Here is a 57,671-nt window from a genome sequence, read left to right as displayed (position 1 = left end):
TTCGCACAGGTTCTGGGCGCTCAGTGCGCCGGACCTTGGTCCCAGCCGGAGATGAGGAAGATGCGCGTCGGATTGGCAAGCCTGATGATTGAGGCGAACATGCGTTCCAGTCCGGATATATCGTGTTCAAGCAGCGCAAGATTGGTTGCGTTTCGATAGTTTTCGAGCGTGACCGTGCCCCAGTTCAGATCCCAGCCCACCGCGTGCGTGAGTTCCGAAATGAACATGCGCAGCACCATCCCGTTGCCATAGGCAAACGGGTGCAGAGCGTTCAGTTCGTCGTAGATGCTTGCCAGGGCACGGATAAATCCGGCGCGGTCAAGCCCGGAAAAATAATCGCGCTCGTCCAACTGCGAGAAAATATTGGCTGCACCTGTTTCGATGAGCGAGGCGGGAAAATAGGGACTTGATTGTTGAGGGGCTTGATGTATCCGATGATTTTCAGCCGGTTTCGATTGTCTCGCCCCGCTTGCACTGTCTTCGCCTGGTTTAGTGCAGGTGTCGTTCCGCAATTTTCCAGCACCGGGCATTGCTCCGACGAACAGCCCGCGATGGATAATTTTCAGTTCGGCAAGCCCACCTCTTGCCGGCCATCCGTAATCGATCAGCCGCACCGAACGCGCGAAAATCCGGTCGTTACGCAACCGCGATTCATAGTGTTTTTCGGTTCGGTTCCCAACGCTGTCTTCGTCGATACTTGGGTCGGTACGTTTTGTCAACGGATTTCCATCGTCATTGTAGGGTCGGGTGGCCTGAGGCCTCGATTCGTTGCGCTTCCTGCGGTGCGCTCGGTTCTCAGGTCTCCTGACGAAATCGGAAAGTCCCAGCGTGCCGCGCTGATAACCGTTGGCGGCTTCGACCATTGCGTCGCTCGGCACGATTGCCGAGAGCTCGCAATTTTTGTAGGAGAACGCGACGGCGCTCGCACGTTCCGCAGGGGTCATGACCATGTCTCCATGTTAAGGCATACATTTCATCTTCATTTGAAAGGGTTGGGCAGGTTGGCCGGCAAACAGGCGCCACGGGGCGGGCTTGAAGTAAAATCACTGTTGTTATGGCACGTAAGACACAGATGAATGGCAAAAATACAAAGACCCGTCGCGGCAAAGCGAACGGGTCTTCTTCGGATAGTCAAACGGCAGCGACCAAGGTCATGCCGCCAGCTGATGCCTCGTTCTTCGTCCGTCACTCCACGCTCTGCCGCATCGCAGGTTTCTTCGCATTGGTGATTGTCGCCATCATGTTCTGCGCCTCGGAATGGTTCCATGTCGACGGGTTCATCGGCCACTGGCTGCACATGGTCGCGGCGGGTTTGTTCGGCGTCATGAGCGTGGTGCTGCCGGTCTTCCTGCTGGTCGTGGCTTATCAGGTGCTGCTCGACCCGGCAAAACATAAGCGCAATCTGCGTCTGATTATCGGCTGCGCATTGCTGTTCTGGTCGATTTGTTCGATCATCGACGCCATCGTCGCCTCACCGTCTCGCGAGTTCAACATGGATGTGTTGCGTAGCGCCGGCGGTCTGCTCGGTTTCGCGCTCGGCTCGCCCTTGGCCTGGGGACTTTCCAGCGTATTTGCTGTCATTATTTTCGTGGTCATCGCGATATTCTCGCTCCTGCTTATTGTCAAACTCGATATCACCAAGATTCCCGAACGGTTGCAAGACTGGTCACAACGTAGGAAAAGCGATAACGTCAGCGAAAGCGATACCGATAGCGAAAATGCAAGCGTGAACGTGCAAAGCGAACAGTTCCCCAACGAAGTGCGTGTCGGCGATGAAACGTTGCAGCTTGCCGAAGGTGTGCCGGCTCATGACGGCAGCGATGATGAGGATAAACCTGACGATACGTCAAAACCTCACAAGCATGGTATCGGCGCATTCTTCTCCCGTATCTTCGGCCATTCCGACGGCGACAGCAACGATGGCGAACTGGAGCATTATGCCGGCGACGAGGCCTTCGACAGGGCTGCCGACCTCAACGGTCAGAGTGACGAAACTCAGCTGATTGAAGGCCATCCGCAGACTCTGGTCAATCCTGTCACTGGTGAGATTCAAGGGGTTGCTGGCGTTCCTGCCTCCGCGACGTCCGGCGTGGTTGGTTTTGGCGGTGAGAGCAATGGAAATGACGCGACTCAAGTAGTGCCGTTGAACGGTCAAGCCAATGCTTCCGGTGCTCCGCAGCCAGCAACTTCGACGGGCCCATACGGCTCGAGTGCGGAGCCTGATGATTCCGTCGCCGGTCAAGCAAGTGATCCGTGGGCTGCGGTAGGCAAGGACGGCAGCGCCACCGAGCCCATGCTGCCCCAAGTCAAAGGCATTGCCGGAGGGGCGGCGAATCTGCCTGCTTCCATCGCAAACCACGACGGCGACGATTCTGTTGCCAGACACGAAGCCGAGAACGCCGCGGATGAAGAGGACAACAGACCCTATCATCTGCCCAGCCTTGATATTTTGGTGAAGGGCAAGCCGCACCTGGCGCGCACGCAGGCCAACGACAACGTCATCAAGGCGCTGACCGCCACCTTCCACCAGTTCCACGTTGATGCCAAGGTCGTCGGCTTCCTGCGTGGTCCGTCGGTTACCCAATACGAGGTCGAGCTGGGCCCGGGGGTCAAAGTCGAGAAAGTCACAAATCTTCAACGAAACATCGCCTATGCCGTGGCCTCTACCGATGTGCGTATCCTTTCGCCGATCCCCGGCAAATCCGCCATCGGCATCGAGATACCGAACATCGACCGTGAGATCGTGCATTTGGGTGATGTATTACGTAGTGACAAGGCCATGAATGACCCGAACCCGATGCTTGCCGGTGTCGGCAAGGATGTCGAGGGTCATATCGTCACTGCCGATCTCACGAAGATGCCGCACCTGCTGGTCGCCGGCGCCACCGGTTCTGGCAAGTCCAGCTTCATCAACTCCATGTTGACTTCGATCATCATGCGCGCCACCCCCGAGCAGGTGCGCCTTATCATGGTCGACCCCAAGCGCGTTGAACTTTCCGCCTACGCCGGCATCCCGCACCTGCTGACCCCGATCATCACCGACCCAAAGAAGGCCGCGCAGGCCTTGGAATGGGTGGTCAAGGAGATGGACGCCCGCTACGACGACCTCCAGTACTTCGGCTTCCGCCACATCAAGGACTTCAACAAGGCCGTGCTCGCCGGCAAGGTCCATGCCCCGCTCGGCTCGAAACGCAAGGTCGCCCCGTATCCGTACATCCTCGTAGTCGTTGACGAGATGGCCGATCTGATGATGCTGGCCAAGAACGACGTCGAAAGCTCCATCCAACGTATCACCCAGCTCGCGCGAGCCGCCGGCGTGCACTTGGTGCTCGCCACCCAGCGTCCGTCCGTCGATGTCATCACCGGCCTGATCAAAGCCAACATCCCCTCGCGTCTGGCCTTCGCCACCTCCTCGGCCACCGATTCGCGGGTCATCCTTGACTCCACCGGCGCAGAATCGCTGATCGGCCAGGGCGACGCCCTGTTCCTACCGATGGGTTCGGCCAAGCCGATCCGCGTGCAGGGCTCGTGGGTCGGGGAGTCCGAGATCCGCAAGGCCGTCGAATTCGTGCGTACACAGCGCAAGCCGCACTATCGCGAGGATATCGAGGAGATGGCCAAGAAAGCCGAGGAGAACGAGATGCACCCCGACGAGGAAATCGGCGACGACATGGACACGCTTTTGGAGGCGGCAAAGCTCGTGGTCACCACGCAGTTCGGTTCCACTTCGATGCTACAGCGCAAGCTGCGCATTGGTTTCGCCAAGGCCGGCCGCATGATGGATCTCTTGGAATCGCGTGGTGTCGTAGGCCCTTCGGAAGGCTCCAAGGCCCGTGAGGTCTTGGTTCAGCCGCAGGATCTGACCCAGGTCCTCGACTTCATCCAAGGCAAGACCAGTGCCATCGCGTCGTCATCTTCAAACGGCAATGCTGAAGCGGCATAAACAGGTTTCAGTATCGTAGCCGCGCTAAGGTATGGGTATGCAACAACGAGATGGGAAAAAATCGCTTCTGGACGGTTGGAACAGTCCGCCGAATCTGGTGACCTACACGCGCATCGTGCTGGTCCTTATATTCCTGTGGGTCGATATCGCTGCAGGCCCGTGGGGCCAGCGCAGCCCGTGGATGCGTTTCGCTGCGGCGATGCTCTTTATTGTGGCCGCTTCGACCGACAAACTCGACGGCTGGATGGCCCGTACTTATAACCAGGTCACGGAGCTCGGCAAGCTGATGGATCCCATCGCCGACAAGCTGCTGATTTGCTCGGCGCTTATCGTCGCCTCGGCCTTCGGCGAGGTGCCATGGTGGGTTACCGCGTTGTTCCTGATTCGTGAAATCGGCATCACCATCATGCGTTTCTTTGTTATCGACACCGGCGGCAAGGTCATCGCGGCAGACAAGGCCGGCAAATACAAGACGCTTACCCAGTGCATCGGCTTGGGTATGCTCCTGATGCCGGTGTGGGCGTTGTCCTCGGACATCGCGAATCCCGGGCGAGTCGCCTTCAGTGGTGGCGGGCCGGCGTTCTCCCATATTGGTCCGGGTGTTCCAGTTTGGTGGTTCTGCTACTACAGCATAACCGATTTGCTTATCGGCATAGCTTTGATTCTCTGCCTGTATTCCGGCTACGTCTATGTCCGTAATGTGGTGCGGGCGCGAAAAACCAAGTAAGAGCTTGTAAAATCTGCCCCAAACCAATTACCTACCGAATGGTAGGTAGGTTTGGGGTGTTTTTATAGGTATCAGGAATATCGGATATTCTTGATACCTACAGATTGCTCATTAAGGAGGGGATATGCGTCAATACGTGGAAACGCCTGACGGTGATTCGCTTGCGATTGAAGATTTTGAAGGCATGGTCTCAAAGGGCACGCTCTGCGAAATCAAGGCAAGTTGCGATCAATTGGCTGCCCGAATTCTTGACGGGGCCAAGGCCCAAGGTTGCAAGATTGCTGCGGCCGAGTCGTTGACCGGCGGTCTGTTGGCGGATGCCTTCGTGCGTATTCCCGGAGCTTCTGACGTATTCCTCGGTTCTGCGGTGACCTACGACATTAACGCCAAGGCAAGTGTGCTGGGGGTGGATGCCGATTTGTTGAGCAGGGAAGGTGCTGTGCATCCGGAAGTGGCCCGTCAGATGGCTTTGTGTACCTCCCGGCTGTACCGTCAGAAACAATATGGTGATAAGGTTCTAGGGCTATCGACTACTGGCGTGGCTGGCCCGGGTCCTGACGGCGATAAGCCGGCCGGGCTTGTCTATGTCGGTATCAGTGTTCCCGCTAACAATAATGCCGATACCCGTCGGACGGTCGCGGCCAAACTGCGGCTTTTTGGCTCGAGAGAAGAGGTTCGGGGGCTTACGGTACTTAATGTATTGCAACTTGTGACGCAGCTCACAATGCTCACAGAGGAATAAACTTTCCCCTCAGCTGTTGATGAAAGTGACAACATGAACAGCACTAGGTAAAAGAGGGGTGGCGTAATGGAAACGATGACTCGACCACAGGAGCAGATGGGAATGAACACGCTTGCATCAGGGGCGACGCGCCCAAGCAATGCGCGCAACAGGGATTTGACCCCTGCTCAAAAGCGTGCAGTGGCTTTCGCGCAACAACAGGTTTTAAAGGCACGTGCTGCCAAAAAGGCGAAAGATGAACGTCAGGCGGTACTTAACAGGATGTGGCAGGAAGAAGATGCCGAGCAGTCAAAGCCCAGGGCGGCCGCGCGCAAGCACGACACCGAGGGTGAAAGCCGCGATATTTCGTTACGCGAGGCCATTGGTCACGTGCTTCGTGACCTGCGCACCCGCGATCACAAGACCTTGCGTGAGGTCAGTGAAAAGGCCGGTGTCTCGCTCGGATATCTTTCCGAAGTCGAGCGCGGGCAGAAGGAGGCCAGCTCTGAATTGCTGGCGTCCATCGCCGAGTCGCTGGGCCTGAGCACCTCGCAGATGCTGCGTATGGTGGCGGATTATCTCGATTACAACGAGGCGTGACAGGGTATTCATTCAGTTTATTGAAGGGCTCGTCGGCTTACGGCCGGTGGGCTCTTTTGTTGTTGGAAGGATTTCGCGTATGGGTTCGTATTCGTTTGCGCTGATAGACTGGTCGTCGTGAAAGAACGTGAATTTTGGCAATTGCTGGAAGAAGTGCTTGGACGGACGTACGGACGTTCGTTGGCGCACGATCAGGTGTTGACGGCCCTTGACGACATGACCGTGGTCGAGGCGCTCGCCGACGGGGTGGAACCTCGCGTGGTATGGAACGTGTTGTGCGACCAGTTGCAGATTCCGGACTCCAAGCGCTGGGGCAAGGATCATAACGCGCCGCCACTGCCGGCGAAATAAATTTTTCAAACTAGGGATATGTGGTTTCGGCGCGTCTATTCGAACAAATGTTCGTATGTTGTTCTATGATTATTTTTGACAGCAGGAACGAATAAATGGGGTTAGGGGCTTAAAAGCTTGGAAAACCACGGCGTGTCGAAAAGGCAAGCATTCGACCACATAACCCCGTTCAGCTTGCATTAGTGACGGATTGCTCCGTACTCTGGTAGTGCGGGAGCGAACGTAAAGGAGAACGATGGCACAGCAATCAAAGACCGCGAAAGGCGGCAAAGCCAAGAGCGCCGAGCCTCAGGGCAATGGTGGGCACGGCATCGATCCGCGCAAGCAGGCGGCACTCGACACCGCGTTGAAGCAAGTCGAAAAGGACTTTGGCAAGGGTTCGGCGATGCGTCTTGGCGACAAGCCGGTGCAAAACGTCGAAGTCATTCCCACCGGTTCGTTGGCTCTCGATATGGCACTCGGGATCGGAGGCCTGCCGCGCGGCAGGATTGTCGAGATTTATGGTCCTGAATCTTCCGGCAAGACCACGCTGGCATTGCATGCGGTGGCCAATGCTCAGAAAAACGGGGGAGTGGCCGCCTATATCGACGCGGAACACGCGCTCGATCCGGTCTATGCCAAGAAGCTTGGCGTCGATACGGATTCCCTGATTATCTCTCAACCAGACAACGGCGAGCAAGCGCTCGAGATTGCGGATATGCTGGTGCGCAGCGGCGCACTGGATGTCGTGGTCATTGATTCGGTCGCGGCTTTGGTTCCCAAGGCCGAAATCGAAGGCGAGATGGGCGATAGTCACGTCGGCCTGCAGGCGAGGCTCATGAGCCAGGCTCTGCGCAAGATGACCGGCGCTTTGGCCCAGTCCAACACCACCGCCATCTTCATCAACCAGCTGCGCGAGAAGATCGGTGTCTTCTTCGGCAGTCCGGAGACCACGACTGGTGGCAAGGCACTGAAGTTCTATGCTTCGGTGCGTCTCGACATCCGCCGCATCCAGACTCTGAAGAACGGTGATGAGGCCGTTGGCAACCGTACAAAGGTCAAGGTCGTCAAGAACAAGATGGCGCCGCCCTTCAAGTTCGCCGAGTTCGACATCCTCTACGGTGAGGGCATCTCCAGGGAGGGCTCGGTGCTCGACATGGCATTGCAGTGCGATGTCGTGAAGAAATCCGGTTCCTGGTTCACCTATGAAGGCGACCAACTGGGGCAGGGGCGCGAGAACGTCCGCCAGTTCCTCAAGGACAACCCGGCGCTGACCGACGAAATCGAACGCAAGGTCAAGATCAAGTACGGTCTGATTCCTGACGATTCCAAACCAGGAGGCGACGGTGAAGCATCCGCAGATGATGCCGCCGTTTCAGCTGAGACCGGTGAAAACGCCCCATCCTCGGATTCGGGCGCAAAAGCCTAACCTTTTCGGAGTCGACCCATGATCAGCGTCGAGGAATTTCTGCAGGGTCGCCATCTGCCGGATGCTTCATCTGGCGATGGCGACCATAAGTCAACCGATGCCAGCCGTGTCGCTGAGGCAGCTCAGTCTGGCGATAGTGGAGCTGTACCTGATTCGAGGATGGGCGCGGTTGATGTGGATTCAGCCGGAGTTGTAGAGGGTTTGGTTGTTTCTGATTCGCAGGCAGACAGTGTAGACGACGTTGCAGCGTCAGTTCGAGATCGCAAATCGGCAAGGACTAAAAGGCCCAATAAGGCCCATACCCATGCACTGGCGGTGACCAGCAACTATACCAGCGGTTTCGGCGGTACTCTTGATGATGAAGACACTTTCAACGGAGGTCGCGGACGTAGGAAATACGGCAAATACGGCCGTAGGCGTGGCGGTAGTCGTTATCGCCAATATCGCAGGGGTGCGCCAACAAAACGGGTACCGGATGATCCAATGGATGTGGATGCCTGCCGAGAGGCAGCGCTGACTCTGCTCGATGCAGCCGCCCGATCCTCCGGGGCGCTTGTCAAACGACTGGTTGACAAGGGCTATGACCCTGTTGTCGCCGACGATGTGGTGATGCGTCTGGTCGACGTTCATTTGATTGATGACGAAGATTACGCACGTTCTGTGGTACGCAGCTGTGCTGGGCGAATGCTCGGTTTCCGCGGTACCGTTATGGAACTGAAACGTAAAGATGTCGATGACCTGCTTGCGCAGCAGGTGGCTTCAGAAGCTAGAGATCAAGGTGTGTTCGAGGACGCCGCCTGGCAGCTGGGGCGCAAGGTTGCAGTGAAGACGGAGGGCTTGGAGCTTCAGATTCGTCGTCGTCGTTTCTGGGGTGCCGGCGGGCGCAAAGGCCACGATCCGGAAACCTTGCGTCGCGTCTGTCATGAACTGTTCGACAAAGAGTGAAGTGAGACCTCGTATACCCCGGGTTCTGTCGTGTGTTGCCACACGGACGGTCATCCATCTCGACCTGACGTCGCCGCCAGGCTCCAGCAGCCTACCCGAAGGCCGGGCGAGCAACCCGTGCCGGAACCGAAAAATTCCGACGTGCCTTCTGCTTGGCCTTGCTCCCGATGAGGCTTGCCAGCGGCCAGCTGTTACCAGTGGCCCGGTGGTCTCTTACACCGCCGTTTCACCCTTACCCGATTGCTCGGGCGGTCTGTTTTCTGTTGCGCTTGCTCTCAGGTCACCCTGGGCGGACGTTATCCGCCATCGTGCTCTACGGAGCCCGGAAGTTCCTCAGCCGTTTTGGACGAGCCAAACGCGGCCGCGACCATCAAGAGGTCTCACAAACATCCGATTATAGCAAAGCGTAGCGCATGGCGTTGCAGAAAAGCGAACGGCGTATTTTTCGGGCAATACCCAGCTTGTTTCAAGCTAAGACGCTAGACTGGAACTAGCAGCACAGCAGTAATGCGGCTGCTGGCACATTAGGCGGGGCAGACCCGTTGAACCTAACAGGAGGTCGACCATGGATATTGTCGTTACCGGACGTCACATGCAAGTCAATCAAAAGTTCCGTGATGTCGTGGATACGAAGATGAAGCGTGTCACGTCGATTGCCCCGGACACCGAGCGCGCCCAGATCGTCGTATCGCACGAAGGCAACCCACGCCAGGCCGACACCGCTAAGCGCGTCGAGATCACCATCGAGGCTGGTGCCACCGTGGTTCGTGCCGAAGCTTCAAGCTCGGACGAATACAGCGCTCTCGATATCGCGCTGGACAAGCTGACGCTTCGTCTGCGTCGCGTGCGTGACCGCCGCAAGAGCCATCGTCCCACTCGCAAGGAACAGAAGACCGTCGATATGGGTGTCGTGCCAATTGACGAGCCGATTAATACCGAGCCCACCGCGATGCAGGAGCCGGAAGAGATGGAGCATCCGCTTTCCACCGACCTCGGCCCGGGCGAAAGCGTCGAGGTCCAGGTCGGGGATACCCCGATTGTCATTCGTCGCAAGTTGCATATCGCCGAGCCGATGACCATCGACGAGGCGCTCTACGAGATGGAGCTTATCGGCCACGACTTCTTCCTCTTCGTCAACAGTGAGACCAATCGTCCCTCTGTTGTCTATCGTCGTCATGGCTGGAGCTATGGTGTCTTCGAGATTGACACCGCAGAAAACGTCAAGAAGGCGAAAAAGGCCGCCAAGAACAAGAAGTAATACAATTAGATTCCGCTTACAAGGGATTTTAAGCCCAAGAGCCTAGGCAATGAAGGTTCAGACAAGCGGAATCTGTCAATCAGATTTCATCGACCCATCGGAAACAAGCCGATGGGTCGATTTATGTATGGTTGAAAAATATCGTATTTTGTAAGCAAGTATCGCCGATAACGCGGAAAATCTGCGCCGTCGCGTAAGATGAACGATAGTCTGTGCCAAGCCTTGGTTGGCTTGGTCTTGCTCGTTTATGGGAAACGAACTAGGGAGCGAAATTGGTAGATATCGTCGACAAGGCCCTTCGTATGGGCGAAGGCCACCAGATCAAGAAGCTTGAGAATGTGGCCAAGGCGACTAATGCACACGAGGATGAGATTGCGGCGCTGAGCGACGAGGAACTTGCCGGTCAGACGGCCAAGTTCAAAGAGCGTCTCGACAACGGCGAGGATTTGGACAAGCTCATGCCAGAGGCTTTTGCCACGGTGCGTGAAGTCTCCAAGCGCACGCTCGGCCAGCGCCACTTCGATGTGCAGCTGATGGGTGGCGCGGCCCTGCATTGGGGCAACATCGCCGAGATGAAAACCGGTGAAGGCAAGACCCTGGTCGCCACGCTTCCCGCGTACCTGAACGCGTTGGAAGGCAAAGGCGTCCACATCGTCACCGTCAACGACTACCTCGCCAGCTACCAGAGCGAGCTGATGGGCCGTATCTTCCGCTTCCTGAAAATGAACGTCGGCTGCATCATTACAGACCAGAAGCCCGCAGAGCGTCGCAAGCAGTACGAAGCGGACATCACCTACGGCACCAACAACGAGTTTGGTTTCGATTATCTACGCGACAACATGGCTTGGGAAAAGAACGAGCTTGTGCAGCGTGGCCATCACTACGCCATCGTCGATGAGGTCGACTCCATTCTTATCGATGAGGCACGTACTCCTCTGATCATTTCTGGCCCGGCCGAAGGCGGCGTCACCCGTTGGTACCGCCAGTTCGCCAAGCTCGTCACCAAGCTGACGCGTGATGAGGACTATGAGGTCGACGAAAAGAAGAAGGTCGTCGGCATTCTCGACCCGGGCATCACCAAGGTCGAGGATTTCCTTGGCATTGATAATCTTTACGAGCCTAGCAACACCGCGTTGATCGGCTACCTCAACAACGCCATCAAGGCCAAGGAACTCTTCCTGCGAGACAAGGATTACGTCGTCACCGGCGGCGAAGTGCTTATCGTCGACGAACATACCGGTCGTGTGCTTCCGGGCCGTCGTTACAACGAAGGCCTCCACCAGGCCATCGAGGCCAAGGAAGGCGTCGAGGTCAAGGCCGAGAACCAGACCTTCGCGACGATCACCTTGCAGAACTACTTCCGTATGTACGACAAACTTGCGGGCATGACCGGTACGGCAGAAACCGAAGCCGCCGAGTTCATGAACACCTACAAGCTGGGCGTGCTGCCGATTCCGACCAACAAGCCGATGATTCGTGTCGATCAGGATGACCTGATCTACCGCACCAAGAAGGAAAAGCTTACCGCCATCATCAAGGATGTGGCCAAGCGCTATAAGAAGGGCCAGCCGGTCCTGCTCGGCACTGCTTCGGTCGAGTCCTCCGAAGTCGTCTCCTCGCTGCTTGACGTCGCCGGCATTCCTCATCAGGTGCTGAACGCAAAGCACCACGAGAAGGAAGCGGCGGTCGTCGCCGTTGCAGGACGCAAAGGCGCCATCACCGTGGCCACCAACATGGCAGGCCGTGGTACTGACATCATGCTCGGCGGCAACGTCGAGTTCCTTGCCGATCAGAAGCTCAAGTCCGAAGGCTATTCTGCGGACGATACCCCCGAAGAGTATGAGAAGCGTTGGCCCGGAACTCTGGCGGAGATGAAGGATCAGGCCAAGGACGAACACGAAGAGGTCACCAAGCTCGGTGGTCTTTATGTGCTCGGCACCGAACGCCACGAATCCCGCCGTATTGACAACCAGCTGCGTGGCCGTTCCGGCCGTCAGGGCGACCCCGGCGAGTCCCGCTTCTACCTGAGCCTTGAAGACGATTTGATGCGCTTGTTCAACACCCAGCTCGTTGCCCGAGTCATGGCCAAGGGTCTGCCCGAGGGGGAGCCCATCGAGTCCAAGAGCGTTTCCAAGGGCGTGCGCACCGCCCAGAAATCCGTGGAATCCCGCAACTTCGAAATGCGTAAGAACGTCCTCAAATACGATGATGTGATGAACAAACAGCGCAAGGTCATCTATTCCGAGCGTCAGGCCGTGTTGCGCGGCGTCGATATTCACCAAGATATTCTTCGCTTTATCGACGAAACCGTCGAAAGCTACATCAAGGGCGCCAACAACGGCAGTGACAAGCCCGACGAATGGGATTGGGACGGCCTGTTCAGCGCGCTGAAGACGGTGTATCCGATTTCCGTTGAAGAGGACGACGCTAAGAAGAAGGCAGAAGGTCTCAAAGGCGAAAAGGCCGTCGACGCCGTCAAGGAATTCATTGTTGACGACGCCAAGAAGCAGTATGCCGGCTACGAAGACAAGATCGGTGCCGACGGGCTGCGTGAGCTAGAGCGTCGCGTTGTGCTTGCGGTTCTCGACAAGAAGTGGCGTGAACACCTCTACGAGATGGATTACCTGAAGGACGGCATCGGCCTGCGTGGCATGGGTCAGCGCGATCCGTTGGTCGAGTACCAGCGCGAAGGCTTCCAGATGTACAACAAGATGATCGACGCCATCAAGGAAGAGAGCATCCAGCTGCTCTTCCACGTCGACATCCAGCAGGTGGCCAAGACCGAAGACGCCGAAGCCGAAACCGAACAGGCCGAGGCCTCCGCCGAGGACGAGGCTGTTGATGCGGCCGCACAAGCCGCTGGGGTCGGGTCTGTTGATGACGGGGAGGCCGCGGAATCCCAAGCTACGGTAGCCTCCGCTCCGGGCGATCCCGATGCAGCCGATGAAGATGCCGAGGAAGCCGATATCGCCGAAACTGAAGAAAGCGACGAAGGCAATCCTGAGCCCAGTATCGTGGGCCCCGAACCGATGAGCCACGCTGAGGGCAAGGTTCCGGCCAGCAAGCGTCCGAAGGCCGAAGAGCTCAAGAGCCCGTGGGCTGACGGCAGGACGTTCCCCGGCACCAAAAAGAACGATCCTTGCCCCTGCGGTTCGGGTCGCAAGTACAAGATGTGCCACGGACAGAACGAAAAGAAGTGAAGCTTGTTTAGCTATCCGCTAGCTCTGGGTTAGCGGATAGAGGAAAACGATGGTTGACAGAGAAATCTGCCGGCCACCGTTCCGTTTGTACGTATCTGAAGTGCGAATCTTCAGACCCTCGACCCGTCATCGTAATAATCCGTCTGGGTCTGATGGAATCCCTTATGCTTGGTGAGAAGTCCCACTCCACCGATCAGCGCGGACAGGCCGAAAACAAGGCCCATGATGCCAGCGAACCTGGGGAAAAAGACCGCAGCGATCAGGCCGGCGATGCCGATAACCAACAATCCCCAGAACACGACCTTGACCGGGTCAAGGTGGCCAAGGTCGGGATTCGGCGGCGTGAAATCGTCGAAGCTGTCAATGACGTTATCGGTGTCGAGCCAGCTGGAACCTTCGAAATCGCGGGGCCCGCGAGGCTTAGAGGAAGAGGATGACGCTGAAAAACCATTGGCGAAGGAATCCGGCGTGATGTCCTCAACGGAGAGCAGAGCCTTCTTTTCCTCGCGTTTGGCGCGCTTTTCAAAGCGCTTGGCGTTTCGGGAACTGCTGATGTCATCAAGATCATCGGCGTGTTCCGCCTCAAAGCGCTTCCAAGCCTCATCTTGCGCAGCAGCATCGGAAGAGGAGGGATTTCCGCTCCCGTTTCCATTCGACGCGTCGTTGGAACTCGCACCGGAATCGGCGCCGTCTCGCTTGTCGTCACTGTTGTTGCTATCCTTGAGGCTAGTCATACCGACCACTCTAACCCAGCGGTCGGCCAATTGTGCGGTACGTGCGCGCCTGTGAGACCTGCACGAACCAGGGAGGGAAGAGCTCGTGCTCTATTGGTTCTTTGTCAAAGGACTTGGCCCGATTGCCCGGTGGCGCATGCACCCGACGGGTGTCGGCGTCGAGAACATCCCCAAAACCGGTGGCGGCATCATCGCCTCGAATCATCTGGCCGTCATCGACGATGCGCTGATTCCTCTGACGAGCCCGCGCATGATTCATTTCATGGGCAAAGCCGAGTATTTCGAAGGCAAAGGCATCAAAGGCAAATTTATCAAATGGTGGTTCACCTCTGTCGGCGTCTTCCCGGTGGACCGTTCCGGCGGTTCTAAATCGCTCGGAGCGTTGGCCCATGCCCGCGAGATCATCGAGGATGGGCATCTTTTCGGCATTCATGTGGAGGGCACGCGCAGCCCTGATGGAAGGCTGTATCGCGGCCATACCGGAGCGGCCAAGCTGGCCTTGGAAACCGGTTGCAGCATCATTCCCACTGCCGTCATTGGCAGCAGGAAGATTCAGATGCCCGGCCAGGTCATCCCCAGCTCGGGGCATACCAAGGTGGTTTACGGCAAGCCGATTGCCGTCAAGAAAGTCGATCCCGACACCATCACCCACGAAGAGCTGCGTGAGCTGACCGACCATGTCATGGCCGAAATCGACAAACTCAGTGGCCAGGAATACGTCGACGAATACGCTCAAACCGTCAAGGCGAGGATGAAAAAGGTGCAAGAAGCCGACCAGCCGAAATAATCCTTTAGACCACGGTAAGCGTGACGACGGTGGGATTGCCGTCGTTGCCGCGCACGCGAATCTGCGCTCCCGGGTCGGGTGACTGGAAACGAACCTGATGGGTGAGGTCGCCCAGAGGCGCCGAAATTTTGACTTTCAGGCCCAAAGCCTCCAACGTTTTCTGTGCGTCGCCTTCGTTTTTGCCGCGCACATCAGGAATGGTCACTGTCTCTGGCCCTTTGGAGACCACAACGTCGACTTTGTCGCCCCAATGCATTTGCGTGCCGGCCTTAAGCGAAGTGGAGACGATGGAACCGGCAGGCACCGAATCATTGAACGCTTCGGTGTAGTTCGGCTTGAGCTTAGCATCATTGAACGCCGCCTGTGCGTCGTCCTTCGAACGCCCGATCACGTCAGGCATACTCACCGGCATCGGTCCTTTGGAAAGGACCAGCGTCACCTTGCTGTTGTGGGCGATGGTCGTTCCGGGTTTGGGGGAAACGGATTTCGCAGCTCCCGCAGGGAGGTCTTCGGAGTATTCGTCCTTGCTTTCCACATGGACGATATTGGTGAAACCGGCCTGGGAGAGCGCTTCCATCGGTTTTTTGCCGTCGGCGCTCGACGGATCGAGGATGTCCTTGGGAATGGTGACGTGCCTGATGCCCTTGGAGACGACCACCTTGAGCGTTGCCTTGGTGCGCTTGCTCACGTGGCCTCCCACGTTGCCGGGATCGGTGGAGATCACAGAGCCCTTGTCCACCTTGTCGCTAAATTGCTCAGAGACCTCGTAAGGAACCCCGGCCACTTTAAGGGTGCTTTCGTACGGTTTCCATTTGACATCGGTGATACGGCACACACTGTTTTCCGAGCAGTTCAGATCTTCAGGCTTGGGCACGCTGTAATAGCTTCCAGGTCCGAGGAAATACCACCATGCTATGCCGCAGGCTGCGAGCACGGCCAAAAGCGCCAGGATGATGGTGGTAATGACCACCGGCTTGCGCAGTTTTGATCGCTTTTGGGACTTGGTCTTGGTGGTGGGATTATCGCCAGCCAAATCCTTGACTTGTTCATCGGTCGGCGCATCCATCAGTCCGATGGTTATGGTCGGATTGTTCACTGCGGCCGTGCCATCATTTGCCAACGTCCGTCCGTTGATGGCCTGTGTGGCCGCGTTGGGCGCGGATTGGCGTTCGTAAGTGCTGTTTGACGGCAGGGCCTGTGTCGCCCCGAATGGAGATGTGCCGGCGGCAGAAGTCGCCGTATCCGATGAAGGCTCGCGAGTGGCGAAACCGTTGGAAGTGCTCGAAATACTCGAAGTATCCGGAGCATTGGAAGGTTCGTATATCGAGGACGCTGCCGATGGTGCGTTGGGCTGTGACGCGTTTGAACGTATTGCGCTTGTGCTGGTAGTGGGAGCAGGCGGCGCTGGAACCTTGGTTTGATAGTCGGCCGCCTCACTTGCCGGATTAGCCGCATATGAAGCGGTGTCTCCGGCTTCGTTGTGAGCGACGCGGGAAGGTGCGGTGCTCACAGCAGCGTCAGCCAGCGGTACGGCGGTGCCAACCAGTGGGGAAGTGGCTCCTTTCGCTTTGGCTTCGATTTTTTCATCTTGCGGAACATAGCGATATTGCCAGCCGTCGACACCGATCCGCGAGCTCAGCGCTTTGAGTTCCTGCAGTGCGGCCGCGGCATCGATGGGGCGGTCTTCAACAGACCGTGCCGTCAGATGGCTGACAAAGCCGGAAATCGAAGGGTCAATGCCAGGACAGACGGTTTCGAGTGCAGGCACGTCTTCATGGACGTGTTTGAAGACCATCGTCACCGGGTTGTCTGAAGTGAACGGCACTTGCCCGGCCAACATCTCCCAAGCCATGATACCAACGGAATAAAGGTCGCCCTGCGGTGTAGCGATGTTGTTTTCGATCATCTCCGGAGCCAGATATGCCGCCGTGCCCAAGAGCATGCCGGTGGTCGAAAGCGTGGCTTCGCTCATCGCCTTGGCCAGCCCGAAATCGGTGATCTGCACGCGTCCACGGTCGTTGAGCAAAATGTTCTCGGGCTTGATATCGCGGTGCACTACGCCGGCACGATGTGCGCTTGCCAGCCCGTCGAGCGTCTGGGAAATGATGCGTACCGTTTCGTGGACGCTGAAGGTGCCGCGCTCGTTCATTTCATGGCGGAGGTTGACGCCGTGCACGTATTCCATCACCAGATAGTCGCGTCCGCCGGCCGTTCCGGAATCGTAGACCTGAACGATATGCGGATTGCTGATGGCCGCGGCACTGCGGGCCTCGCGATGGAAACGGGCGACGAACTGGTCGCGGTGCGGTCCTTGGGCCAGCTGCGTGTGCATCACCTTGATAGCCACCACGCGTTCGAGCCGTTCGTCCTTGGCCTTGTAGACCGTAGCCATGCCGCCGTCCGCAATCGGGCCCAGGACGCGATAGCGCCCGTCGATCAGCTGGGTTTGCGGCTCGTTTTCGGCTTCGCTCATGACTTGGTTGTGTTCCTTGGCTACTGGTGGGTACGAATGTCTCAATATTACATGCCGCAAGGTACGGGAAGGATCCCGGCGAAATGGGAGGAGTGCGGATTACCTCAGTGCATCGGGGATGAATTGTGCGCAGGATGCCGTCAGCGCCGTGCGGCTTTCTGGTGTCAAATCCGTGGTAACGATTGCTGCCTGCGTTTGCTTCCACCGGTCACGGATACGTTTGCGTGACCGATTGATAGCACCGGTTGACGCGAAAAGACTGAGTGCAGTATGCACGTCAGCGCTGCTTCTGGCGGGTTGACGGTATATCTCAATGAGAGTCTGCCTGTCCGTTTCGTCAGCTGATTGCAGTGCGTCGGCGAGCAGAACGGTGTGCTTGCCTTCGCGGATGTCCCCGCCGACGGGCTTGCCGGTGGATTGCGATGTACCGATGACATCGAGCAAGTCGTCGGTGAGCTGGAACGCGACCCCAAGCGGCAGCCCGATGTCGTATGCGGCCTGATGTGCGGTTTCTGGGGCCATCCCTGCCGCACAGAGTCCGAGCTCGAGCGGTGCGATGGTGGTGTAGCTTGCCGTTTTCCAGGCAAAGACGTTGAGTGAGGAGTTGATGAGTTCGTCAGGTTCGTCGAGACTGATGGTCTCTGCGCTCAGATCCAGCGTCTGTCCGATTTCGACGGCTCGTTGCATGTCAAGAAACGTATGCAGATTGGCGTCAGCATATTGCAATACATGGTCTTCTAAGGCTAATGAGGCGATATCCGCCGAGGCGGTGGCGAGCATGTTGCCGAGCATCAGTGCCAGCCCAGTTCCGAAATTGTCTGGCGCGTTTTTCTGTCTCAAAACGACGTGGGCGCTGGGTCGGCCTCGGCGCAGTGGTGAATCATCGATGATGTCGTCATGGATCAATGCGCTGGTCTGGTAGATTTCGATGGCACAGGCCAAGTCGAGCATGGTATCGGGAACGTTTTGAATCGTTGGGTGAGTTTGGCTGGAATCTTTGGAATGAATTGTATTTGCAGGTTTTCTATGGCTCGGAGTTGTGCAAGTCCTGTCATTGCCGTCGGACCTTGAGGATGTCGAAACTTCATAGGCTTTGAACGCGGCCAAGGCGAGCAGCGCTCGAAGCCGTTTGCCGCCACGATTGGCGGCCAGGCCTTCGTTGAAAACCGCTTGCAAGGTCGGGTTGAGATTCATCGCCACTTCATGGTGTCCATTGACGCGCATCCATCTCTCGCACAGTTCGGTGATACGTCGGTCGATGACATGGTTATCCACACTTGCTTGCATAAGTCCCAAGATTATCCACATCAGCCTACTTGATTATTCACATCGCAGTATAGAGCAAAAGAATGGCGGATTTCCAACGCTTATGAGCATTCGACCACAGTGGCCGAAATCAGCACGGAAAAGAGGCAAAATGTGCCATAGTGAATTGGACAAGATGTTTTATCCGTTTCCCGCGACTGCCGGCAAAGACGGAACTTAGACAAGAAATAACAAAGGAGTGACTATGGCAAAAAACATATCAACGAAGTCGAACGGCAAGACTCGGCAACCTCATCCGGCAACAAAGCCTTCGGGGTCGCGCTCGACGCATGTGGCCGACAGTCGTAGGAAACCGACTGCTGGCCATGGTCCAGCGCTCAGAAACACGGGGGCGGCCCAGCCTCGGAAACGCACGATGGCCGATATGCCGATACATGTAGCGGCACCAAGACGCGATAAGAAACAAGCACAAAATCCGAACCGAGACCAACGAGACCGGTTTGACAAGGACACCAATCTGGACGTCGTCAATGAGCAGGCCATCAACGCCGCGATAGCAGAGCATGCCTCTCAAGCCGCCGGCACCAGCGAAGATTTTGGAGAAGAAAGCGAAAAGTCGCAAGAACCCCATGAGGTCCAAGACCCGCAATTGGAAGCCTTGGCACAACGATTGCAAGAATACAAAATGGAGAAAGGCATTGCAAAAGCGAACCGTGAGTGGCTCAATGAGCCGTTTTGCGAATGGAATGAGAATCTGTGCAATCATGTCCACAGTATGTCGCAATCCCATGCGCTGGCGATCTGCGTGGCTATGGCGGATATGCTTTCACCGCGTGATGCACTGATTATGTCATTGGTCGGGGCGAAGAGTGCAAAGATCGGCGTCAAGGCAATGCTCGATTTGGCGGCCGAACCCCACGAGCCGGGCAACGTCATCCGTCTTTATCGACTGTTGGACGCTGCCTTCAACGATGCCGACGCCTCACCGGATCTTGAACGTTGCACTTGTGGAATCGATATGCTTGTCGATATGGCGAGACTGGTTTGCGGTCGTTTCGAGGTGCAGCCGTTGACTGTTGCGGCGTACGGGTCATGGTGGCTGGGCAGCGATGATGCGCTCGACTATGCATGTGAGGCACTGTGCTTGGATGAGCAATGTACACTTGCACGCATTATTTGCTCTGCGATAAATCAAGGTTTGCGTCCCGCCTGGCAAATGTGAAAAACCGGAAAGTCGTTCTTTGGTCTCGTCTGAGTGCCAGATTGGGACTTTGAAAATTTTTCAATAGGCATTTCATTGTTCTTTGATGGAGTCATTCGCTGACAATGGGAATAATCGTCCTTGTTTGATGGTTGACTTCTATAGTCACAGGTTTTGTAATGTGGTGGATTCACGCTGTCTTGTAAGCGTGGGAATAATTATCATTCACTTGAGGAGGGTACGTTTGGCCAAGAAGGAACAGGCAACAACCGTAGAGTCTGAGCAAAGCGAGGATAGCAAGGTTACTCGTAAGTCGAAGGCCACCCGTTCGTCTTCTTCAGGTGCAACGCAAAAGGCGACGGCCAGAACGAAAAAAGCGAAGAAAACCACTGCTGTAAAAAAGACGTCGAAAAAGTCGAAGAAAGATGAACAAATAACCGCGGGAAAAGTCGATGCTGGTGAGATCGACGAGAATTCTGAGGATATTTCAGACGATGAAGACCTTCAGGACGCCGACCTCGAAGATGTCGACGACGTTGGGGAAGTCGACGAAGACGAGGATTTCGACGATTTGTCGGATGATTCCTCCACTTTGCCTGATGATGACGAAGACGAGGATGAGAATTCCGAGCCTGATGACGATGAAGACGACGAGAGCGACGACAGTGCGGCTTCCCATCGCAAGGCCGCAGAGCTGCCGAAAGCCAAAGGTGCATTCGTCGTCAGCAACAATGACGACGACGATGACAATCTGACGCCTTCCGGCAACCCGAAACGCCGCGTGGTCGCCGCTGGTGCCACCGCCGATCCCGTTAAGGACTATCTGAAGCAGATTGGCCGCGTGAGCCTGCTGAATGCAGAGCAGGAAGTCGATCTTTCCGAACGCATCGAGGCCGGTCTCTATGCCCAGCATCTGCTCGACACCCAGGGTGACGGCATGGACTTCAAACGCAAGCGCGAACTCAAGTGGGCGGCGAACGACGGCAAGAAGGCCAAGGATCATCTCCTGGAAGCCAACCTTCGTCTGGTCGTCTCCCTAGCCAAGCGCTACACCGGCCGTGGCATGCTTTTTCTCGATTTGATTCAGGAAGGTAACTTGGGCCTCATTCGCGCCGTCGAGAAGTTCGACTGGAAGAAGGGCTTCAAGTTCTCCACGTACGCCACCTGGTGGATTCGCCAGGCCATCACTCGCGCCATGGCTGACCAGGCCCGCACGATTCGCGTGCCCGTCCACATGGTCGAGGTCATCAACAAGCTTTCGCGCGTCCAGCGCCAGATGCTGCAGGATCTGGGCCGCGAGCCCACGCCTGACGAACTGGCCCGCGAGCTCGATATGCCCGTCGAGAAGGTGCAGGAAGTGCAGAAGTACGGCCGAGAGCCGATTTCGCTGCATACCCCGCTCGGTGAGGACGGCGATTCCGAGTTCGGCGACCTGATTGAAGACACAGATGCGATCGCGCCTTCCGAGGCCGTGGCCTTCTCCCTGCTGCAGGAGCAGTTTAAGCAGGTGCTCGAGACGCTTTCCCCCCGTGAAGCCGGCGTCATCAAGATGCGTTATGGTCTTGAAGACGGACAGCCTAAGACGCTTGACGACATCGGTCGTGTCTACGGAGTGACCCGTGAGCGCATTCGTCAGATCGAGTCCAAGACCATGTCGAAGTTGCGCCACCCGTCTCGTTCGCAGACACTGCGTGATTTCTTGGATCAGTGAGTTTTTTGGTGCCCGCCGCTTTTGTGCGGCGGGTTTCCCGTATCTGATAAATTTCACAGTGAACGGATCTGATTGTTTTAATACCCGATTTGTGTCGGGTCAATTGTGGTATGTAAAACAACCGACAAAATTTCAGATTCTTCGCTGGCCTTTTAGACTTTAAGCACGGCGTTGGCGAGGCTGTTGGGTATGGTGATAATTCGTGGCCCAAAGCCTGATAGTCGTTGGTAAGGTAGGTATAGAAGCGAATGGTTGAGGAATACAGTGCCAAGAATCTGTCCGTGCTGGAAGGGCTTGACGCCGTACGCAAGCGTCCCGGCATGTATATCGGCACCACCGATAGCCAGGGGCTTATGCACTGCCTGTGGGAGATTATCGATAATTCCGTCGACGAGGCGCTCGCCGGTGCCTGCGACAAGATCGTAGTCACACTGCACACCGACGGTTCGATCGAAGTTGCCGACAACGGCCGTGGCATCCCTGTGGACGTTGAAAAGAAAACCAAGCTCACCGGTGTCGAAGTGGTGCTCACCAAGCTGCACGCCGGCGCAAAATTCGGTAATTCCTCCTACGGCGCTTCCGGTGGCTTGCACGGCGTCGGCTCCTCTGTGGTCAACGCTTTGAGTTCCCGTTTGGATGTCGAGGTCGACCGCAACGGCAAGACCTACCATATGGCGTTCCATCAGGGACATCCCGGTGTTTACGACGATTCGGATGCCGAGCATCGTTCGCCGGACAACAAATTCAAAAAGACCCGCAAGGGCAAGCCCACCGAGCTTGAAATCATCGGCAAGGTGACACCCAAGACCACCGGTACTCGTATCCGTTACTGGGCCGACCCGGAGATTTTCAACGATACCGCCCGTTTCAGCTACGAGCAGTTGATTGACCGCGTACGTCAGACCAGCTTCCTGGTACCGGGCCTCAAAATCGTGGTCATCGACGAGAACATTCCCGAAACCGGGGATGCGGCCGTGGACGATATGTTCGAGGTCGATACGCCGCAGCCGGAGGAATCGGTTGCCGGTAGTGGCGCAAATGCGGATGCTTCCGCGGTTGCTGAAGCCCCTACGTTGGCTTCGGCGTTCGACGATGATAATGATTCGATGGTTTCGTCGGACGGTTTCGAAAACATTGGAACTGACGGAGATGCTGAATTATCGCAAGATGATGACGAGACCCGCGCGGCTGACGACATGTCCGAAACCGCACAGACCGATGATGATAATCCATCGGATAAATCCCAAAACGACGATGACGGTAACAATGCCGGAACCAACACGTCACTGAACATCGAAACCGACGGAGCCCCTGCACGCCCCCACAAGCGTGTCGAAGAATTCCTGCACACCGGCGGCGTGAAGGACTTCGTTGACTTCCTTTCCCACGGCGAACCGGTCTCGACGGTCTGGAGCATCGCAGGCGACGCCACCTATACCGAGGAAACGCAGGCGGTAGACACCGACGGCGACCTGCACGCCGAAAAGATCAAACGCGACTGCTCGGTCAATATCGCCTTGCGCTGGGTCAACGGCTACGACACCACCATCCGCAGTTTCGTCAACGTCGTGGAGACCCCCGGCGGTGGCATGCATGTCGACGGCTTCTTGCAAAGCATCACCAAGCAGGTGCGCAAGGCTGTCGAAGCCAACGCACGCAAGCTCAAGGTCAATCTCAAAGACTCGAAAAACAAGGTCGAGCGTGACGATATCCTCGCCGGCCTCGTCGCCGTGGTCACCGTGCGCATCGCCGAACCGCAGTTCCAGGGCCAGACCAAGGACGTGCTTGGCACGGCTCCGGTGCGCCCAATCGTCGCCAGGATGACCGACAAGCAGTTCGGCGAGATGATCAACGGGTCCCGTCGCGGTTTCAAGGAGCAGTCCGGACGGGTCTTGGAAAAGATTGTCGGCGAGATGCACGCGCGTATTCAGGCACGCAAGACCAAGGAGGTCACCCGCCGCAAGAACGCGCTCGAATCCGCTTCCATGCCCGCCAAGCTTTCCGACTGCCAGCCGGGCAACGACGACGTGGCCGAACTGTTCATCGTCGAGGGTGATTCCGCACTCGGCACCGCCAAGGCCGCTCGCAACTCCGGATTCCAGGCGCTGCTGCCGATTCGTGGCAAGATCCTGAACGTGCAGAAGGCCAGTATGACCCAGATTCTCGCCAATAAGGAATGCTCGGCGATCATCCAGGTCATTGGTGCGGGGAGCGGCGCCAACTTCGACGTCACGCAGACCCGTTACGACAAGGTCATCATGATGACCGATGCCGATGTCGACGGCGCGCATATTCGTATCTTGCTCTTGACGCTGTTCTACCGGTTCATGCGCCCGCTTATTTCCCACGGCCACGTTTACGCCGCCGTGCCGCCGCTGCACCGTATCGCGTTGGCCGGCAAGCACAAGGGTGAGTTCATCTACACCTATTCTGACGACGAACTGGCAGGCAAGCTCGCCGAGCTCGACAAGAAAGGCATCGCCTACAACCCCGACGTGCAGCGCTACAAGGGCCTGGGCGAAATGGACGCCGACCAGTTGGCCGACACCACCATGGATCCTCGCACCCGCATGCTGCGCCGCATCTCGATGGAGGAGGCCGAGGACGCCAGCGGCATCTTCACCCTATTGATGGGCGACGAGGTGCCTCCACGTCGTCAGTTCATCGTCGACAACGCCGACGACTTCGACCGCACCAAGATCGATACCTGATAGCGAATGCAACAATTGCATTTCCCATATCTGAATTATCGTGATATGGGCATGGCTCTATACAGTAACCGAGTCTTGTCGGGAAAGGCTTCATTCCTGCGTTCGTCTTTCGGTGATATGACGTTTCGTATCATGAGATGAGGGTGTGTTGTCTTCGGTTTTTCGTCCCCACCGGTATGAGAGAATGAAAACGTTGTCTTTCATTCGGTTGTTGGAATCGAAATTTTTCAAACCGGCGTCATGACCCGAAGGAGTTATCGTGACCAATCTGTTGCTGGCCGTCATCTATCTGGCGTTCATTTCGCTGGGTCTGCCTGATTCACTGCTCGGTGCCGCTTGGCCGAGCATGCGCCCGCAGATGGGTGTGCCACTTTCCTGGGTCGGCGGCATTTCCATGATTATCTCGGCTGGCACCATCGTCTCTGCGTTGCTCTCCGATCGAATGACCCTACGATTTGGCACCGGCAAATTGACCGCTTTCTCTGTCGGGCTGACCGCTGTTGCGTTGTTTGGTTTCTCAGTGGCACCCAATTACTGGGTACTTGCCTTGATTGCAATTCCTTACGGCCTTGGGGCCGGTGGCGTGGACGCGGCGCTCAACAACTACGTTGCCATCCATTACGCGAGCCGGCACATGAGCTGGCTGCACTGCATGTGGGGCATCGGTGCCTCAGTCGGTCCCTACATCATGGGATTTGCGCTTTCCAACGGTCAAGGCTGGCCGTGGGGATACCGCTACATTTCAATCATCCAGATCGTGCTGACGGTAATTATCGTCTTCTCGCTGCCCCTCTGGAAAGGCCGGAAGGATGTTCCGGCGGCGGTCGGTTCGGACCAAAGCGAGAGCAAAGCTCCTGTCGATAAAACCGAAGCCGTTGCAAAAACTGAAGCGAAGGCCGAAACTGAAGCGAAGCCTATAAAGCCACTAGGTGTACGCGGGGTGCTTGCCATCCGCGGCGCCAAAGAGATTCTTGTGATGTTCTTCTGCTATTGCGCCATCGAAACCACCTCGGGCCTTTGGGCCTCGAGCTACATGGTCGGTCACGACGGCATTAGCAAGGTCACCGCGGCGAGCCTGGCAAGCCTGTTCTATCTGGGCATCACCGCGGGCCGCGCACTCAGCGGATTCATGACCATGAAATTCGATGATCCCACGATGATCCGCATCGGCCAAGCCGTTCTCGGCATCGGCATTGTCGTCATGCTTATCCCGTTGCCGGGGCACGTCGCCACGGTTGTCGGTCTGGTGCTGATTGGCCTGGGATGCGCGCCGATTTACCCGTGCGTCATCCATTCCACCCCCACCTATTTCGGTGTGGAGCGCTCGCAGGCGATTGTCGGGGTGCAGATGGCGTGCGCTTATGCGGGTTCCATGATCATGCCTCCCGTGTTTGGTCTCATTGCCCAGCATATTTCGATAGCTCTTTATCCGTGGTATCTGCTGGTATTGCTGGTGCTCATGGTGGTGATGCACGAGATGCTGCGGCGCAAGGTCGGCCACAAGGCCTGATGCCTGAGCGTTCCTGATAATCGGTTGGCAACGTCGTGAGGCGTTGCGATAATCGAACATATGTACGAATGTCTGGATCTGTTTTCGTCGCCTACCGCGGCATGGTTCAGGCATGCGTTTGCCGCGCCTACCGACGCCCAACAAGAGGCCTGGCCGCATATCAAAGCTAAAGAGAACGTGTTGGTGGTCGCTCCCACCGGCTCTGGCAAGACTTTGGCGGCGTTCCTTTCCGCCATTGACGGGTTGATAGGTGAACAATTATCACAAAATGGTGAATTTGCAGCCGAATCCAAGAAGTCAAGCAAGGCTGAAAAGCAATCGAATCGATCTGAGGGGCATAAAGAACTTCATAAGTCAGTGGGCAAGTCCAAAACGGCGAAGTCTATCAAGTCCGGCAAACCTGGCGTCAAAGTACTTTATATCTCGCCGTTGAAGGCGCTGGGAGCTGATGTCCAACGTAATTTGCGTGTTCCGTTACAAGGCATTGCCGCGCAGTGCGTTTCGGAAGGTCTGGAACCGCCTGATATCGACGTGGCGATTCGTTCGGGGGATACCACGGCCAAAGAACGCCGCCGTATAGCGACGCATCCGCCGGATATTCTGATTACCACTCCCGAATCGCTGTATCTGCTACTGACCTCGAAAGCGCGTCGCATCCTGAAAAACGTCGAGACCGTTATCGTCGACGAAGTGCATGCGCTCGCGGCCACTAAACGTGGGGCGCATCTCGCGTTGAGCCTGGAACGGCTCGACTTATTGACTGGCCGAAAGGTGCAGCGTATCGGTCTTTCCGCGACGGTCAATCCACCGAAGGAGGCCGCGTTTTTCCTGGGTGGCGACCAGCCGGTCACGATTGTCGACGCCACTGACCCGGTACATATGGACTTGAAAATCGTCGAGCCGGTTGCGGATATGGGCGCGTTGGGAACTGCCTCGGATGACGAGGGCGGATTCCATGTCGGTGGTGCTGAAGGAAAAACCGGAACGTCAGGTAAAGAGGTTGGCACCGGTACTGGTAGATCTCGCCATATCAGCGGTGTGAGTCCCGCCATGCGTGCACTGGCCGAAGCTCACAAGAATGGCTCAACCGCTGGTTTGGGCACGCACTCAAGCCGATGCCATGAAATCGAAGCAGATATCAAGGATTCTGACGAATTCGGACAGGTTGCGAATCCAAAATCGGTTTCAGTTCCAAATTCGGATGTCCCATATAAAAATGGCAGACTTAATGACTCGAACTTGCCTGTTCAGCATGGGGACTATTCCTCGCCGACCGCCTCCGCTTCGCACTCCATCTGGCCGGCTGTAGAACGCAGCATTTTGGACGAGATTCTGAGCCATCACAGTACACTGGTGTTCGTCAACTCGCGTGGGTTGGCCGAAAGGCTGACAGCACGTATCAATGATTTATACGCCGAAACCGAATGCGGTGCGCAAGTTGACAATCGTTCATACGGCGATGGTAAGCATTACGATTCCGTCGTCGGTTCCTCGTCGGCTCTGGTGGGTTCACACCCGAAGTCCGAGACTATTGCGATGGCCCATCATGGTTCCGTCTCCAAGGAACGACGCAAAATTATCGAAGACGACCTGAAGCATGGCCGCCTTCGTTGCGTGGTTGCCACCAGCAGCCTCGAGCTGGGCATCGATATGGGCTCGGTAGATATGGTCATCCAAGTGGCGCCGCCGCTGTCCGTCTCGTCGGGCCTACAGCGCGTCGGCAGAGCCGATCATCGCGTCGGCGGCGTCTCGCATGCGTTGTTCTATCCGTTGACCCGTCAGGAGCTAATCACTTCCACGGCCACCGTGGAAAGCATGAGGCGAAGTGGAATCGAGCCATTGGCTGTACGCCGTAATCCGCTGGATATTCTGGCTCAGCAGACGGTTGCGGCAGCGGCGATGGATGACTTGAAAACCGACGATTGGTATGCGGCCGTGCGACGTACCGCCCCATTCGCCACGTTGTCGCGGGACATGTTTGACAGCGTCGTCGGCATGCTTACCGGAGCCTACAACTCCGAGGAATTCTCGGCGTTCCGCCCACCGTTGCAACTGAATGTCGAGCAAGGCATCATCTCCGCTCGCCCCGGAGCTCAGCGCCTCGCCGTCACCAGTGGCGGTACCATTCCCGACCGTGGTACCTATTCTGTCGTTCTGCCCGAGGCTGATGCCGGTTCGGGGCGTAAGAGGGTGGGGGAGCTGGACGAGGAGATGGTCTACGAGTCTCGTGTCGGCGATGTCATCACACTCGGAACTTCAACCTGGCAGATTAATGAAATCACCAATGATCGCGTCGTGGTCACCCCGGCTCCCGGACGTACTGCACGATTGCCGTTCTGGCATGGCGAGGGGCCGGGGCGAGACGCAGGTTTCGGTGCGTTGCTGGGTGCGTTCGTTCGTGAGATCGGCAACGGACTGATACCGGCATCATCGACTATTGCAGATATATCACAATCTGATAATGGGGGTACTGAGTCTCATTCTGATACCCGCATTTTTGCTGTTGCGGATGAATCCGATTCTACTTATGCGTTCGCTGACGATCAGCCATCGTCTGCAGATGTCATGTCGGATGCTGCTGGCTCGTTGAATTTCCTCGATTCAAGGCGTTCTGGCAGCAAGGGTTTCAACAGCAATGCTGAGCCGCATTTTGATGCCATTACCGAAAAAAGATTATGCGACAATGGTTTAGACAGCAACGGGCGCAGCAATCTGGCCCGTCTGCTCGCCGAACAGAAGGCTGCAACAGGCTCGCTGCCTACCGACAAAACCCTCGTCATCGAACGTTGCCAGGACGAGGAAGGCGACTGGCGCGTCATCCTGCACTCGCCATATGGTCGTCGTGTGCATGAGCCGTGGGCGCTCGCCATCACCAACCGGCTCAAGCGCAAATACGGCTTCGATGGCCAGACTTACGCCACCGACGATGGCATCGTGGTACGTCTGCCCGAGCAAGACAGCCATGTAGGTGCCGCGGAGCTCTTCCAGTTCGATGCCGACGAGTTGCTGAGAGATGTGGAGGAGGAGATCGTCGACTCGGTCCTTTTCGCCACTCGGTTCCGCGAATGCGCCGCCCGTTCGCTGTACATGCCGCGAATGAACCCCGGCAAGCGTGTACCGTTGTGGCAGCAGCGTCTGCGTGCCTCGGAGCTCTTGGCCGCGGCCAAGACACAGCACAATTTTCCGTTGATTTTGGAAACCGCCCGCGAGTGTCTGCAGGATGTCTACGATTTGCCGGCTTTAAAGCAGCTGATGACCGATATTGATGACGGAAAAATCGAAATCCGTGACGTCGAGACGCAAAGCCCGTCACCGTTCGCCCAGAACTTGCTGTTCGGTTTCGTGGGTTCGGTGATGTACGAATACGATTCACCCCAGGCGGAACGCCGGGCAACGCTTTTGGCAATGGATCCGGATGTCTTGGAAGAGTTGCTGGGCAGTGCACATATCGCCGATGTGCTCGACCCGAAAGCCATCAAACAAGTCGAGGAAGAACTGAGCCACCGGCAGTTCTGGAACGAGCTGGAAGCCGATGATGTTAACGGCAGAATGGTGCGGTTCGCCAAGACACATGGGCCATTTACCGCTGACGAAGCTGTTAAAGAGCTGGGCTTGGATGCGGCTACGGTGGTTCACGAGCTCGATGACTTAAAGGCTCGTGGTGTGTTGATGACCGGAACGTTCGTCAAAAACCTGCCGAGTCCGCAATATCTGCATCGCGAGGTGTTCCGTCGGATTCGCTCGCGTTCGCAGACATTGACCCGCAAGTCTTTGAAACCGGTGAATGCCGAGACCTATCAGTCCTGGTTGCTGGTACGGCAGGGGATTGGCGTGAATGCCAGTGAAGACGCTGTTGGACATAGGTTCGGCGATCAACACCATTTGGCTGGCAATGAGCAGAAGGCTGATGACGAAGCTATCGACGATATGTCATCAGAGCCTCGGTCTGCTTGGCCTCGCTTTACTGGAACGGACGGCCTGTTGCGCGTTATCGAGCAGCTGGAGGGCATGCCCTTGCCGGCCGCGATGTGGGAGTCGTCTGTATTTCCGTCCAGAGTGCCTGATTTCAGCTCATCCATGCTTGATGAGCTGCTTTCGACCGGCGAGGTCGTTTGGGTGGGTTCCAAGGATGAAAGTTCATCCGCTAGTCCTGAGTCAGCCACAAAGCCCGGCAAAATCGCATTCTATCTGACCGATTCTCCCTTGCTGAGCAATGTCAGTGCCGATGGTGATGATGATAGTGATTCGGCTGGTAACGGCATCATGGCTGCATTGGGGCTTGGCGGTTCCTATCGTGCGGAACAGCTGGAACAACAATGGCAGCTTCATGGTGGTGATAAACCGCAGGAGGTCGTGGACCTTCTGACCGGAGAAGTACGAATGTCATCTGCCGGCGACTCCGGTTTCGAGCGGACGGTGTGGTCATTGGTGTGGCGCGGGCAGGTCACCAATTCGTCGTTCGCTCCGGTTCGCGTATTGCTGCAAAACGGCAGCGGTTCACAACCTTCTCGTCATTCGTATACAAGAGCGTCGCTCAGCCGTCACCGCCTGTATGGTCGCGCACGGGTCGAGCGGCGTCCGCAATTGCCGGGGACGTTGGCGGGATTATGGTCGGCTGTGCCGAAGCCGCAGGATGTGCGCCCGGAGCAACGCGCCATCGCACAGGTCGAGACGCTGCTTGACCGTTACGGCATCATTGCCCCTCCGCTGATGGATATGGATCCGGGAAACTTGAGTTTTTCCGATATCTATCCGGTCTTAAAACAGATGGAAGCCACCGGCACGTTGGTTCGTGGCATGTTCGTGAAAGGTCTCTCCGCGGTGCAGTTTGCGGAACGCACCACCATCGATCAATTGCGCCAGTGGCGCACACAGAACGCTCCGCTTGCGGTGGCGCTGGATGCTGCCGATCCCGCCAGTCTTACCGGCGGTGCGGTCGCATGGCCGTCGTTAAACATGTCCGACGATTCGGCAGGTGTCGCCGAAAACAGCAGCGTCGAAGCCGATCAACAGAACGATTCGGTTGCCATTCAATCTGCCGACGTTGACGCTGCTGAAACGATAAGAGATTCACAGGCAGATGAGAGGCAACGCGATATAAGCAAGTCGTCGGTTTTGTCGGACGATAGTCTGTCTGCTAATGCTACCGTTGGATCCGCGCGTAAACGTGGAAAGCCGGTCCAGCCTCGGCGTTTGGTCGGTTCTATGGTCATCTTCATCGAGGGCAAGCCAATACTCTACGCCATCCCGTCCAGCCATCATCTCCTGTGTTTCGATGCCACCGATTTCCAATTGCAGCGTGCCATCACACAACTGGCCGATACCTTGCGCTCGAAGTATGCATCGGGCCTGCGGTCGGGCAACAGACGTGGCAGCGTCACTTTCCGCGATGTCAACGGCGAGCCTTTCACCGCCCTGAATCACTACACACAGTTGCTACGCGCCTCCGGTTTCACGCCGTCGCCGCAGGGAATGAAACTGTATCGGTAATTATAAAGGGATAACAGTAGCCAATATAGAAATGAAGTTGTGCATAGAGATACCAATGAGTTGAATGAATGCCTATCAAGGTGGCGATAACAGACCATGACAGAAATAGCCATCACTTTTATCAATCCCAGAATCGCTGAGATCGGCTTTGAAATTGTCAAGTGAGAACATCAGCGGGCAAGATGATGATTAATTGATCTTGCCCGCTGAACGTTGTACGGATTCGTTTTGCCTTTTTATGCTACGTACTCGATCGGTGCGGGCAGATCCACACCCGAAGCGTCACGACGCATGTCGGGCTTCGGCAACTCGACGGGAGCGCCGCCGGAAGTGCTGGCGTAAAGGGGATAGGTTCCGATGGCAGCGCAGGTCAGGGTGTTCTGGCCCTTGAGGAAGCGCTGCGAACGCACGCCGCCGGTGCCGCGACCCTTGGTCGGATACATCTCCAGAGGCGTCACCTTGGCCGCTCCGGTCTCGGTGCCGGGCAGGGCCGCGTCATCGCCGGCAACGGTGAGCACGACGGCTCCGGAGGCCGAATATAGCCCGTTTTCGCCCTCGTCATAGGTCCAGGCGATCTTGCCTGCCGGCACGACGTTGAAGGCGGCGACATGTTGGCCTTCGGCAAGTCTGATGCCGTTCATACCGCCTGCGGTACGGCCTTGCGGACGCACCACCTTGGCTTCGAAGGTCAGGAGTGAGGAATCCGAGGAGATGAAGACAATACGATCGTCGTCGGCTGCGAGAGCCGCGAATACCACGGTGTCGCCATCCTTCAGATCGATGACAGGCCAGGAATCCATGGTGCTGGGCGATTCGCGGTTCCAGCGCTTGACGATGCCGTTGCGCGTACCGATGGCCAGCGGAACATCGGTATCGTCGGTGACCGTAACGTTGGCCTTGCCTGCGTTATCGGATTCAGTCTTGCCAGAAATATCACCCATGGCGATGGCCGCAACGACGTGCTCACCGGCGACCGGTTCCGTGCTGGTAGTCATACCCAGCAGTTCGTCGGCGTTCACCCCGCCGGAAACGTTGAGGTTCTCGTTTGTCGGCAGGTTCGGTAAATCCGCGACATGGGCCAAGACCAAGCGTCCCGCGGAAGTGATGAGCCCGTAGCTGGAAAGCGTCGTCGAGGCGAAGATCGAAACGATCTGGTCGTCGTGTGTGCGCTTTCCATTCGCCTCGCGTGTCTGCCAGAGATCCACGGCACTCGGTGAAGTGCGGGCGATGAGCCCGGTGGCGCTTAGCATCACCGCGCAGGGCTCGTCATCCAATCGCAACGCGGCGGCGGCTTCCTCGACCTTGCCGGCCTTCTTCGCCTTGGCGGCGGCCTGCACGTCCTGTGCCGCCTGCGAAACGGTGTTTTCCACTCGGATGGCTGCCAGAGCTGAGGAATCCGGGTTGGCGTTGGCGCCATCAGCCGATGAACCAGAGGACGCCAGCGAACGCACCGGTGTCAGACTGCCATCCTCGTGGCGTTCCAGCAATACAGTGCGCCGCGGGTCGCCCCATTTTTCCACGGCCTCATCCATTTCGGAAACAATGACCTCGTCAAGGCGTTCGCCCGAGGCGAGGATTTCATTGAGCCCCTCGATCTGCTTTTTGAGATCATCCTGCTCGGCCTCGAGCTCGATGCGGCTCATCTTGGTCAGACGACGCAGCCGCAGGTCAAGGATGTATTGCGCTTGGATCTCGTCAAGGTCGAAGACGGCCATCAAGCGTGTCTTGGCGGCGTCGGCGTTCTCGGAGGTGCGGATGACCTGGATGACCTCGTCGATATCGACCATTGCCAGCAGCATGCCTTCGACCAGATGCAGTCGTTCCTGCGCCCTGCGCAGCCGATATTCGCTGCGGCGATGAATGACGTTGCGCCGATGTTCCACCCACACCTCGAGCATCTCTTTGAGGCCCATGGTGTGCGGTCGGCCGTGGACGAGCGCCACGTTGTTCATGGTGAAGTTGTCTTCCAACGGCGTGTACTTGAACAGTTGGGCGAGTACCGCGTTGGGGTCAAACCCGGTTTTGATCTCGATGACGATGCGTGTGCCGTTGTGCCTGTCGGTCAGGTCGATGGCGCCGGAGACGCCCTCGATGTGGTGGTTCTTCACGCCTTCTGAAATACGTTCGAGCACACGTTCGGGGCCGACCATGAACGGCAGTTCGGTGACGACGATGGCCTTTTTACGGGCCGTCACGTTTTCGATATGTGTAGCGGAACGGGTGGTGAGCGTCCCACGTCCGCTCTCATAGGCTTCGCGGATGCCGTCGCGACCGATGATGATGCCGCCGCCCGGCCAGTCCGGCCCGGGCACATAGTCCATCAGTTCGTCGAGCGTGGCGTCGGGATGTTTCATCAGATATTTTGCGGCCGCGACCACCTCGCCGAGGTTGTGGGTGGCCATGTTGGTGGCCATGCCCACCGCGATGCCGGAAGCGCCGTTGACGAGCAAATTCGGGATGGCGGCCGGCAGCACGTCCGGTTCCTTCAATTTGTTGTCGTAGTTTGGGGAGAAGTCGACGGTGTCCTCGTCGATGTTCGCGTTCATGCCGAGAGCTGCGGGTGCAAGTCTGGCTTCGGTGTAACGCGAAGCCGCAGGCCCGTCGTCGAGCGAGCCGAAGTTGCCGTGTCCGTCCACCAGTGGCAGACGCATCGCGAAGGGCTGGGCGAGGCGCACCATGGCCTCGTAGATGGAGGAGTCGCCGTGGGGGTGGAGCTTGCCCATCACCTCGCCGACAGCGCGTGCCGACTTCATATACGGCTTGTCGGGAGTCAGGTTCATCTGGCCCATTTGGTAGATGATGCGTCGCTGCACCGGCTTGAGGCCGTCGCGCGCGTCGGGGAGTGCACGCGCGTAAATCACCGAGTAGGCGTACTCGAGGAAGGATTTGCTCATCTCATCGTCGAGTGGCGTTTCGACGATGTTCTCCTTGACCGTGTGCGGGTCATAGGATGGTTTGGCCGTTTTTCGACGTTGAGCCATACTGAAAAGCACCTCTATCTGTTAACAAACAATCCGTCCCATCATATCGGTTGCCCTCGTCGAGGGAGGACTGGCATTGTTGACGAGACAACGACCTTGCGGGTCCGGTTTTCGTCGCGCAGTGATTCAATGGGAATATGAGTGTTGAAGTCGAGCCTATGGACGAACTGCTGGAATTCCGCCAAATCGATGCTTATGCCAGCAGCCGTCATATTTCCGCGGTTCTCCCCGCTTTGAGCGCCACCATCGGGCACGCGATGCCGACAGCCATCCATCCCGATCCGGAAGCTGCGAGAATGGCGCTGGGTTTTCCGAAGGCCGATTCGGCGGTCATCGTTTTGGTGGACGGCTTGGGCTTCTGGAATCTCGCCATGCGCGCAGGTCACGCCCCGTATCTGCGTGGTCTGATGAATCAAGAACGTAATGCAAAGCCAATAGCAACCTGCATTCCAAGTACCACGCCGATAGTCATGGGTGCGTTCGGCACCGGCACCTGCCCGGGTATGACGGCAATGACCGGCTTCACCCAGCGAAATGCGGAAACGGGGGAGGCGTGCCAACTCATCAGCTTCGCAGGTGCACCCGATCCGGAGGATTTGCAGCAGGAGCCCACGATTTTTGAACGTCTTGTTGCAGGTGGCGTGCGTGTCACCAGCGTCGGCTTGCCGAAATTCGCCCATTCCGCCCTCACCCGTGCCGCCTTGCGAGGTCCGGAATATATGGGATCGCAGCACGAAGAGCTCCGCGTGCGTGCTGCCATCAAAGCCGCCGCCAAACCGGGAATTACGTATTACTATGTCGATGCCGTCGATAAGGCCGGGCACCACCATGGTCCGTTCAGCGAGGAATGGGCTACGGCGTTGGAAAATACGGATGAGCAACTTCAGACCTTGAGGCGCGGCTTGAAACCAGGCACTCTGATGGTGGTCGTTGCCGACCACGGGATGGTAGAAGTCGATTTTGAACATCAGATCGATATCGCGAATCGCAAGAATCTGACGCGGGATGTCGCGTTGGTCGCCGGCGAACCTCGTATGACCATGCTGTACGCCGAACCTGGTACGGATACCGAGGCCATGGCCATGCGCTGGCGTGAGGAATTGGCTGACCGTGCGGAAGTTTTGACACGCGATGAAGCCATTGAACGCGGCTTATACGGCGATGTCAAAGAGCGCGTGAGGCCGTTGATCGGTGACCTGATTGTTTGTGCCAAAGGCAGCGCCACGATTGTGGATTCACGCACCCAAAGCGAAGGGGCGATGGGCCTTCTCGGTGTTCATGGCTCGCTCACGCATCTCGAACGTGAGATTCCGTGCCTGATCGATGTGGCTTGATTCGCCTATTCTTTACTCCCCGAAGAGGATTTCATCCCAGCTTGGCACTGCGGAACGTCCTGATTTACGTTTGCCGTGCTTATGCTCGTCGTGATTGTGCCTATCGTTTGCCGCCTGGTTGTTTTGCTGTTCATCGGCGTTTCCGGAAATGCCGGAACGGTTATTGTCCGTCTGAGTTTCCGGCGTGTCATTCAATGGGACGAACATTTGTGGCTGTGCCGTAGGCGTGCGGTCGGGGAGAGGCAGTGACAAAGGCTCCGTCGGCGTGGTTGCCGTCGTTGAGGAAGTCGCCCTTGTCGCGTTTGTAGAAGTAGGTTGCGTATTCGCTCCCGGGGCCGGATAAGGCAGAGAAACAGACCCTGTACCCGCCGAATTCGGCTGGTTGTACTCTGGATCATCCGAGTTGGCCATGGAAAGTGAACTGGACTGCTGATTCTCCTCAGCCGTCTGTTCCTGCATCAAGGCAACCGTGCTGGCGATTCGCGCGGAACGTACGGAATCACCTGGCAACGCAGGGTTTGTCTTGAATTCCGAAGCGGCTATTGCTTTATCTTCGTCGCTACGTACCGAGACCTTCTCGGTTGTTCCAGTTGCTTCATCGGCGTTTTCCGACGATTGGTTTGACCATTCGCCTTGACCGCCCGCATCTGGCGCTCCGTCATCAGATTGGTCGGATTGCCTCGTCGTATCCCTCTCGCCGAGCAGTATCTGCGCCGCCGCATTCTGACATTCGACGGTGTTGTCATGCATGTTCCACGTCCACTCGGCCCGTATGCGATTGCGCTGGGTGCTGAATGTCGCCGTAATCAGCCAAGGTTCCCTTCCTCGGCGTGTCGCGCCCCACTTGACGGATTCCATACCGATACGGGCTGCGGCGAGCGTGCGTGCAATAAGGTCTTCGACGGAGTGAACTTTGCTACCTTTGGGTGCGGAAACCGCGAGGAACTGCTCGATGGCGTATTGCTTTTCGGTTTCTACCGCAGCCGAAAAACGCCGTACCAACGCCTGGCTCAGACCATATTTTTCGGCCACTTTGTCGGGTTGCGCACCGGCCCGGATAAGTGCTTGAATGCTTGAAATTGGTAGGGTTTGAGCCATTCCTGGGTTGCTTGCCTCGTCAGTTTCGCTTAAGATCTGACGTGCCTCGAGAATGGCGTGCTCCAGTGTGTCGTCCACCGGTATCCGGAACTTCAATCCCTTCGAAACGAACACCAGCTCGCCGTCTTCGTCGACATGGTCGAACCGAGCATCCGCAACTGAACTGATTGACATGCGAGCACCACTTTCCTACAACAATAAAACTACGAGAATTTTACTTTATTCCATTATGTCCCTCGTGTCGTACTTTACGAATTTACGAAATCGTGTATCCTTTAGCCCGTAAAAGACATTTTGACATGGACGCCAGCGGTATAAGATACCGTGAACCAACAGAGAAAGGAACACGAGATGGCTCAGGATTATGATTCCCCTCGTAACAAGGACGAGGACGAGGAATCCCTTCAGGCGTTGAGCAAAAGCAACAGGGATTCCGCCGAGGATATTGACGACGACGAGAACGCCATCGCCGAGGACTATGAGCTGCCTGGGGCGGATCTCAGCAACGAAGACTCTTCGGTGACCGTCATCCCCATGCAGGGTGACGAATTCATCTGCTCGGAGTGCTTCCTCGTCAAGCATCGCAGCCAGCTTGACCATATGGGCCCCAACGGCCCGGTCTGCAAGGAGTGCGCCGCCTGATGGCCTATGCTGAAAGCTACAACGAACCCGAAAACGTCGAAGTGCTGCTGAAGGCTGATCCCGACGGGAACGTGCCTTCATTGCGTTATGCGCATGCGGGTGATGCTGGCGCCGATTTGAGCACCACGGAGGAAATCGAGCTCAAGCCGTTCGAACGCGCCTTGGTGCCGACGGGAGTTTCCATTGCTTTGCCTAACGGTTATGTCGGTCTCGTCCATCCGCGTTCCGGACTGGCGGTGAAGATGGGAGTCACGGTTTTGAACGCGCCGGGCACTATTGATGCCGGTTATCGTGGTGAAATCAAAGTGCCGCTGATCAATCTTGACCCAAAGCATACGGCGGTTTTGCATATCGGTGACCGCATTGCGCAGCTTGTCATCCAACGCTATGTTGAGGCCCGGTTTGTCCCTGCAGTCACGTTGCCGGGCAGCGATCGGGCGGAACGTGGATTCGGTTCGACAGGAATCGCGGGAAAATAAAGGCAAGCCGTCTTTCAATCAGATAGAATAAACGCAGAAAAGATGATGGGAGCGGGCATGGGCGATATGGTTTCGGACAACAATTCGGCGAGAGTGCTGGGCTGCGAGATCAGCACGGACCCGCTTGACCCGTTGCAGCCCATTGTGCGTGCCTGCCGTGTCCATCATCCTGATGCCGATCTTTCCATTCTCGAACGAGCCTATCGCCGGGCCGTGTGGCAGCATCGCAACCAGCGCCGTCGTTCCGGCGAGCCTTACATCATCCATCCTCTTGCCGTTGCCCAGATTCTGGCCGATCTCGGCATGGGTTCGTTGGTTGTTGCGGCAGGATTATTGCATGACACCGTAGAGGATACCGATTACACGCTTGACGATTGCCGCGCGGAATTCGGCGATACCGTTACCGGCCTGGTCGATGGAGTCACAAAGCTGACCAACATGGAGGTCGGGGATTCGGCACAGGCCGAGACCATTCGCAAGATGGTAGTGGCCATGAGTCGCGACGTGCGGGTGCTCGTCGTCAAACTGGCCGATCGCCTCCATAACGCCCGTACCTGGCGTTATGTCAAGCCTTCCAATGCCCAGCGCAAGGCCCGAGAGACGCTCGACGTCTATGCGCCGCTTGCCAATAGACTCGGCATGAACGCCATCAAAACCGAGCTCGAAGAACTGAGCTTCAAAGTCCTCTACCCGAAGATTTATAACGAAATCGTCGTGCTTGTCAACCGCCGTGCCGGACAGCGTGACGTCTACCTGAAGCAGATCGTCAGCGAGATCAATGAAGATCTCGCCGATCAGCACATTAAGGCCACCGTCACCGGCCGGCCAAAGGATTACTTCTCGATTTATCAGAAGATGATTGTGCGCGGCCATGATTTCTCCAACATCTACGACCTGGTCGGTGTGCGCATCATCGTCGACACCATTCAGGATTGCTATGCAGTGCTCGGTGCCGTTCACGCCCGTTGGAGCCCAATCCCCGGCAGGTTCAAGGACTACATCGCCATGCCGAAGATGAACATGTACCAGAGCCTGCACACCACAGTGGTCGGCCCCGGCGGCAAGCCGGTCGAGATTCAGATCCGCACTTGGGACATGCACCGGCGCAGCGAATTCGGCATCGCCGCCCATTGGAAATACAAGGAAAACGGGCAGGCCGGCCGCAAGTTGAGCGAACCGGACAAGACCGACAAGAAGCGCGAAAGCGAAGAGAACCAGGACCTGAGCGAGGCCGACAATCTCAAATGGATTCAGCAACTGGCCGATTGGACCAGTGAGACTCCGGATTCCAACGAATTTCTCGGATCGCTCAAAGAGGATCTGGGCAGCGCCGAAGTCTACGTCTTCACGCCAAAGGGCAAGATCATTTCTTTGCCGGCTAACGCCACACCAGTCGATTTCGCCTACGCGGTTCATACCGAAGTCGGCCACCGTACGATGGGCGCGCGCGTCAACGGGCGTCTCGTTCCGCTTGACACCGTGCTCGAAAGCGGCGACACTGTTGAAATCTTGACTTCCAAGTCGGAGACCGCCGGCCCTTCGCGCGACTGGCTGAGCTTCGTCAAAAGCCCGAAGGCGCGCAACAAGATCCGTCAGTGGTTCAGCAAGGAACGCCGCAGCGAGGCCATCGACGAGGGCAAGGACGAACTTACCCGTGCCATGCGCAAGCGCAGCCTCCCGGTATCCAACCTCCTGACTCCGCAGGCGCTGGTCGGTGTGGCTGACGAGCTCAACTTTGACAACGCCGATGCCGTGTTCGCCGCCATCGGAGACGGCCAGGTTTCCACGCAAAACGTGATCTCACGTCTCGTCAAGGACGCCGGACAGGACGAGGTCGAAGAGGACGTGGAGCAGGAGGCGCTGCCGCTTAAACACGCCGAACGCCGTCGCGACACCAACAAACTCGGCATATCCGTCAAGGGCGTGGAAGGCGTGTGGGTCAAGCTGGCCCGCTGCTGCACCCCGGTTCCCGGCGACAAGATCCTTGGCTTTATCACCAAGAACGAGGGCGTTTCGGTACACCGCGCCGATTGTCAGAACATGCTGAACCTGAAGAAGCAGGATCCTGAACGTGTGGTCGAAGTCGCCTGGACCAGCGCCAAGGGGCTCTTCATGGTCAAGATCCAGGTGGAGGCACTCGACCGCCCGCACCTGTTGACCGACGTGACCCAAGTGCTTTCGGACCACGGCGTCAATATCATCAACGCCAGCGTCGCCACCGGCTCCGACCGGGTGGCCACCAGCCAGTTCTCCTTCGAAATGGCCGATCCCCAGCATATGAATACGCTGTTGAGCGCCGTACGCAAGATCGACGGCGTCTTCGATGTCTACCGTCTCACCGGAGCCAAGGATTCCGCGGTTCCGCACATGCGCAAGATGTAGCGTTGCCGGCAGTTTGGCTGCAATGCCAAAGATGCGATGAAAATCAAGATAAATAGGCGAAAATCCTGATTTTCATCGCATGTTCATTTGAACATGCGAGCATAATCAACAGAATCGCGGCGGAATCCTGATTTTCATCGCATATTAAGCCTTGGATACGGGAACTTTGTAATGCTTGCGTTGTTGTAATGGCCTACTTCACGACTTCAACCGAGACGATGCCGGCCGGTTCCAGTGGCATGTCGTTGCCATCGGTGGGCAGGTTCTGCAGGCGGTCGACTACGGACTTGCCAGCGTCATCTGCTACTTCGCCGAAGATGGTGTGGTGGCCGTTGAGCCACGGGGTCGCTACGGTGGTGATGAAGAACTGCGAACCGTTGGTGCCGTGCGGCTTGCCGTCACGTCCGCGGCGCAGTCCGGCGTTCGCCATCGCGAGCTTATAGGGTTGATCGAAGCTGAGGCCGTCGGCGAACTCGTCGTCGAACTCGTAGCCTGGGCCGCCGGTTCCGTTCCCCAACGGGCAGCCGCCCTGGATCATGAAATCCTTGATGATGCGATGGAAAGTGAGCCCGTCGTAGAACGGCTTGTTCGACTTCTCTCCGGTGGCGGGATCGGTCCATTCCTTTTCGCCGGTGGCAAGACCGACAAAGTTCTTGACGGTTTCCGGCGCTTTGTCGTCGAAGAGGTTCAGGACGATATCGCCCTCAGTGGTATGCATGATTACATTTGTCATGAAGAATAGTTTCCCACCGTGTTAGGACGTGGGTGTATTTGCGCTGATATGCACAAAGGCCGAGAACGTTGAATTTCCGCCGAGTATTGTACAAGTTATAACGAATGTCAATAGGTCTTTGTGGCTTTTGTGTTGTGTTGAAAGCGTAAGAGCGGGTAAAGTGGCGGCAGCACGTCCAACGAAATGGGGAATAAACATGACGTCACCAAACGATCAGCAGAACACCGGCAATTCGAGCGGAAAAGCGCCTTTGGCCGATGACGGGTTCCAAGGCCCACAGGAACCGGTCAGGGTCAATCACACCGTCCGCAACGTCATCATCGCGGCTGTGGTCGTGGTGTTGGTCGTGGTCCTTGCCCTCTTCGGCTATCGCGCATTTGCTGGAAAGAAGGCAGGTGCCGCCAAAGGCAGCGAATCCAATCCTGTCAAGATCGGCGTGGTCGGCGTTACCAGTCCAGAATGGCCTATTTTCAAGGCCGAAGCGCAAAAGCAGGGCATCTACGTCAAACTGGTGGATTTCCAGGACTACACTTCCGAAAACCCGGCGCTTGATTCCGGCGACCTTGACCTGAACGAGTTCCAGCACATCCTTTATTTGGCCGATTACAACGTCAAGAACCACAAGGATCTGCAGCCGATCGGTGGCGTTGCAGTCTATCCTTTGGGCATTTATTCCAGCAAGTACAAAGATGTCAAAGACATTCCGGCCGGCACCACCGTTCCCGTTCCTAACGACGAGACCAACCAGGCCAGGGCGCTCGGGGTCCTCAAAACCGCCGGACTCATCAAGCTCAATCATCCTTGGACCGCGTTCACCACTCCTGCGGACATCGATACCGCGGCTTCTAAGGTGAAGGTGCTTCCTCTGAAGGCCGAGCAGGTCGCCAACTCATTGAAAGACCCGCAGGTCTCAGCCGGTGTCATCAACAACGATTATGTCAAGGACGCAGGCCTCAAAGCCACCGACGCCATCTATCATGACAGCGCCGAGAGCAACGAGGCAAGGCCCTATATCAATATTTTCGTGGCCCGTAAGGCGGATGCCAACAATCCCACGTATCTGAAGTTAGTGAAAATTTTCCATTCCAAGAAGGTTACGGCCGGTATCATGAAGAAATCGGATAACAGCGCCTCTATCGCCGACAAATACAGCGCCGCGGATGTACAAGGCTTCCTGCGCGACGTCGAAAAGGATGCAAGGGCCAAAGACTGACATTGTTATAGTTCCAGCCGATCGACGGTCTAGTTAGCCGCCGATCGGCTGAGGTATATACTCAGTCAGGAACTTTAGGCAGGATTTTAAGAGGCGAGGGATAGAGAATATGAGCGAGGCAATCATCGAGCTCGACCATGTGGTCAAGGAATTCAAGTCGAAAGACAAAAAGAAGCCGATGCGTGCGGTCGATGACGTGTCGCTGAGCATCAACAAAGGGGACGTTTTCGGCATCATCGGCTACTCCGGCGCTGGCAAATCGACGCTGGTGCGCATGATCAACGCTTTGGAGCGTCCCACCTCCGGGTCGGTTCACGTTCTGGGCCAGGACATCACCGGATTGAACGAATCAGGTCTGCGTCCGCTGCGTCGTAAGATCGGCATGATCTTCCAACAGTTCAACCTTTTCTCCACCAAGACCGTGGCTCAGAACATCGCCTACCCGCTGGTGCTCGATCACTGGCGCAAGGACTATCAAGAGCGCCGCGTCAACCAACTTCTGAAATTCGTGGGTCTTGAGGAACACGCCAACAAATATCCTTCGCAGCTTTCCGGCGGTCAAAAGCAGCGTGTCGGCATTGCTCGGGCGTTGGCCACGAATCCCGAAATCCTTCTGGCAGATGAGGCGACCAGCGCCCTTGACCCGGAGACCACGGGGGAGGTGCTCGACCTCTTGCAGCAGATCAACCGGCAGCTGGGTGTCACCATTGTGCTTATCACCCACCAGATGAACGTCGTGCAGAAGATCGCCAACCGGATCGCCGTGATGAGCGATGGCCGTGTGGTCGAGAGGGGCGATGCGTATAGCGTCTTCGCCGCGCCGAAACAGGAGATTACCAAGCGTTTCATAGCCACGGCTATTTCCGGCATTCCCGATTCCGAGCGTGTCGCCGACATGCACAGGCAGTGGTACGGCCGTATCGTCACCGTGCTTATTCGGCAGAAAGATGCACGTAACGAGTTGGACAATTCGGTAGTACCGTCATCCGGCCAGAATATTTCAGGGCTTATCGCCAAATACGGCGTTTCCACCAATCTGATTTATGGCGGCATCGATACCGTCACCGGTTATGCGATCGGCGCCATGACTTACGAGTTGGCCGGAGAGCCATCGGTCATCGATAGGTTCCTTAACGAATTGTCGCGCGACAGTGACGTGTTCGATTTCGGTACGTCGCAGTCGCCGGTGGATTATGCCACGGCGGTTTCGACGCCGTTGCACGGTTTGAAGGCGCATCCCGCAAACGACAATGACACTATAGGGTCCAGAAGCGCGGATAGCAATGGGAAAGAGGAACAGGCCTGATGAGTACTTTCAATGTCATAACCGGTTCGTTGGCGGCAAAGCCAATGGGAACCATCACTCTGGCGGCGAATCAGGATTGGTCAATTCTGAAGCCGATGCTGTTCCAATCCATTGCTCAAACCCTGGAAATGGTGTTCATCACCCTCGTCGTCGGCGGCATTTTGGGTCTTGTTTTGGGTGTCATCCTTTACGGCACGCGACCGGGCAATCTTTTCGAAAATTCGGTGGTCTACCGCATCCTTGACATCATCGTCAATATCGTCCGGCCTATCCCGTTCATCATCTTCCTGGCGGCGATTCAGCCTCTGACCATGAAGGTCGTTGGTACCTCGATCGGCACGGCTGCGGCGATTTTCCCGATGATCATCATGGCCACTTTCGCCACGTCAAGGCTTGTCGAGCAGAATCTCGTGCCGGTCGACAGGGGAGTGATCGAGGCGGCGCGTTCTATGGGCGCCTCCACTTTCACCATCATCCGTACCGTTCTCATCCCCGAAGCGCTCGGCCCGCTCATCCTGGCCTATGCGTTCCTCTTCATCTCCATTCTTGATATGTCGGCCATGGCCGGCTACATCGGCGGTGGTGGCCTTGGTAATTTCGCGATTTCCTATGGCTACCAGAAGTTTGATCCCGCCGTCACTTGGACGGCCGTGATCATCATGATCGTGCTGGTTCAGGTTGTGCAGGCCATCGCGAACATGCTGGCCAAGCGTATCCTCAAGCGTCAGAAGTAACTTCGTCCTTTCGCTTGTTGAGTCTTTGCTGGGTCAAGGAAATATATCCGGCACAACGAAGCCGATGGTTGCAACGTCCGCTTTCTGCTCATAACGGTAGAAAGCGGACGTTTCTTTTTATTTCCGTGGCTTTCGGGCTATAGCTTGGCTGTCTGATTGCCGGAATAGCAAGGTTTTTATGCGTGTCATAATGAATACGGATAGTCATTTTTGATTTTTTGATATTTCCCGCCATTTCTGCCGTGTATCCTTGCCATCAAGACATAGCAACAATCAGCAATCAGCAATAGGGGAACACATGTCATCGTCAAATCCCAATACGCAATCCAATCCGGATCTGAGCCCGCTTTCGGCCGGTGGTCTAGGTCCAGAAGAGCCCGTCCGCGTCAATCATACGAAACGAAACGTCGTCATCGCGGTCATCGTTGTTGTGCTGCTTGCGGCGCTTGCCTTCTTCGGCTACCGTGGTTTCGCCGCCAAGAAAGCAAGTGCGGCGAAAGGAACGCCTTCCAATCCTGTCAAGATCGGCGTGGTCGGTGTTACGAACCCCGACTGGGTGGTTTTCAAGCAGCAGGCGCAGAAGCTTGGCATTTCGGTGCAATTGGTTGATTTCCAGGATTACACTTCCGAAGACCCTGCGGTGGATTCCGGCAGCCTTGACATGAACGAGTCGCAGCATATCCTGTTGCTCGCCAACTACAACGTCAAGAGCCACAAGGATCTGCAGCCCATCGGCGCCACCGGCGTCTTCCCGCTCGGGATGTACTCCACCAAGTACAAGGATGTCTCCCAAATTCCTGCTGGAGCCAGTATCCCTGTGCCGAACGACGAAACCAATCTTTCCCGAGCTCTGGGCGTGCTCGACCAGGCCAAGCTCATCAAGCTCAAGCATCCGTGGACCCCGTTCACTTCGCAGGCCGATCTTGACGAAGCCAATTCCAAGGTCAAGGTCGTGCCGGTCAAAGGGGCCCAAGTCCCCAAGTCGCTCAATGACCCGGATGTCGCCGCCGGCATCATGAACAACGACTTCGTCGCCGACGCCGGGCTCAAGCCCTCAGAGTCGATTTTCCGCGACGACCCGCACAGCAACCATGCCCGTCCCTACATCAACGTCTTCATCGTCAAGAAGGCGGACATCAACAACCCGCTTTACCTCAAGCTCGCAGGCATCTCTCACACCAAGGAGTTCAAGGCCGCGTTGCAGCAGAAGTCCAAGGGCACCTGCGTTTTCGCCGACCAATACACGGGCTCGCAGCTCCGAGGCTTCCTGAGCGACGTCGAAAGCGACATGCGCAAGTCCCAGGGGGCGTGAGGCGTGAGCCTGTAAAACTTGGAAGCGAGACAGATCGCGAGTTGCCGGTTTTCCGCAAGGGTCGTGTGACCATATCTTGCTTACAGGCTTTCAGTTTTTCGTCATCGGTTTTTCCAAAGTCGCTACGGTTTTGCCGTTTAGGACTTTTGACGAATTTGTTTGACGTTTCAGATACAAGAACCCATTGCTATTCTTGATTAGGAACAAAAAGAAAGAGTATTACATTATGACAGAGCATGTTGAGATTTCCGAAGATCTGATTACCATCAGGCATCATCTTCATCAATATCCGGAACTCGGTTTCAAAGAATATGAGACCACCAAATTCCTGCGTGACCAGCTTGCCTCGCACGGCATCGAGGTCTTGGATACTGCGCTCGAGACCGGATTGGTGGCCGAAATCAAGGGTGATCAGCCCGGTCCGCGCGTTGTGCTTCGCGCGGATATCGACGGCCTGCCCATTCACGAGCAGTCGGGCCTTCCCTTCACTTCCAAGAACCCCGGCGTGATGCACGGCTGCGGCCACGATATCCACATGACCGGTCTGCTCGCCGCCGCCTTCTGGCTGGCCGAGCACCGTGACCAGATTCACGGCACCGCCGTCATCCTTTTCCAGCCCGCCGAAGAGACCGGCAGAGGCGCTCGCCACGTCATCGAGACCGGCGCTCTGGGCAAGGTCGATGCGCTCATCGGCACGCATAACACCCCAGACCACAAGCCCGGTGAAATCGCGGTGAGCAAGGACCCGATGATGGCCGGTTGCGTCAGCTTCGCCGTCACGTTCCACGCAGAAGGCACCCATGCCGGCAAACCCCATTGCGGCACTGGCCCCATCGAGGCGCTCGCGTCCACGATCCTCTCGTTGCAAACCATTGTCAGCCGCAATATCGATCCGTTCCGTCCTGTCGTTCTTTCCATCACGGAGGTGCATGGCGGTGACGTGTGGAACGTGATCCCTGATACCGCCGGATTCCTTGGCACCGTTCGCTATTTCTACAAGGATGACCACGATTTGGTAACCCGTCGTTTCCGCGCGATCGTCGAATCTACTGCAGCGGCCTACGATATTACAGCCGACATCGATTGGAACGAACTTGCAGTCCCGCTGGTCAGTGACGAAACGCTGATTGGGCCCGTGGCCGATGACGTGCCAAGTTACGCGACCTCCGTCCCAGTCATCACGTCGATGGGCGGCGAGGACTTTGCGGACTTCCAGCAGTTGGGCCCGCTCGTCTTCGGCTCGATTGGTTCCAACGGCCAGCCCGGTCATCACGGCATCCACAATCCCGAATTCGTGGCCTTGGACGGAGCCATAAAGCCCACCGCGGAGTTCTTGGTCAACGCTTTGCTGCGGGTCGAAAGCGAACTCGCCTGAGTTTTCGCCTTTAACCGCCTGATTTGTGGCGATGCCGTCTTTGCCTTTGGACAGGGCGGCATTGCTATAACCCATGCTTTATAGCTATATTGGTTGTGCGGCATGTGGCCAAGAAGACATTCATGCAGTCATATTGTTTCAAGTATCGAGCAAAAGCGACAGGCAAGCGGATATGATGAAGACATGACACAACTACGTTTCGCTTTGGCCCAGATCGACACCTGCGTGGGCGACCTCAACGGCAATGCCGCCACCGTCCTGCAATTCTCGCGCAAGGCCGCGCTCAACCACTCGCAGGTCGTCGTTTTTCCTGAGATGACGCTGACAGGTTATCCCATTGAGGATTTGGCATTCCGTGCCACCTTCCGCAAGGCCGCAGCGGACAAAGCCGATGAGCTGGCAAAAACGCTCGAAAAAGAAGGTCTGGGTGACCTTTACGTGGTGGTCGGTACCGTAGGAACCTCTTCGGCGACCGATATCGACGGCAAGCCCACCAACCGTTTGGTGGTGCTCCACTCTGGTTCCGTGTGGTCGACCTATGACAAGCATTTCCTGCCGAATTACGGCGTGTTCGACGAGTTCCGTATCTTCGAGTCCGGGCAGCATTCGGTCATTCTTGATATCGACGGCGTGAAAGTCGGCGTGGCCATCTGCGAGGACATCTGGCAGGACGGTGGTCCTGTGGCTGAGCTGGCTGGCCAGGGTATCGATGTCTTGCTGACAATCAACGGTTCGCCTTATGAAGAGGGCAAAACCCATACTCGGCAGGATCTGGCTGTTCGGCGTGCCCATGAGATGGATGCTCCGCTTATTTATCTGAACCAGGTCGGCGGTCAGGACGACTTGATTTTCGACGGAGGCAGCTTCGTTGTCGATGCCGATGGCATGCTTCTCGAGCGCTCGCCGATGTTCGTCGAAGACCTGAGCTATTTCGATTACGATTCGGCAGCCGAGCATCAAAAGGTTGGCACGCTCGCCGCGTTGCGTGATCGGGACGAAGAGGTCTATACAGCCTGTGTTCTGGGACTCAAGGACTACATGGCGAAGAATCATTTCACCGGTGTGGTGCTCGGCCTTTCCGGTGGCATTGATTCGGCGTTGGTAGCCGCAATGGCTGCGGACGCCATAGGTGGAGAGAATGTGCAGGGTGTCTCCATGCCGAGCATGTACTCATCGGACGGGTCCAAAGACGACGCTGCCGACTTGGCGCACAACATCGGTGCCCACTACGACGTCCAGCCCATCGAACCGCTGTTCAAAGCCTTCCAGTCCCAGCTTGGCTTGGAGGGTGTTGCCGCCGAAAACCTTCAGGCGCGCATCCGTGGCGTCATCGTAATGGCCTATTCGAACTCCAAGAACCTGCTGGCGCTCGCCACCGGCAACAAGTCCGAGCTGGCCTGTGGCTATTCCACCATTTACGGCGATGCCGTCGGCGGCTATGCCCCGATTAAGGACCTTTTGAAGACTCGCGTCTGGGAACTTTCCCGTTGGCGCAACCGCGCTGCTGCGGCAGGCATCGGTGTCGGGGGTTTGCAGATCGTCGGCAACGAAAACGGGGGAGCGGGCGTACCTCTCAAGGACGGTGTGATGATCCCTGTCGCCAGCATCGAAAAGGCTCCGAGCGCCGAGCTGCACCCCGGCCAGAAGGATTCCGATTCACTGCCGGAATATGCGCTCCTCGACAAGGTCCTTGAGGCCTATATCGAAAAGGCCCACGGCCGCGCGGATCTCTTGAAAGACGGCTTCGACGAGAAGACGGTGGACACGGTGATGCGCCTGGTCGATCGCGCCGAATGGAAACGTCGCCAGTATCCGCTGGGTCCCAAGGTCACTTCACTGGCTTTCGGACGCGACCGTCGACTGCCAGTGACCAGTGCCTTCCGCGAGTAACGGCGCATACGCTGAGGGGAGAGCCGAAAAGAAGTGCGCCAATCTGGGTTAAAGTTAAAAGGCTTATGCCTTACTGATGAGGGGAATTATTTATGATGGCTGACGATAATCAAAACACCAACGACGACAATAAACAATGGTATTTCAATACGGTCACGGGTAAGCCCGAGCTGGGCAAGCTCTCGCCGGTCGGCCAGCGCAGTGGCCCATACAAGTCCCGCAAGGATGCCGAAGACGCTTGGAAGATCGTCAAGGAACGCAACCTGATCTGGGATGAACAGAACCGTAAATGGAACGCTTGGGACAATGATTCCGGCAGCGATGACGAGTCGGAAACCCAAGAGTCATGATTGTTGTTCTTTAACGAGAACGAATAACTGGTCAATAGTCAAATAGTGATATATTGACCAGATTTTTTATCTCTTAATATAAAAAGTGATGTACATCACATTTTTTTGACTTGTAGATGAGTCAAATTCGGAATCGGCAATAATCCGCACAACCGTTGTCGTTATTGGGTTTATGCGATTTTCAAACATTTGTGAAAATCAAAGCTAAAGACGGAAAAGCAAAAAAGTGATGTAGGTCACACCGATTTGGACATGCCTGTGACGCAAACCACTCTACAATGGTAAATGAACGCAACGTGAAGATGCGTTGCTCCACTAATAAGGAGTGCTAAATGACCGCAGTAGATCAAACTGCTCTCTCTCAAGAAGAGCTCCAGGCTAAGGCTTGGAATGGCTTCGTCGGAGGGAATTGGCAAAAGGAAATCGATGTTCGCGATTTCATTCAGAAGAACTATACGCCGTACGATGGCGATGAGTCCTTCCTCGCCACGGCGACCCCGAAGACGAAGGAAATGTGGGAGTATCTCGACAACAACCAGCTTGCCGTAGAACGTAAGCAGCGTGTGTATGATGTCGATACTCACACCCCGGCTGGCATCGACAACTTCGGCCCCGGCTACATCATGGACAAAGAGCATGATAATGTCATCGTCGGCATCCAGACTGATGAACCTTGCAAGCGCGCCATGATGCCGAACGGCGGCTGGCGTATGGTCGAGCAGGCCATCATTGAGGCCGGAAAAGAGCCTGACCCCAACATCAAGACTATTTTCACCAAGTATCGTAAGACCCACAACGACGGCGTCTTCGGCGTCTACACCAAGCAGATCAAGCTCGCTCGCCACAACAAGATCCTCACCGGTCTGCCTGATGCCTACGGCCGTGGCCGCATCATCGGCGACTATCGCCGTGTCGCTCTCTATGGCGTCAACTATCTGATCGCCAAGAAGAAGGAAGACAAGGATTCGATTCCTTATCGCAACGACTTCACCGAGGCCGAGATCGAGCATTGGATTCGCTTCCGCGAAGAGCACTCGGATCAGATCACCGCGCTGAAGCAGCTCATCAATCTCGGCAACGAGTATGGCCTCGATCTTTCCCGTCCGGCCCAGACCGCTCAGGAAGCCGTGCAGTGGACCTACATGGGCTATCTCGCCTCCGTCAAGAGCCAGGATGGCGCCGCCATGAGCTTCGGCCGTGTCTCCGCTTTCTTCGATTCTTACTTCGAGCGCGACCTCAAGGCCGGCAAGATCACCGAGTCCGACGCTCAGGAGATCATCGACCAGCTCGTCATGAAGCTGCGTATCGTCCGCTTCCTGCGTACCAAGGACTATGACAGCATCTTCTCCGGCGATCCGTATTGGGCCACCTGGTCCGACGCGGGCTTCGCCGACGATGGACGCCACATGGTCACCAAGACCTCGTTCCGTCTGCTCGCCACCCTGGCCCTCGATCATCTGGGACCTGGCCCTGAGCCGAACATCACCATCTTCTGGGATGCCAAGCTTCCTGAAGGCTACAAGCGCTATTGCGCACGTACCTCCATCAACACCTCGGCCATCCAGTATGAGTCCGACCGCGACATCCGCAACCACTGGGGCGACGATGCAGCCATCGCTTGCTGCGTCTCCCCGATGCGTGTCGGCAAGCAGATGCAGTTCTTCGGTGCTCGTGTGAACTCCGCGAAGGCTCTGCTCTATGCGATCAACGGTGGCCGTGACGAGATGACCGGTATGCAGGTCATCGACAAGGGCATCATTGATCCGATCAAGCCCGAAGCCGACGGCACCCTTGACTATCAGAAGGTCAAGGACAACTACGAGAAGGCCCTTGAGTGGCTCTCGGAGACCTATATCGAAGCGCTGAACATCATTCATTACATGCATGACAAGTATGCGTATGAGTCCATCGAGATGGCTCTGCACGACAAGGAAGTCTACCGCACCCTCGGCTGCGGCATGTCCGGCCTGTCGATTGCTGCAGATTCGCTCTCCGCACTGAAGTATGCGAAGGTCTATCCTATCTACAACAAGGATGCGAAGAACCTCGAAGGCCATGAGAAGGAATATGTCGAAGGCGCGGACGACGACCTGGTGGTCGGCTATCGCACGGTCGGCGACTTCCCGATCTACGGCAACGACGATGATCGCGCCGATGACCTCGCCAAGTGGACCGTCTCCACGGTTATGGATCAGATCAAGGCTCTGCCGGTCTACCGCAACGCGGTTCCGACCCAGTCCATCCTGACCATCACCTCCAACGTGGTCTACGGCAAGGCGACCGGTTCCTTCCCGAGCGGACACAAGAAGGGTGAGCCTTACGCCCCCGGTGCCAACCCGGAGAACGGCATGGATTCGCACGGCATGCTGCCGTCCATGTTCTCGGTCGGCAAGATCAACTACAACGACGCGCTGGACGGCATTTCGCTGACCAACACGATCACCCCTGACGGCCTCGGCCGTGACGAGGAAGAGCGCGTCACCAACCTCGTCGGCATCCTGGATTCCGGCAATGGTCATGGCCTCTACCACGCCAACATCAACGTGCTGCGCAAGGAGCAGCTTGAGGACGCCGTCGCGCATCCTGAGAAGTATCCGCACCTCACCGTGCGCGTCTCGGGCTATGCTGTGAACTTCGTCAAGCTCACCCGCGAGCAGCAGCTCGATGTCATTTCCCGTACGTTCCATCAGGGTGCTGTCACCGAGTGACAGTTGCCTTTAGGTAACGTGGAGAATAATTGATTTGAAGGGGCGGAGCGTCAGTTCCGTCCCTTCAATCATGTTTCACGGGCTTGGAAACCGGCTTACGGGGGATAGGCATATTCGGTTTTCACCTGAGAAATATTCAATGCATCACATTATTCCAGAGGCACACCGAACGACTGGGATTTAGACTCGAAATCCGTTACTATGGAAACAGAATCTGACAAGGAGGGGCAACGATGTCCGAAACCACTCAATTTAGAACTACGACGCAGCACATGCTCAAGGAGTCTAAAGTATATGCCAAGCACACGTTGATGGGCGGGCTTTCGGGCTTCCAGTCTCCTATAGGTCTTGACCGTCACGACCGCATCAACGCGTTGCGCACTGGCGACATCGGCTTCGTCCATTCCTGGGACATCAATACGTCCGTGGACGGGCCGGGGACCAGAATGACGGTGTTCATGAGCGGATGCCCGTTGCGTTGCCAGTTCTGTCAGAATCCTGACACATGGAAGATGCGCGACGGCCAGCCGGTCTATCTCGATGACATGATCGAGCGCGTCACCCGTTACAAGGACGTCTTCCAGAGCACCGGTGGGGGAGTCACCTTCTCTGGTGGAGAGTCGATGATGCAAGGCAAGTTCGTTTCACGCGTATTCCACGCAGTGCATCAGGAAGGTATCCACACCTGCCTCGACACTTCCGGATTCCTCAACAAGGACTGGACTGACGAGATGATCGACGACATCGATCTGTGTCTCCTCGATGTCAAGTCCGGCGATGAGAAGACCTATCACAAGGTCACAGGCAGTCAGCTGGCGCCGACGATCGATTTCGGCCAGAGGCTCAACAAGGCCGGCAAGAAGATCTGGGTGCGTTTCGTCCTCGTTCCTGGGCTGACCGACAGCGTCGAGAACGTCGAGAACGTGGCCAAGATCTGTGAGACCTTTGGTGACGCCGTCGAGCACATCGATGTCTTGCCGTTCCACCAGCTTGGACGTCCGAAGTGGCACGAGCTCCACATCCCCTACCCTCTGGAAACCAAGGAGGGTCCGTCCAAGGAACTGAAGAAGCGTGTCCACGACCAATTCAAGGCCCACGGCTTTGAGGTCTACTAAAGAGTAGCTGACTATAGGGAGTGAAACGCTTGATAGGCATATTTATCGTAATTTCCTTCGATAAATATGCCTTTTAATTTGATAGATATCTGATGAGAATGCAATAAGGATAAATCCGAGACCTAAGATTTTCATAAAGCTCTGTATAGTTTAGAACGATTTGGGAACTAAACGAAAAATGCTGGCGTAGAGGACGAAAAGAGATTCGAAATGCCGAAAGATTGGCGCGACGACAGGATCAAGTCGGCGCAAGAAGGCAAGAACCCGATGGTCATCGCCGAGATGAGCCATGGGTATGCTGTTATGGCGGATATGCAGTTTCTTCCGGGCTGGTGCGTGCTTCTGCCCAAGCGTGATGTCGGTTCGCTCAATGATTTGTCGTTGGAAGAACGGCAAGGGTTCCTGACGGACATGAGCTTGATCGGAGACGCGATTCTTGCCGTTTGCGATCATCCGATGCGGGTGAATTATGACATTCTCGGCAACAGCGACGAATATCTGCATGCGCACATTTATCCGAGATACAGCTGGGAGGCCGACGACCGGATTCATCTTCCAGTTTGGCGTTACCCGGTATCCGCATGGAGCGATCCTGAAACCGAGTATACCGAGGAACGCTACGGCTTACTCAAGTTAAGATTGCGTGAATACTTGCAATGTGCCATGCAGGAAGAAAAATGAATAATTGATTTTTGAGTCGTGGACATTCCGTATCCCTTGTTCCTATTGAAGTGTTACCATACGTATTTGTAAGCGCTGATCCGTTATCGGCGGGGAGCTTTCGGAAGAACGGTCGTTCATTTAATTGGACGGCTTATTAGAACCGACGGGGTGGCCCGAGACAGCCTGTTTCAAGCGGTCGTATGAAATTGCGATCCCGGGGAATTGCAGTGTCGAGTGTATCGATGGCTTCATTGATCCGGAATTGTGAAACGAATACGACAAGCGGGGTGGTACCGCGGTGTGCGGGTGTCGCGCCAACGGCGTGATGAAGCTGCATCGTCCTCGCAGGTAATGGCAATGAAACCTGCAAGCGAGGAGACAGCGGTGAGCGAAACCACCAATTCCCATGTGTATCCCAAGGCGTCCGTAGGCGAGCAAAGTGCGCACGTCGCGCCGAACCCGAGCTTCCCCAAAATGGAAGAATCGGTGCTCGATTATTGGGATAAGGACGACACCTTTGAAAAGTCCGTAGAGCGCAACCCCAGCGGCGACCACAGCGACAACGAATTCGTTTTCTTCGACGGCCCCCCGTTCGCCAACGGCCTGCCGCACTATGGCCACCTGCTGACCGGCTACGCCAAGGACGTCATTCCGCGCTACCAGACCATGAAGGGCCGCAAGGTCAGCCGCGTCTTCGGTTGGGACACCCACGGCCTGCCCGCCGAGCTTGAGGCGCAGAAGGAACTGGGCATCGAATCGGTCGACCAGATTGAAGAAATGGGCATCGAGAAGTTCAACGACGCCTGCCGCAAGTCTGTTCTCAAATATACGAATGAGTGGAAGGACTACGTCCATCGCCAGGCTCGCTGGGTCGATTTTGAGCACGGTTACAAGACCCTAGACACCACCTACATGGAGTCGGTGATGTGGGCATTCAAGACCCTTTACGACAAGGGCCTGGCCTATAAGGGATATCGAGTGCTGCCGTACTGCCCGAAGGACCGCACCCCGCTTTCCGCGCATGAGCTGCGCATGGATGCAGATGTCTATCAGGATCGTCAGGACACTACCGTCTCCGTCGCCGTCAAGATGCGCGACGAGGACGACGCCTACGCCGTCTTCTGGACCACAACGCCTTGGACCACCCCCACCAACTTCCTGATCGTGGTCGGTGAGGATATCGATTACGTCGAAGTCAAGCCCACCGAGGGCAAGTTCGCCGGCAAGAAGTTCTATCTTGGCAAGCCGTTGCTCGGCTCTTATGCCAAGGAACTCGGCGAGAACTATGAAGTTGTGCGCGAGCTCAAGGGCAAGGAACTGGTCGGTCGCCGCTACTGGCCGGTCTTCCCATTCTTCGCCGGAGACAAGGCCGAGTCCGAAGGCCACGTCCCCGGGCCGAATGCATACCAGATTCTCGCTGCCGACTACGTCGACACCGTCGAAGGTACCGGTCTGGTCCATCAGGCTCCTTATGGCGAGGACGATATGAACACGTTGAACGCGGCTGGTGTCAACTCAACCGACGTCCTTGACGCGAGCTGCACTTTCACCTCGGCCTGCCCGGATTACGAAGGCATGTACGTCTTCGACGCCAACCTGCCCATCCTGCGCAACCTGCGCAACGGCGACGGTCCGCTCTCGCGCATTCCCGAGGACCACCGTGCCCTGCTCTTCCAGGAGAAGAGCTACGTGCACTCCTACCCGCACTGCTGGCGCTGCGGGACCCCGCTGATCTACAAGCCGGTTTCCTCCTGGTTCGTCTCCGTGACTAAGATCAAGGACCGACTCTTGGCCAACAACCAGCTGATCAACTGGATTCCCGAGAACGTCAAAGATGGTCAGTTCGGCAAGTGGCTGCAAAACGCCCGTGACTGGTCAATCTCTCGTAACCGCTTCTGGGGCTCGCCGATTCCCGTCTGGGTTTCCGACGATCCGAAGTACCCACGCGTCGACGTCTATGGTTCACTCGACCAGCTCAAGGCCGATTTTGGCGACTATCCACGCGATGGCGGGGGCAAGGTCAACATGCATCGGCCCTATATTGACAACCTCACGCGTGTCAACCCCGACGATCCGACCGGCAAGTCGCACATGCACCGCATCACCGACGTGCTCGACTGCTGGTTCGAGTCCGGTTCGATGCCGTTCGCGCAGTTCCATTACCCCTTCGAAAACAAGGAGTACTTCGAGCAGCACTTCCCGGCCGACTACGTGGTCGAGTACATCGGCCAGACCCGCGGGTGGTTCTACGTGCTGCACGTCATGGCCACGGCCCTGTTCGACAAGCCCGCCTTCAAGAACGTCATCTGCCACGGCATCGTGCTCGGCGACGACGGCCAGAAGATGAGCAAGCATCTGCGCAACTACCCGGACGTCAACGGCGTGTTCAACGACTACGGCTCCGACGCGATGCGCTGGTTCCTGATGTCCTCGCCAATCCTGCGCGGTGGCAACCTCATCGTCACCGCCGACGGCATCCGCGACACGGTGCGTCAGGTGCTGCTACCGGTGTGGAGCTCGTACTACTTCTTCACGCTTTACGCCAACGCATCCAACGGCGGGAAGGGTTACGACGCGCGCGCGCTGAAGCCAGAGGAAGTCGCCGGCCTGCCGCAAATGGATCGCTACCTGCTGGCCCGCACACGCAGGCTCGTGGTGAGCGTTGAACATGCGCTCGATACCTTCGCCATCTCCGACGCTTGCGCCGCGGTGCAGGACTTCATCGACATGCTCACCAACTGGTACATCCGCAACAACCGCGAACGTTTCTGGAACGAGGATGAGAGCGCCTTCAACACGCTCTATACCGTGCTCGAAGTGCTCATGCGTGTCATGGCGCCGCTCGCTCCTATGGAGTCGGAGTCGATTTGGCGTGGGCTGACCGGTGGAGAATCGGTGCATCTGGCCGAATGGCCGTTCGTCACCGTGCAGGATGAAGAGTCCCACGATGTCGGTGCAACCGCCGAATCTACAGGCGAGCTCAATGAGGGCAAGGAAACCGAGCTGGGACGTGTTCTGGTTGACGAGCCGTCGTTGGTCGATGACATGGAACAGGTACGCGAGGTCGTATCCGGCACACTTTCGCTGCGCAAGTCCTGCCAGGTTCGTGTGCGTCAGCCGCTCGCCAAGTTGACTGTCTTGGTCGATAATCCTGATGGTGTCGCTCAATACGACGATATTCTGAAGACTGAGCTCAACGTCAAGGATGTGGAATTCTCAACGCTCGCCGATGCCGGCAAGCACGGCCTCAAGATTGTGCACGACCTCAAGGTTAACGCCCGCGCCGCCGGCCCGAGGCTCGGCAAACAGGTGCAGTTCGCCATCAAGGGCTCCAAGTCCGGCAATTGGCATGTCGACGAGTCTGGTGCTCCGGTCGTTGAGACGCCGAATGGTGACCTCAAACTGGAGGAGGGCGAATACACGCTGATTAACCAGGTCGAGGAAGTTGGAGCGGATGACCGCGCCAACGACGTTTCTGCAGCGCTTCCTGGCGGCGGTTTCGTCATTCTCGACACCGCCCTCAACGACGATCTCATCGCCGAAGGCTACGCACGCGACGTCATCCGTGCCGTGCAGGACGCCCGTAAGGATGCCGACCTCGACATCGCCGACCGCATCAGCCTGAAGCTCGATGTACCGGCAGCCGACGCGCCCAAGGCCGAACAGTTCCGGGATCTCATCGCCCACGAAACTCTTGCCACGTCGCTTGACATCGACTCCGACGCATCCGCCGACGAGTTGAAGGTTACGGTCGCCAAGCAGTAATAACCATTTGTTGCCTCTGTTGCCGTTGCTGATTCAGCAGCAACAGAGGCGATATTAGATAATAAAAGAGTTGTGGGCCAACCGGTGAAAGATAACGGTTGGCCCACAACTCTTTTATTGTATGGTGATTGTTGAAATTGCCGCAGTGGTCATGATTGTTGCGCTAAAACCTGATCGACGACCAAGCGACAAGTGACGAGACACTACTTACTTGATGGCGCTCAGCGCCCCGTCCGAACCAATGGTGGGTAGGACGTCCGGATTGCCGACCTTGGAAGGGTCGATGCCGATGCTGTGGCAGAACTGCTCTGCGCTGTGCGAAAGGTCGCCGAACACATCCACCGGCCAAATATGGCCGTCGACGCGGATGGTAGGGGTATAGAAACTGTGATTGCCTTGGACTGTGGTATAGAGTTCCTTGCGTTTCGACGTGTAGTCGGTGACCTTGGTGATGTAGTCCGCGTAAACGTTGTTCGCAGCCTCTTTCGCCACTTCCGGTTTCACCCCGGCCTTGAGCGCCTGGGCCGTGATCTGATCATTGCTGACGTTTTTGTA

General features: G+C 56.6%; 37 protein-coding genes, 1 other RNA gene and 1 pseudogene (1 of these 39 only partly in view). 30 read left to right on the top strand and 9 right to left on the bottom strand.

The window, feature by feature from the left end; genetic code table 11:
- Positions 1–20: 20 nt before the first annotated feature.
- On the bottom strand, positions 21–944 hold the full coding sequence (locus OZX70_RS06045; RefSeq protein ID WP_277179896.1) for a Fic family protein: 924 nt from the start codon (positions 942–944) through the stop codon (positions 21–23).
- A 110-nt stretch (positions 945–1,054) separates the two neighbouring features.
- Between OZX70_RS06045 and OZX70_RS06040 the strand changes: the two genes are divergently transcribed.
- The 7 genes from OZX70_RS06040 to OZX70_RS06010 all read left to right on the top strand — a co-directional run bounded on the left by OZX70_RS06040 (position 1,055) and on the right by OZX70_RS06010 (position 8,695).
- On the top strand, positions 1,055–3,943 hold the full coding sequence (locus OZX70_RS06040; protein WP_277179894.1) for a DNA translocase FtsK 4TM domain-containing protein: 2,889 nt from the start codon (positions 1,055–1,057) through the stop codon (positions 3,941–3,943).
- A 37-nt stretch (positions 3,944–3,980) separates the two neighbouring features.
- Positions 3,981–4,670 carry a CDP-diacylglycerol--glycerol-3-phosphate 3-phosphatidyltransferase gene (gene pgsA / locus OZX70_RS06035; protein WP_277179892.1) on the top strand — a complete coding sequence of 230 codons (690 nt, stop codon included), beginning with the start codon at positions 3,981–3,983 and terminating at the stop codon, positions 4,668–4,670.
- 211 nt (positions 4,671–4,881) lie between these two features.
- Complete coding sequence (locus tag OZX70_RS06030) at positions 4,882–5,412, top strand: nicotinamide-nucleotide amidohydrolase family protein (RefSeq protein ID WP_277182131.1); 531 nt, start codon at positions 4,882–4,884, stop codon at positions 5,410–5,412.
- A gap of 66 nt (positions 5,413–5,478) precedes the next feature.
- Positions 5,479–5,991: a helix-turn-helix transcriptional regulator gene (locus OZX70_RS06025; protein ID WP_277179890.1), complete on the top strand. Its 513-nt coding sequence runs from the start codon at positions 5,479–5,481 to the stop codon at positions 5,989–5,991.
- A 117-nt stretch (positions 5,992–6,108) separates the two neighbouring features.
- A complete protein-coding gene (locus OZX70_RS06020) occupies positions 6,109–6,342 on the top strand; it encodes a DUF3046 domain-containing protein (RefSeq protein ID WP_277175450.1) in 234 nt (77 codons plus the stop codon).
- A gap of 235 nt (positions 6,343–6,577) precedes the next feature.
- Positions 6,578–7,750: a recombinase RecA gene (gene recA, locus OZX70_RS06015; RefSeq protein WP_277179888.1), complete on the top strand. Its 1,173-nt coding sequence runs from the start codon at positions 6,578–6,580 to the stop codon at positions 7,748–7,750.
- 483 nt (positions 7,751–8,233) lie between these two features.
- The gene (locus tag OZX70_RS06010) at positions 8,234–8,695 is read left to right on the top strand and encodes a RecX family transcriptional regulator (RefSeq protein ID WP_348519443.1); all 462 of its coding nucleotides are present in this window, start codon (positions 8,234–8,236) and stop codon (positions 8,693–8,695) included.
- On the opposite strand, the gene rnpB is transcribed toward OZX70_RS06010, so the two are convergent.
- An RNA gene (rnpB, locus tag OZX70_RS06005) (RNase P RNA component class A) lies at positions 8,694–9,078 on the bottom strand. The two genes, OZX70_RS06010 and rnpB, sit on opposite strands and share 2 nt — an antisense overlap.
- A gap of 182 nt (positions 9,079–9,260) precedes the next feature.
- On the opposite strand from rnpB, the gene raiA reads away from it, so the two are divergent.
- Together raiA and secA are read left to right on the top strand one after the other, a co-directional pair.
- Positions 9,261–9,953 (top strand): ribosome-associated translation inhibitor RaiA, encoded by a 693-nt coding sequence (gene raiA, locus OZX70_RS06000; RefSeq protein ID WP_277179886.1) that lies wholly within the window; start codon positions 9,261–9,263, stop codon positions 9,951–9,953.
- Between the two features lie 272 nt (positions 9,954–10,225).
- A complete protein-coding gene (gene secA, locus OZX70_RS05995) occupies positions 10,226–13,153 on the top strand; it encodes a preprotein translocase subunit SecA (RefSeq protein ID WP_277179884.1) in 2,928 nt (975 codons plus the stop codon).
- 110 nt (positions 13,154–13,263) lie between these two features.
- On the opposite strand, the gene OZX70_RS05990 is transcribed toward secA, so the two are convergent.
- The gene (locus tag OZX70_RS05990; RefSeq protein ID WP_277179882.1) at positions 13,264–13,887 is read right to left on the bottom strand and encodes a DUF308 domain-containing protein; all 624 of its coding nucleotides are present in this window, start codon (positions 13,885–13,887) and stop codon (positions 13,264–13,266) included.
- 85 nt (positions 13,888–13,972) lie between these two features.
- Between OZX70_RS05990 and OZX70_RS05985 the strand changes: the two genes are divergently transcribed.
- The gene (locus OZX70_RS05985) at positions 13,973–14,674 is read left to right on the top strand and encodes a lysophospholipid acyltransferase family protein (protein ID WP_277179880.1); all 702 of its coding nucleotides are present in this window, start codon (positions 13,973–13,975) and stop codon (positions 14,672–14,674) included.
- Between the two features lie 4 nt (positions 14,675–14,678).
- Here OZX70_RS05985 and OZX70_RS05980 read toward each other — a convergent pair whose 3' ends face one another.
- Entirely contained in the window at positions 14,679–17,147 is a 2,469-nt protein-coding gene (locus OZX70_RS05980; protein WP_277179878.1) for a Stk1 family PASTA domain-containing Ser/Thr kinase, read from the bottom strand.
- 99 nt (positions 17,148–17,246) lie between these two features.
- The gene (locus tag OZX70_RS05975; RefSeq protein WP_277179875.1) at positions 17,247–18,434 is read right to left on the bottom strand and encodes a polyprenyl synthetase family protein; all 1,188 of its coding nucleotides are present in this window, start codon (positions 18,432–18,434) and stop codon (positions 17,247–17,249) included.
- 394 nt (positions 18,435–18,828) lie between these two features.
- Here OZX70_RS05975 and OZX70_RS05970 point away from each other — a divergent pair, with 394 nt between their 5' ends.
- From OZX70_RS05970 to OZX70_RS05950, 5 genes and pseudogenes are all read left to right on the top strand, one after another.
- Entirely contained in the window at positions 18,829–19,635 is an 807-nt protein-coding gene (locus OZX70_RS05970; protein WP_277179873.1) for a hypothetical protein, read from the top strand.
- 223 nt (positions 19,636–19,858) lie between these two features.
- Positions 19,859–21,325 (top strand): RNA polymerase sigma factor, encoded by a 1,467-nt coding sequence (locus OZX70_RS05965; RefSeq protein ID WP_277179872.1) that lies wholly within the window; start codon positions 19,859–19,861, stop codon positions 21,323–21,325.
- Positions 21,326–21,573: 248 nt separating this feature from the next.
- Positions 21,574–24,036, top strand: coding sequence for a toprim domain-containing protein (locus tag OZX70_RS05960; protein WP_277179870.1), 2,463 nt, complete (start codon positions 21,574–21,576; stop codon positions 24,034–24,036).
- A 259-nt stretch (positions 24,037–24,295) separates the two neighbouring features.
- Positions 24,296–25,546: an MFS transporter gene (locus OZX70_RS05955; RefSeq protein ID WP_277179868.1), complete on the top strand. Its 1,251-nt coding sequence runs from the start codon at positions 24,296–24,298 to the stop codon at positions 25,544–25,546.
- Positions 25,547–25,606: 60 nt separating this feature from the next.
- Positions 25,607–29,377: pseudogene (locus tag OZX70_RS05950) on the top strand (DEAD/DEAH box helicase); the annotation flags it as partial.
- Positions 29,378–31,272: 1,895 nt separating this feature from the next.
- Here OZX70_RS05950 and OZX70_RS05945 read toward each other — a convergent pair.
- A complete protein-coding gene (locus tag OZX70_RS05945) occupies positions 31,273–34,017 on the bottom strand; it encodes a DNA topoisomerase IV subunit A (RefSeq protein WP_277179864.1) in 2,745 nt (914 codons plus the stop codon).
- 137 nt (positions 34,018–34,154) lie between these two features.
- Here OZX70_RS05945 and OZX70_RS05940 point away from each other — a divergent pair, with 137 nt between their 5' ends.
- A complete protein-coding gene (locus OZX70_RS05940) occupies positions 34,155–35,351 on the top strand; it encodes a nucleotide pyrophosphatase/phosphodiesterase family protein (protein ID WP_277179862.1) in 1,197 nt (398 codons plus the stop codon).
- 12 nt (positions 35,352–35,363) lie between these two features.
- Here the strand turns inward: OZX70_RS05940 and sepH are convergent, their stop codons facing one another.
- Positions 35,364–36,623: a septation protein SepH gene (gene sepH, locus OZX70_RS05935; protein ID WP_277179860.1), complete on the bottom strand. Its 1,260-nt coding sequence runs from the start codon at positions 36,621–36,623 to the stop codon at positions 35,364–35,366.
- Between the two features lie 177 nt (positions 36,624–36,800).
- On the opposite strand from sepH, the gene OZX70_RS05930 reads away from it, so the two are divergent.
- From OZX70_RS05930 to OZX70_RS05920, 3 genes are read left to right on the top strand one after another with little or no spacing between them, the layout of a single operon-like run.
- Positions 36,801–37,091 carry a DUF4193 domain-containing protein gene (locus OZX70_RS05930; RefSeq protein WP_277151701.1) on the top strand — a complete coding sequence of 97 codons (291 nt, stop codon included), beginning with the start codon at positions 36,801–36,803 and terminating at the stop codon, positions 37,089–37,091.
- On the top strand, positions 37,091–37,570 hold the full coding sequence (dut, locus tag OZX70_RS05925) for a dUTP diphosphatase (RefSeq protein ID WP_277179858.1): 480 nt from the start codon (positions 37,091–37,093) through the stop codon (positions 37,568–37,570). Before OZX70_RS05930 ends, dut begins: the two co-directional genes overlap by 1 nt.
- Positions 37,571–37,627: 57 nt before the next feature.
- Positions 37,628–39,952: a bifunctional (p)ppGpp synthetase/guanosine-3',5'-bis(diphosphate) 3'-pyrophosphohydrolase gene (locus tag OZX70_RS05920; RefSeq protein WP_277182130.1), complete on the top strand. Its 2,325-nt coding sequence runs from the start codon at positions 37,628–37,630 to the stop codon at positions 39,950–39,952.
- 193 nt (positions 39,953–40,145) lie between these two features.
- Here the strand turns inward: OZX70_RS05920 and OZX70_RS05915 are convergent, their stop codons facing one another.
- On the bottom strand, positions 40,146–40,685 hold the full coding sequence (locus OZX70_RS05915; protein WP_277179856.1) for a peptidylprolyl isomerase: 540 nt from the start codon (positions 40,683–40,685) through the stop codon (positions 40,146–40,148).
- A 196-nt stretch (positions 40,686–40,881) separates the two neighbouring features.
- Between OZX70_RS05915 and OZX70_RS05910 the strand changes: the two genes are divergently transcribed.
- The 11 genes from OZX70_RS05910 to ileS all read left to right on the top strand — a co-directional run bounded on the left by OZX70_RS05910 (position 40,882) and on the right by ileS (position 57,116).
- Positions 40,882–41,898, top strand: a complete 1,017-nt coding sequence (locus OZX70_RS05910) for a MetQ/NlpA family ABC transporter substrate-binding protein (RefSeq protein ID WP_277179853.1) — start codon at positions 40,882–40,884, stop codon at positions 41,896–41,898.
- Positions 41,899–42,007: 109 nt separating this feature from the next.
- Positions 42,008–43,204 (top strand): methionine ABC transporter ATP-binding protein, encoded by a 1,197-nt coding sequence (locus OZX70_RS05905; protein WP_277179851.1) that lies wholly within the window; start codon positions 42,008–42,010, stop codon positions 43,202–43,204.
- A 44-nt stretch (positions 43,205–43,248) separates the two neighbouring features.
- A complete protein-coding gene (locus OZX70_RS05900) occupies positions 43,249–43,938 on the top strand; it encodes a methionine ABC transporter permease (RefSeq protein WP_277182129.1) in 690 nt (229 codons plus the stop codon).
- Positions 43,939–44,236: 298 nt separating this feature from the next.
- The gene (locus OZX70_RS05895) at positions 44,237–45,250 is read left to right on the top strand and encodes a MetQ/NlpA family ABC transporter substrate-binding protein (RefSeq protein ID WP_277179849.1); all 1,014 of its coding nucleotides are present in this window, start codon (positions 44,237–44,239) and stop codon (positions 45,248–45,250) included.
- A gap of 226 nt (positions 45,251–45,476) precedes the next feature.
- Complete coding sequence (locus OZX70_RS05890) at positions 45,477–46,625, top strand: amidohydrolase (protein ID WP_277179847.1); 1,149 nt, start codon at positions 45,477–45,479, stop codon at positions 46,623–46,625.
- 183 nt (positions 46,626–46,808) lie between these two features.
- A complete protein-coding gene (locus tag OZX70_RS05885; protein WP_277179844.1) occupies positions 46,809–48,515 on the top strand; it encodes an NAD+ synthase in 1,707 nt (568 codons plus the stop codon).
- 92 nt (positions 48,516–48,607) lie between these two features.
- On the top strand, positions 48,608–48,865 hold the full coding sequence (locus tag OZX70_RS05880; protein WP_277179842.1) for a hypothetical protein: 258 nt from the start codon (positions 48,608–48,610) through the stop codon (positions 48,863–48,865).
- 332 nt (positions 48,866–49,197) lie between these two features.
- Complete coding sequence (pflB, locus tag OZX70_RS05875; RefSeq protein ID WP_277179840.1) at positions 49,198–51,573, top strand: formate C-acetyltransferase; 2,376 nt, start codon at positions 49,198–49,200, stop codon at positions 51,571–51,573.
- A 233-nt stretch (positions 51,574–51,806) separates the two neighbouring features.
- Positions 51,807–52,688: a pyruvate formate-lyase-activating protein gene (gene pflA, locus OZX70_RS05870; RefSeq protein ID WP_277179838.1), complete on the top strand. Its 882-nt coding sequence runs from the start codon at positions 51,807–51,809 to the stop codon at positions 52,686–52,688.
- 210 nt (positions 52,689–52,898) lie between these two features.
- Positions 52,899–53,369 (top strand): HIT family protein, encoded by a 471-nt coding sequence (locus OZX70_RS05865; RefSeq protein ID WP_277179836.1) that lies wholly within the window; start codon positions 52,899–52,901, stop codon positions 53,367–53,369.
- A 339-nt stretch (positions 53,370–53,708) separates the two neighbouring features.
- Positions 53,709–57,116 carry a mupirocin-resistant isoleucine--tRNA ligase gene (gene ileS, locus OZX70_RS05860; RefSeq protein WP_277179834.1) on the top strand — a complete coding sequence of 1,136 codons (3,408 nt, stop codon included), beginning with the start codon at positions 53,709–53,711 and terminating at the stop codon, positions 57,114–57,116.
- A 207-nt stretch (positions 57,117–57,323) separates the two neighbouring features.
- On the opposite strand, the gene OZX70_RS05855 is transcribed toward ileS, so the two are convergent.
- Positions 57,324–57,671, bottom strand: the 3' portion of a protein-coding gene (locus OZX70_RS05855; RefSeq protein WP_277179832.1) for a thioredoxin domain-containing protein. The gene runs 612 nt beyond the window's last position; the window shows 348 of its 960 coding nt (coding positions 613–960); the start codon falls outside the window, past its right edge — the gene reads right to left on this strand; the stop codon is at positions 57,324–57,326.

The sequence above is a fragment of the Bifidobacterium sp. ESL0732 genome (assembly GCF_029395535.1).
Lineage (GTDB): Bacteria > Actinomycetota > Actinomycetes > Actinomycetales > Bifidobacteriaceae > Bifidobacterium.
Note: the sequence above shows the minus strand (reverse complement) of the source record. Positions and strands in the feature narration are given on the sequence as shown.

Bases quoted from the DNA above. Each gene is read 5' to 3' on its own strand.
- OZX70_RS05915 (WP_277179856.1), bottom strand. From the start codon at position 40,685: ATGACAAATGTAATCATGCATACCACTGAGGGCGATATCGTCCTGAAC.
- OZX70_RS05895 (WP_277179849.1), top strand. From the start codon at position 44,237: ATGTCATCGTCAAATCCCAATACGCAATCCAATCCGGATCTGAGCCCG.
- OZX70_RS05885 (WP_277179844.1), top strand. From the start codon at position 46,809: ATGACACAACTACGTTTCGCTTTGGCCCAGATCGACACCTGCGTGGGC.
- pflA (WP_277179838.1), top strand. From the start codon at position 51,807: ATGTCCGAAACCACTCAATTTAGAACTACGACGCAGCACATGCTCAAG.
- dut (WP_277179858.1), top strand. From the start codon at position 37,091: ATGGCCTATGCTGAAAGCTACAACGAACCCGAAAACGTCGAAGTGCTG.
- OZX70_RS05930 (WP_277151701.1), top strand. From the start codon at position 36,801: ATGGCTCAGGATTATGATTCCCCTCGTAACAAGGACGAGGACGAGGAA.
- recA (WP_277179888.1), top strand. From the start codon at position 6,578: ATGGCACAGCAATCAAAGACCGCGAAAGGCGGCAAAGCCAAGAGCGCC.
- OZX70_RS05960 (WP_277179870.1), top strand. From the start codon at position 21,574: ATGGTTGAGGAATACAGTGCCAAGAATCTGTCCGTGCTGGAAGGGCTT.
- OZX70_RS06040 (WP_277179894.1), top strand. From the start codon at position 1,055: ATGGCACGTAAGACACAGATGAATGGCAAAAATACAAAGACCCGTCGC.
- OZX70_RS05905 (WP_277179851.1), top strand. From the start codon at position 42,008: ATGAGCGAGGCAATCATCGAGCTCGACCATGTGGTCAAGGAATTCAAG.
- ileS (WP_277179834.1), top strand. From the start codon at position 53,709: ATGAAACCTGCAAGCGAGGAGACAGCGGTGAGCGAAACCACCAATTCC.
- pgsA (WP_277179892.1), top strand. From the start codon at position 3,981: ATGCAACAACGAGATGGGAAAAAATCGCTTCTGGACGGTTGGAACAGT.
- OZX70_RS06045 (WP_277179896.1), bottom strand. From the start codon at position 944: ATGACCCCTGCGGAACGTGCGAGCGCCGTCGCGTTCTCCTACAAAAAT.
- OZX70_RS05940 (WP_277179862.1), top strand. From the start codon at position 34,155: ATGAGTGTTGAAGTCGAGCCTATGGACGAACTGCTGGAATTCCGCCAA.
- OZX70_RS05910 (WP_277179853.1), top strand. From the start codon at position 40,882: ATGACGTCACCAAACGATCAGCAGAACACCGGCAATTCGAGCGGAAAA.
- sepH (WP_277179860.1), bottom strand. From the start codon at position 36,623: ATGTCAATCAGTTCAGTTGCGGATGCTCGGTTCGACCATGTCGACGAA.
- OZX70_RS05920 (WP_277182130.1), top strand. From the start codon at position 37,628: ATGGGCGATATGGTTTCGGACAACAATTCGGCGAGAGTGCTGGGCTGC.
- OZX70_RS05970 (WP_277179873.1), top strand. From the start codon at position 18,829: ATGGCCGATATGCCGATACATGTAGCGGCACCAAGACGCGATAAGAAA.
- raiA (WP_277179886.1), top strand. From the start codon at position 9,261: ATGGATATTGTCGTTACCGGACGTCACATGCAAGTCAATCAAAAGTTC.
- pflB (WP_277179840.1), top strand. From the start codon at position 49,198: ATGACCGCAGTAGATCAAACTGCTCTCTCTCAAGAAGAGCTCCAGGCT.
- OZX70_RS05975 (WP_277179875.1), bottom strand. From the start codon at position 18,434: ATGCAAGCAAGTGTGGATAACCATGTCATCGACCGACGTATCACCGAA.
- OZX70_RS05945 (WP_277179864.1), bottom strand. From the start codon at position 34,017: ATGGCTCAACGTCGAAAAACGGCCAAACCATCCTATGACCCGCACACG.
- OZX70_RS05990 (WP_277179882.1), bottom strand. From the start codon at position 13,887: ATGACTAGCCTCAAGGATAGCAACAACAGTGACGACAAGCGAGACGGC.
- OZX70_RS06025 (WP_277179890.1), top strand. From the start codon at position 5,479: ATGGAAACGATGACTCGACCACAGGAGCAGATGGGAATGAACACGCTT.
- OZX70_RS05865 (WP_277179836.1), top strand. From the start codon at position 52,899: ATGCCGAAAGATTGGCGCGACGACAGGATCAAGTCGGCGCAAGAAGGC.
- OZX70_RS05900 (WP_277182129.1), top strand. From the start codon at position 43,249: ATGGGAACCATCACTCTGGCGGCGAATCAGGATTGGTCAATTCTGAAG.
- OZX70_RS05880 (WP_277179842.1), top strand. From the start codon at position 48,608: ATGATGGCTGACGATAATCAAAACACCAACGACGACAATAAACAATGG.
- OZX70_RS05980 (WP_277179878.1), bottom strand. From the start codon at position 17,147: ATGAGCGAAGCCGAAAACGAGCCGCAAACCCAGCTGATCGACGGGCGC.
- OZX70_RS05890 (WP_277179847.1), top strand. From the start codon at position 45,477: ATGACAGAGCATGTTGAGATTTCCGAAGATCTGATTACCATCAGGCAT.
- OZX70_RS06010 (WP_348519443.1), top strand. From the start codon at position 8,234: ATGGATGTGGATGCCTGCCGAGAGGCAGCGCTGACTCTGCTCGATGCA.